Source organism: Arthrobacter gallicola (assembly GCF_014836775.1).
Taxonomy (GTDB): Bacteria; Actinomycetota; Actinomycetes; order Actinomycetales; family Micrococcaceae; genus Arthrobacter_B; species Arthrobacter_B gallicola.
Window position 1 is genome coordinate 170,679 of the sequence record NZ_JACSQD010000008.1, and the last position, 42,355, is coordinate 213,033.

General features: G+C 66.6%; 37 protein-coding genes and 1 pseudogene. 19 read left to right on the forward strand and 19 right to left on the reverse strand.

Annotated elements, in window-relative coordinates:
- The first annotated feature begins 9 nt into the window (after nucleotides 1-9).
- The 4 genes and pseudogenes from H9639_RS16120 to H9639_RS16135 all read left to right on the forward strand — a co-directional run.
- On the forward strand, nucleotides 10-1,167 hold the full coding sequence (locus H9639_RS16120; RefSeq protein ID WP_191809086.1) for a helix-turn-helix domain-containing protein: 1,158 nt from the start codon (nucleotides 10-12) through the stop codon (nucleotides 1,165-1,167).
- 203 nt (nucleotides 1,168-1,370) lie between these two features.
- A complete protein-coding gene (locus H9639_RS16125; protein WP_191809087.1) occupies nucleotides 1,371-2,516 on the forward strand; it encodes an alcohol dehydrogenase catalytic domain-containing protein in 1,146 nt (381 codons plus the stop codon).
- A 78-nt stretch (nucleotides 2,517-2,594) separates the two neighbouring features.
- Nucleotides 2,595-3,968: an NAD-dependent succinate-semialdehyde dehydrogenase gene (locus H9639_RS16130; RefSeq protein ID WP_191809088.1), complete on the forward strand. Its 1,374-nt coding sequence runs from the start codon at nucleotides 2,595-2,597 to the stop codon at nucleotides 3,966-3,968.
- 19 nt (nucleotides 3,969-3,987) lie between these two features.
- A pseudogene (locus H9639_RS16135) lies at nucleotides 3,988-4,344 on the forward strand (hypothetical protein); the annotation flags it as partial.
- A gap of 93 nt (nucleotides 4,345-4,437) precedes the next feature.
- Here the strand turns inward: H9639_RS16135 and H9639_RS16140 are convergent.
- Nucleotides 4,438-5,895, reverse strand: a complete 1,458-nt coding sequence (locus H9639_RS16140; protein WP_191809089.1) for an MFS transporter — start codon at nucleotides 5,893-5,895, stop codon at nucleotides 4,438-4,440.
- Nucleotides 5,896-6,046: 151 nt separating this feature from the next.
- On the opposite strand from H9639_RS16140, the gene soxR reads away from it, so the two are divergent.
- Nucleotides 6,047-6,574 carry a redox-sensitive transcriptional activator SoxR gene (gene soxR / locus H9639_RS16145; RefSeq protein ID WP_191809090.1) on the forward strand — a complete coding sequence of 176 codons (528 nt, stop codon included), beginning with the start codon at nucleotides 6,047-6,049 and terminating at the stop codon, nucleotides 6,572-6,574.
- 34 nt (nucleotides 6,575-6,608) lie between these two features.
- Here the strand turns inward: soxR and H9639_RS16150 are convergent, their stop codons facing one another.
- Nucleotides 6,609-6,983 (reverse strand): VOC family protein, encoded by a 375-nt coding sequence (locus tag H9639_RS16150; RefSeq protein WP_191809091.1) that lies wholly within the window; start codon nucleotides 6,981-6,983, stop codon nucleotides 6,609-6,611.
- A gap of 123 nt (nucleotides 6,984-7,106) precedes the next feature.
- Here H9639_RS16150 and H9639_RS16155 point away from each other — a divergent pair, with 123 nt between their 5' ends.
- The 3 genes from H9639_RS16155 to H9639_RS16165 all read left to right on the forward strand — a co-directional run bounded on the left by H9639_RS16155 (nucleotide 7,107) and on the right by H9639_RS16165 (nucleotide 9,686).
- The gene (locus H9639_RS16155) at nucleotides 7,107-7,991 is read left to right on the forward strand and encodes an aldo/keto reductase (protein ID WP_191809092.1); all 885 of its coding nucleotides are present in this window, start codon (nucleotides 7,107-7,109) and stop codon (nucleotides 7,989-7,991) included.
- Between the two features lie 57 nt (nucleotides 7,992-8,048).
- A complete protein-coding gene (locus tag H9639_RS16160; RefSeq protein ID WP_191809093.1) occupies nucleotides 8,049-8,750 on the forward strand; it encodes a type 1 glutamine amidotransferase domain-containing protein in 702 nt (233 codons plus the stop codon).
- Between the two features lie 81 nt (nucleotides 8,751-8,831).
- A complete protein-coding gene (locus tag H9639_RS16165; RefSeq protein WP_191809094.1) occupies nucleotides 8,832-9,686 on the forward strand; it encodes an SDR family oxidoreductase in 855 nt (284 codons plus the stop codon).
- 947 nt (nucleotides 9,687-10,633) lie between these two features.
- Here the strand turns inward: H9639_RS16165 and H9639_RS16170 are convergent.
- Both H9639_RS16170 and H9639_RS16175 read right to left on the reverse strand, forming a co-directional pair.
- The gene (locus H9639_RS16170; protein WP_191809095.1) at nucleotides 10,634-11,089 is read right to left on the reverse strand and encodes a DUF3817 domain-containing protein; all 456 of its coding nucleotides are present in this window, start codon (nucleotides 11,087-11,089) and stop codon (nucleotides 10,634-10,636) included.
- A 764-nt stretch (nucleotides 11,090-11,853) separates the two neighbouring features.
- The gene (locus tag H9639_RS16175; RefSeq protein WP_191809096.1) at nucleotides 11,854-12,651 is read right to left on the reverse strand and encodes a nitrilase-related carbon-nitrogen hydrolase; all 798 of its coding nucleotides are present in this window, start codon (nucleotides 12,649-12,651) and stop codon (nucleotides 11,854-11,856) included.
- 145 nt (nucleotides 12,652-12,796) lie between these two features.
- Between H9639_RS16175 and H9639_RS16180 the strand changes: the two genes are divergently transcribed.
- From H9639_RS16180 to H9639_RS16195, 4 genes are read left to right on the forward strand one after another with little or no spacing between them, the layout of a single operon-like run.
- Nucleotides 12,797-12,967, forward strand: a complete 171-nt coding sequence (locus H9639_RS16180; protein WP_191809097.1) for a hypothetical protein — start codon at nucleotides 12,797-12,799, stop codon at nucleotides 12,965-12,967.
- Nucleotides 12,964-14,451 carry a cytosine permease gene (locus H9639_RS16185; RefSeq protein ID WP_318242128.1) on the forward strand — a complete coding sequence of 496 codons (1,488 nt, stop codon included), beginning with the start codon at nucleotides 12,964-12,966 and terminating at the stop codon, nucleotides 14,449-14,451. The genes H9639_RS16180 and H9639_RS16185 overlap by 4 nt, the downstream gene beginning before the upstream one ends.
- Nucleotides 14,448-15,557 (forward strand): alcohol dehydrogenase catalytic domain-containing protein, encoded by a 1,110-nt coding sequence (locus H9639_RS16190; protein WP_191809098.1) that lies wholly within the window; start codon nucleotides 14,448-14,450, stop codon nucleotides 15,555-15,557. The genes H9639_RS16185 and H9639_RS16190 overlap by 4 nt, the downstream gene beginning before the upstream one ends.
- Nucleotides 15,558-15,581: 24 nt before the next feature.
- Entirely contained in the window at nucleotides 15,582-16,244 is a 663-nt protein-coding gene (locus tag H9639_RS16195) for a TetR/AcrR family transcriptional regulator (protein ID WP_191809099.1), read from the forward strand.
- Between the two features lie 102 nt (nucleotides 16,245-16,346).
- On the opposite strand, the gene H9639_RS16200 is transcribed toward H9639_RS16195, so the two are convergent.
- Complete coding sequence (locus tag H9639_RS16200; protein ID WP_191809100.1) at nucleotides 16,347-17,270, reverse strand: DUF5996 family protein; 924 nt, start codon at nucleotides 17,268-17,270, stop codon at nucleotides 16,347-16,349.
- Between the two features lie 291 nt (nucleotides 17,271-17,561).
- Between H9639_RS16200 and H9639_RS16205 the strand changes: the two genes are divergently transcribed.
- Nucleotides 17,562-18,851: a multidrug effflux MFS transporter gene (locus H9639_RS16205; protein ID WP_318242129.1), complete on the forward strand. Its 1,290-nt coding sequence runs from the start codon at nucleotides 17,562-17,564 to the stop codon at nucleotides 18,849-18,851.
- Between the two features lie 44 nt (nucleotides 18,852-18,895).
- Here H9639_RS16205 and H9639_RS16210 read toward each other — a convergent pair whose 3' ends face one another.
- Complete coding sequence (locus H9639_RS16210; protein ID WP_191746225.1) at nucleotides 18,896-19,924, reverse strand: LacI family DNA-binding transcriptional regulator; 1,029 nt, start codon at nucleotides 19,922-19,924, stop codon at nucleotides 18,896-18,898.
- 166 nt (nucleotides 19,925-20,090) lie between these two features.
- Between H9639_RS16210 and H9639_RS16215 the strand changes: the two genes are divergently transcribed.
- Genes H9639_RS16215 through H9639_RS16235 form a run of 5 tightly spaced genes read left to right on the forward strand, consistent with a single transcriptional unit; the run spans nucleotide 20,091 to nucleotide 26,593 of the window.
- The gene (locus tag H9639_RS16215) at nucleotides 20,091-21,398 is read left to right on the forward strand and encodes an ABC transporter substrate-binding protein (RefSeq protein WP_191809101.1); all 1,308 of its coding nucleotides are present in this window, start codon (nucleotides 20,091-20,093) and stop codon (nucleotides 21,396-21,398) included.
- 11 nt (nucleotides 21,399-21,409) lie between these two features.
- On the forward strand, nucleotides 21,410-22,363 hold the full coding sequence (locus H9639_RS16220; RefSeq protein ID WP_191809102.1) for a carbohydrate ABC transporter permease: 954 nt from the start codon (nucleotides 21,410-21,412) through the stop codon (nucleotides 22,361-22,363).
- Nucleotides 22,364-23,182 (forward strand): carbohydrate ABC transporter permease, encoded by an 819-nt coding sequence (locus H9639_RS16225; RefSeq protein WP_191746228.1) that lies wholly within the window; start codon nucleotides 22,364-22,366, stop codon nucleotides 23,180-23,182.
- Nucleotides 23,183-23,185: 3 nt separating this feature from the next.
- Complete coding sequence (locus H9639_RS16230) at nucleotides 23,186-25,540, forward strand: beta-xylosidase/alpha-l-arabinosidase (RefSeq protein ID WP_191809103.1); 2,355 nt, start codon at nucleotides 23,186-23,188, stop codon at nucleotides 25,538-25,540.
- A gap of 9 nt (nucleotides 25,541-25,549) precedes the next feature.
- A complete protein-coding gene (locus H9639_RS16235; protein ID WP_191809104.1) occupies nucleotides 25,550-26,593 on the forward strand; it encodes an acetylxylan esterase in 1,044 nt (347 codons plus the stop codon).
- On the opposite strand, the gene H9639_RS16240 is transcribed toward H9639_RS16235, so the two are convergent.
- The 8 genes from H9639_RS16240 to xylA all read right to left on the reverse strand — a co-directional run bounded on the left by H9639_RS16240 (nucleotide 26,590) and on the right by xylA (nucleotide 34,037).
- Nucleotides 26,590-26,904, reverse strand: a complete 315-nt coding sequence (locus H9639_RS16240) for a cupin domain-containing protein (RefSeq protein WP_191809105.1) — start codon at nucleotides 26,902-26,904, stop codon at nucleotides 26,590-26,592. The two genes, H9639_RS16235 and H9639_RS16240, sit on opposite strands and share 4 nt — an antisense overlap.
- Nucleotides 26,905-27,117: 213 nt before the next feature.
- Nucleotides 27,118-27,699 (reverse strand): hypothetical protein, encoded by a 582-nt coding sequence (locus tag H9639_RS16245; protein ID WP_191809106.1) that lies wholly within the window; start codon nucleotides 27,697-27,699, stop codon nucleotides 27,118-27,120.
- Complete coding sequence (locus H9639_RS16250) at nucleotides 27,699-28,835, reverse strand: serine hydrolase domain-containing protein (protein WP_191809107.1); 1,137 nt, start codon at nucleotides 28,833-28,835, stop codon at nucleotides 27,699-27,701. The genes H9639_RS16245 and H9639_RS16250 overlap by 1 nt, the downstream gene beginning before the upstream one ends.
- A gap of 1 nt (nucleotide 28,836) precedes the next feature.
- On the reverse strand, nucleotides 28,837-29,346 hold the full coding sequence (locus H9639_RS16255; RefSeq protein ID WP_191809108.1) for an ArsR/SmtB family transcription factor: 510 nt from the start codon (nucleotides 29,344-29,346) through the stop codon (nucleotides 28,837-28,839).
- Nucleotides 29,347-29,420: 74 nt separating this feature from the next.
- Nucleotides 29,421-30,005, reverse strand: a complete 585-nt coding sequence (locus H9639_RS16260) for a hypothetical protein (protein ID WP_191809109.1) — start codon at nucleotides 30,003-30,005, stop codon at nucleotides 29,421-29,423.
- A gap of 21 nt (nucleotides 30,006-30,026) precedes the next feature.
- A complete protein-coding gene (locus H9639_RS16265; protein WP_191809110.1) occupies nucleotides 30,027-31,175 on the reverse strand; it encodes a zinc-dependent alcohol dehydrogenase in 1,149 nt (382 codons plus the stop codon).
- 110 nt (nucleotides 31,176-31,285) lie between these two features.
- The gene (locus tag H9639_RS16270) at nucleotides 31,286-32,692 is read right to left on the reverse strand and encodes a xylulokinase (RefSeq protein ID WP_191809111.1); all 1,407 of its coding nucleotides are present in this window, start codon (nucleotides 32,690-32,692) and stop codon (nucleotides 31,286-31,288) included.
- Nucleotides 32,693-32,849: 157 nt separating this feature from the next.
- Nucleotides 32,850-34,037, reverse strand: coding sequence for a xylose isomerase (gene xylA, locus H9639_RS16275; RefSeq protein WP_191809112.1), 1,188 nt, complete (start codon nucleotides 34,035-34,037; stop codon nucleotides 32,850-32,852).
- 171 nt (nucleotides 34,038-34,208) lie between these two features.
- Here xylA and H9639_RS16280 point away from each other — a divergent pair, with 171 nt between their 5' ends.
- Nucleotides 34,209-35,393, forward strand: a complete 1,185-nt coding sequence (locus tag H9639_RS16280) for an ROK family transcriptional regulator (protein WP_191809113.1) — start codon at nucleotides 34,209-34,211, stop codon at nucleotides 35,391-35,393.
- Between the two features lie 26 nt (nucleotides 35,394-35,419).
- Here the strand turns inward: H9639_RS16280 and H9639_RS16285 are convergent, their stop codons facing one another.
- The 5 genes from H9639_RS16285 to H9639_RS16305 all read right to left on the reverse strand — a co-directional run bounded on the left by H9639_RS16285 (nucleotide 35,420) and on the right by H9639_RS16305 (nucleotide 42,053).
- A complete protein-coding gene (locus H9639_RS16285; protein ID WP_191809114.1) occupies nucleotides 35,420-36,709 on the reverse strand; it encodes an ion channel protein in 1,290 nt (429 codons plus the stop codon).
- Between the two features lie 211 nt (nucleotides 36,710-36,920).
- Nucleotides 36,921-37,967 (reverse strand): LLM class flavin-dependent oxidoreductase, encoded by a 1,047-nt coding sequence (locus H9639_RS16290; protein ID WP_191809115.1) that lies wholly within the window; start codon nucleotides 37,965-37,967, stop codon nucleotides 36,921-36,923.
- Nucleotides 37,968-38,041: 74 nt separating this feature from the next.
- On the reverse strand, nucleotides 38,042-38,728 hold the full coding sequence (locus H9639_RS16295; RefSeq protein ID WP_191809116.1) for an NADPH-dependent F420 reductase: 687 nt from the start codon (nucleotides 38,726-38,728) through the stop codon (nucleotides 38,042-38,044).
- A 254-nt stretch (nucleotides 38,729-38,982) separates the two neighbouring features.
- Nucleotides 38,983-40,881 (reverse strand): FAD-binding monooxygenase, encoded by a 1,899-nt coding sequence (locus H9639_RS16300; RefSeq protein ID WP_191809142.1) that lies wholly within the window; start codon nucleotides 40,879-40,881, stop codon nucleotides 38,983-38,985.
- A 284-nt stretch (nucleotides 40,882-41,165) separates the two neighbouring features.
- Nucleotides 41,166-42,053, reverse strand: coding sequence for a DUF4190 domain-containing protein (locus H9639_RS16305; RefSeq protein WP_191809117.1), 888 nt, complete (start codon nucleotides 42,051-42,053; stop codon nucleotides 41,166-41,168).
- Nucleotides 42,054-42,355: the final 302 nt, after the last annotated feature.

Here is a 42,355-nt window from a genome sequence, read left to right on the forward strand (position 1 = left end):
CTTTCGGGAATGCGGAACACCGGTACCGTCGCAGGGGACGTATCGCTCAGGCTTCAATGGGATGAGCTGCTGGATTCCGTCTGGCAGAGGCGGGCTGAACTGGCCACCGAACATTTTCACCGCTTTCAGGGCGGAACCTCCACCAGCGCGCACCGCGTTGAGTCCGGTGAGATCCTGGCGTTCACCCGGGAGGCGTTCGAAATGCTGCTGCTCCAGCTAAGGGGCAAGGAACTTCCGGAGCACCTGGCCAAGATTCCGCGAAACCTGGGGATGCGCCGTGCCCGCCAGCATGTTGACCTGGATGAGCTTTTGCAGGCCGTCCGCCTGAACTTCAGCGTGTTGTGGGACGCGCTTCGCAACTCTGCTGATGACGACTGCCTGCGCGCGCTGGTGCACCACCTCAGCGACGTCAACGCCGCCGTGGAACGGTACGTTCTCGACGTCCAGTTTGCGTACCTGCAGGAGCGGTCGAGAATGAGCCATTCCAGCCGGCTCAAGACCACGCACAGTGTCTCGCGCCTGTTCACCGGAGACCTGGCCCAGCCCGGAGCGCTGCCGGAGATTGCCGCGTCCCTGGGTGTCCCGGAGGATGCAGTTTTCGAGCTGGTGGCTGCGGTGGGCGAGCGGATTCCGGCTCTGCGCAATTTCCTCGAGGAACGGCGCGAAGATGAAATCTATTTCGACTACGAATCCGACGGCATTCTCCTCGCATTCCGCCGGCAATTCGCCGAGGGCAATCCGCACGGATTCCCCGGCCTTCAAGGCGGATATCTGGGGCATGTTCAGGGCCTGGCCGAAATACCCCGCGCGTTGAACGCCGCCGCGCTGCTGGCACGGGCTGCTGCGGATCAAACCGGCCTGCTGGATTTGGACCACGGGTGGCCGGTGCTGGCCTCCGCTTATCTCGATGCGAACATCCCCGATTTCCGCGCCCGGATACTGGGCGGTTTGGGCGCACTGCCCCCGAACGAACGGGACCGCATGATGGAGACCGTTCATGCCTATCTGGAGACGGGCTCCCTCAAGACGTCCGCGGACCGCCTGTACTGCCACCGCAACACCGTGATCAATCGGCTGGCGGGGTTCAAGGCCGCTACCGGTTATGACGTCCGGGTGCCCCAGGAAGCGGCTTTGGTCCTGGTCGCAGCCCGCTGCCCGGGAGCCTGACCTGTCCTGGCGCATGACCTGCCCTGGAGCCTCCCCGGCCTGGATATCCCGGCCGGTGAACAATCCCCTCTTCCGCGGTTCAAGGAATGTGCAAACGCCCATTTCCGGGCTTCTTTTCCGCTGGGATATGTCCATTGAACAGGACGTTTAGCTATCCGTAACGTTTAGGGCACCCTGCAGCAGGTTCCGTGCAGGGAGACTTTATGGAAGGAAACATTTTCATGACGGATATCCGGACTGAATCGACATCAGTCACCTCACGCGCGCTGCTTTTTGATGGGGTGGACACCAAGCCCTACGTGAAAGAACTCTCCGTCCGGGCTCCCGGCGCCGGCGAGGTGCTGGTGAAGATGACCGCTACCGGCGTATGCCACTCCGACCTGCATGTCATCAACGGGGACTGGCCGTACCCGTACCGGCTGATGCTCGGACATGAGGGTGCCGGCATCGTCGAATCCGTCGGAGCGGATGTCAGCGACCTGGCCCCCGGTGACCAGGTTGTGCTTTCCTGGTTTGCTCCCTGCATGAACTGTCCCTCCTGCCACGAAGGTAAATCCTGGCTCTGCCAGGGCAGCGGTGCCTTCGTCGATGGCCTTCCCGACGGCACCACACCGCTGGCGGCCGACGACGGTAAAGAGGTGCGTCCTTATCTGGGCGTCGGGGCGTTTTCCGAGTACACCCTCGTCCCCCGCCCGGCCGCGGTCAAGATTCCCAATGCCGTACCGCCGGAGGTCGCTGCGTTGATCGGCTGCTCCATCGCCACCGGTGTCGGCGCTGTCGGAAACACGGCGGATGTCCGGGCCGGGCAGACTGCTGTGGTGGTGGGCTGCGGCGGAGTCGGTCAGGCACTGATCATGGGGCTCAAGCTTGTAGGTGCGCGGCAAATCATCGCCGTCGATCTTTCCGATGACCGTTTGGACATTGCCCGCGGTTTCGGCGCCACCGATGTCTTGAAGGGTGATGACCCCGATCTGGCGAAGAAGATCAAGGACCTCTCCGGTGGCGGCACCGATTTTGCCTTTGACGCCATCGGGTTGACCAGCACCTCGGCGGCTTTGACCGGGTACCTCAAGCAGGGCGGTGCTGCCGTTTATGTCGGCATGCCGCCGCGCGATGCTGAGGCCACCATCCGGCCGTGGGAAATCATTGTCACCGGCCAGAGGATCCTTGGCTGCAACTACGGCTCCACCCGCCCGGCCGTTGACTTCCCCAAGATCGCGGAACTCTACCTCGCCGGTCTGCTGCCGCTGGATGAGATGGTCGGCGAACGCATCGGCCTGGATGCGGCTGCCGAGGCGATCGAGGACCTCAAGTCCTCCATCGGGCGCCGCAAAATCGTCGTCTACTAGACCGCTTTCCGCCGCGGGGTCCGTGCACGGCTTGTCCCGTGCACGGACTTCCCCAGGTTCTCAGAAGGAGACCCATTCATGAGCGTTTACGCCGTCACCAACCCCGCCACCGGGGAAACCCTGGCCACCTACCCCACCGCCACAGACACCGAAGTCCGGGACGGCATCGCCCGCGCCGACGCCGCTTTCACCAAGTGGAGCCGGACCGCCGTGGAACAGCGGTCCGCCCTGCTGAACCGCGTAGCGGACCTCTACGAGGAGCGCCGGAACGAACTCGCCGCCATCATCACCCGGGAAATGGGCAAGCCCATCTTCCAGGCCGGCATCGAAGTGGACATCGCCGCGTCCATCTACCGCTACTACGCAGAACACGGGCCCGCCTTCCTGGCAGACGAGAGGCTGGACGTGGCCGCCGGCGGCACCGCCGTCGTCCGCAAACAAGGCCTGGGTGTCCTCCTGGGCATCATGCCCTGGAACTACCCCTGCTATCAGGTGGCCCGCTTCGCCGCACCGAACCTGATGAACGGCAACACCATCCTGCTCAAGCACGCCCCGCAGTGCCCCGAATCCGCGCTGGCCATGGAAGCCATCTTCGCCGACGCCGGCGCACCCGACGGCGCCTACGTGAACCTGTTTGCCACAAATGAACAGATCAGCGACGTGATCGCTGACCCCCGGGTGCACGGCGTTTCCCTCACCGGATCCGAACGCGCCGGTTCCGCCGTGGCGGAGACCGCCGGCCGGCACCTGAAGAAGGTGGTCCTGGAACTGGGCGGATCCGATCCGTTCATCCTCCTGGACACCGAGGACATGGATGAGGCGGTGGGCCGGGCCGTCTTCGGCCGCATGGTCAACGGCGGGCAGGCCTGCAACGCCTCCAAACGCTTCATTGTCCTGGCGGACATTTATGACGAGTTCGTGGAAAAGTTCACGGCCGCCATGGCCGGGATCGTGCCCGCGGATCCGACCGATGGAACAACCTTCCTGGGCCCGCTGTCCTCGCAGGCCGCTGCCGACGGACTGGAGCGCCAGGTTCAAAGCGCTGCCGCCGCCGGAGCGGTCGTCCGCACCGGCGGGACCAAGACCGCTAGGGACTCCGCCTATTTCCTGCCCACCGTGCTCACCGATGTGACCCCGGAGATGGAGGTCTTCCGGCAGGAACTCTTCGGTCCGGTCGCCATGGTCTTCAAAGCACGGGACACGGAGGAAGCAGTAGCCCTGGCAAACGGCACACCCTTCGGACTGGGTGCCTCCATCCACACCGCCAACCAGGAGCTCGCCCTGCAGCTGGCAGAGGAGATTGACGCCGGCATGGTCTTCATCAACGAAGCCGGCGGCACCTCAGCGGAGCTGCCGTTCGGCGGGATCAAACGCTCCGGCATCGGCCGGGAACTCGGCAAATACGGCATGGACGAGTTCGTGAACCGAAAGCTCATCCGCATCAAGAAGTAACCCGATTGGAAGCAGCTGGATGAGGCAGCCGCGTCCACTCACAACGGGGGCGCCCGTCCCGGATTTCCGGGACGGGCGCCGGCCTTCTGTCTGTGAGCATTCGCCGGGTGCCATTCCGGTGCTGGGTGTGGCAACCGGGCCCTCCCCTTTCTCCCTGTACCGGGCGCTGGCCCGACGCCGGGACGAACTGCCGCCGCTGCGCATCTTCGCCCTGGACGAGTACCTGGGCCTGCCGGCCGGACATCCGGAAAGCTATGCGGAAGTGGTCCGCCGCGAAATCGTTGAACCCCTGGGCCTCGATGCCGAACAGGCCGCAGTGCCGGATGGTTCGGCCGCTGATCCGGAGCGCGCTGCCGCTGACTACGAGGCCGCCATAGCAGCCGCCCGCGGAGTAGACGTGCAGATCCTGGGAATCGGGAACAACGGGCACCTTGCCTTCAACGAGGCGCCGGACTCTCCCCGGACCTGCTCAACGGCCCCGCGGTGGCTGGAGCCGTCCGGTAGCGGCCAGCGCCGCCAGCGCCAGCGCCAAGGCACCGCAGAACACCGCCGTGAACGCCTGAACGTGGGATACCGCCAACAGGGCAGAGAATCCGATGCCGCTGACGGCCAGCCAGAGCGACTGCACCAGGTTGTCGTTAATCTGCAGTGCCGAGGAGTTGGCGCCCTCCTCACCGGCGCGGGAAAAGTCCAGCAGCAGCACCGAGAGCGTGGAAAACCCCATTCCGATGCCCAGCCCGGCAACCGCCCAGCCGGCCACCACAATGCTGACGTGCAGCTGGGGGTAAACGGAGGCGAGAACAGGCGCCACCCCAATCGCCAGCAGCAGCGCACCGAGCCGGGCCCGCAGCACCTTGCTCCGGAGCGCCGGGAGGTTGGCGGCCAGCCAGGACCCGGCAAACCAGCTCAGCGCGGAAACGCTCAGCAGCGCCCCGGCCTGGGTCGGGCTGAAGCCGCGCTGCTCCACCAAAGCCAGCGGAAGGTATGTTTCGGCCCCGACAAAAGCTGCGCCCACAAATCCGCGGGAAGCAATCACCGCGGGAAGCCCGCGCCGCACGGTCCAGGTGCCGTGCGGCAGCAGCTGGGGCCCGCCAATCAGCACGGTCGCAGCGGAAACGCCGGCCAGCAGCAGGATCCAGCCTGCCGTCCCCGTCCCGTCAGTACCGAGGCTGCCGATGCTGCCCAGGCCCAGGATCCCGCCGGCCGCGGCAAGGGACCAGAGGAGTTTGGCAGTGCTTACCCGCCAGCTCCCGCTCGAGCCGATCCGGCGCAGCACCGGCTCAAGTGCCGCATACGCCAGCACGGCAAGGACGGGTGCCAGGCCAAACACCCAGCGCCAGCCCAGGGCATCATTTATCAGCCCCGCCAGCACCGGTCCGATGATCCCGGGCAGAACCCAGCCGCTCGTCAGGATGGTGAAGGCCTGCGGCCGCAGCACGGCCGGATAAGCCCGGGCTACCACCACGTACATTGCCACCCCGGCCAGTCCCGCACCGAACCCCTGCAGTCCGCGGCCCAGCAGCAGCATTCCCATCGTTGGCGCAAGGGCAGCGACGACCAGCCCCGCCGCGAACAGCAGCACACCGAGACGGAGCGCCGGCGCCGGACCGCGCGCGTCGCTCCAGCCGCCGCCCAGCCCGATGGACACCACCGACAACGCCATGGGGGCGCCAAACGCCAGCGCGTAGATGGACAGGCCGTCCAGGTCCCGGGCCACCACCGGCATCACGGTGGCCACCGCCAGGGCCTCGAACGCGAATAGGAAAGCCAGCGAAAACAGTCCCGCCGACGTCGTCCGGTAGGCCCGTGAGAACACCCCGGGGGCGGTTGGGCCGGCAGCCGCGGATGCCGGGTTAGCCGATGGCTGCGCCTCCGGCGGCAGGGCGGATGTCCGCGGGGGTTTCGAGGTGTTGGTTGGCTCGGGCACGGAGCTCCTTCAGTGCGGGGTGATTCAGCGAGGAATGTTGCAGTGTGGGGTTCGCCCAACGCGGCGAACGGTGACATACGCCGGTACGGACAACAACTCCACCCAACAACCTCAAGTAGGCTCGAGGTCAACCCGATGAGAGGCGGACCACATGGCCGAGCCTGCAGAGATATCCCGGCGTGGCGGATCCGTTCCTCCGTCGGCACAGGACCTCACTCCGGGACAACTCTCTGCACGCAGCGGCGTGGCTGTTTCCGCCCTCCATTATTACGAGGCCGAAGGTCTCATCAGCAGCCGGCGCACCGCCGGAAACCAACGCCGCTACGCGCGCCATACACTGCGCCGGGTCGCCTTCATCAGAGTCTCTTCCCAACTCGGCATCCCGCTGCGGGATATCCGGGCGGCACTGGACACACTCCCACCGGATCGTGCACCCACCCGAAGTGACTGGGCCCTGCTTTCCGCCGGCTGGCGCCAGGTCCTTGAAGACCGGATCGACGGCATGCTGCGGCTGCGCGACCAGTTGGACGGCTGCATAGGCTGTGGGTGCCTGTCCCTCACATCCTGTTCGTTGTACAACTCCCAGGATGTGCTGGCGGCTGAGGGAACCGGACCGCGGCTGCTGCTTTCACGGGAGCGCGCACCGGAGCAGCCGCGGCAGGTGGACGCGTCCGATTGAGTTGCCGGAGCCGGGAAGCGCGCTGGACCGGCAGTTAGCTCTCCGTGACTGCGGGGAGCTCCTGCAGCGACCATTGATTCCCGTCCGGATCGCTGAAGTACACGAACGTACCCCAGTCCAGCGGCGTGACTTCACTGGTTTCCACCCCTGCGTTCAGCAGATGCTGCCGGGCCCCAGCAGCATTCGGCACCACGATCTGGATGCGCTGGCTGCCCGGAACCATGTCTGTGGTGCCCTCCCCGATCACCACGGAGCAGGCGGACCCCGGCGGCGTCAGTTGGACGAAGCGCAGGTCCTCATTCACCCGCTGGTCAAAGTCGTCAGCGAAGCCCACCTGGTTCACATAGAAGTTCTTGGCGGCGTCTACGTCGGACACCGGCACGGGGACAAGTTCGATTTTCCAGTCCATGCCAGCGATCGTAGGCCCGGTGGGGGCAGGCACCAAGGGGCCAGCGGTCAGGATCGGTCCGCAAAGCAAGGATTCGCGGATCCGGTTAGGAATAAGCCTGCTGATCATTTGGTTGCGCCGAGTATGACTGAGCAGACTGAACCCGCCGAACTGACCGACCAGCCACTGCCCGCCACCCTCGACCTCAAGGACCTCGGCACCGTCCGCAGGCTCGGTTTCGGGGCCATGCGCATTGTCGGCCCCGGAGTATGGGGTGAGCCGGAAAGCCGCGGCACCGCCGTCGAAGTGGTCCGCCGCGCCGTCGAACTGGGCGTTGATTTCATTGACACTGCTGATTCGTACGGCCCGAACATCAGCGAAGAGATCATTGCCGAAGCTCTCTACCCCTATCCCGACGGCGTGCGGATCGCCACCAAGGCCGGTTTTGTGCGCACCGGACCGGACGAATGGACTCCTCTGGGCCGTCCCGAGTACCTCCGCCAGCAGGCCGAGCTGAGCCTGCGCAAACTCAAGGTGGATTCACTGGACCTGTTCCAGCTGCACCGCATTGATCCCACTGTCGACGCCGAGGAACAGTTCGCGGTGCTGCGGGACCTCCAGCAGGAAGGCAAGGTCAAGGCCCTGGGCCTGTCCCAGGTCAGCGTAGAACAGCTGAAGACGGCGGAAAAGTACTTCACCGTTTCCACCGTGCAGAACCGCTACAACCTCACTGACCGCTCCTCCGAGGACGTCCTGGACTACGCGACGGCCAACGGCATCGGCTTCATCCCCTGGGCGCCGATTTCGGCCGGTGAACTGGCCCAGCCCGGCGGTGTCCTGGACACCGCCGCGAAGAAGCTCGGTGCCACCACGTCCCAGGTGGCACTGGCGTGGCTGCTGCGACGCTCCCCGGTGATGATGCCGATCCCCGGGACCGGTTCCGTGGCCCACCTCGAAGAAAACCTCAGGGCCGCGGACCTGGTCCTTGATGCTGCCACCTACGCGGAGATCGACGCCGCCGCCGGTTAGGATTTCTGCCCGGCAATTCCTCAGACTCCCCACCACTGATCCCCCGAAAGGATACCCATGAACAACATCCTGATGATTGTTTCCGCTGCCAACTCCCTGACCATGAAGGACGGCTCCGAACACCCCACCGGGTTCTGGGCCGAAGAGCTGGTGGAAGCCCACCGCACCCTGCTCGAAGCCGGACACCGGATCACCTTCGCAACACCCGGAGCCAAGGCCCCTACAGTCGACGAGATCAGCTTGACCCCCGAGCAGGCCGGCGGGGAAGAAAAGGCTGAACGGCTGCGGGCCTACCTGGAAGAGCTGCGTCCGGAACTGGATTCGCCGATGTCACTGGCCGATGTGGTTCCGCTGGAGTACGACGCCGTCGTGATCCCGGGCGGGCACGGCCCCATGGCGGACCTGACAACAGACTGGGACATGGGCCGGATCCTCATTGCAGCCAACGACGCCGGCCTGGTGATCGCACCGTTCTGCCACGGCCCGGCCGCACTGCTGAGCGCTGAAACGCCGGACGCCGGGTTCGCGTTCTCCGCGCGGCGGCTGACTGTGTTCACCAACTCGGAGGAACTCGGCGGCGGCACCGGCGAAAACACCCCCTGGTTCGTGGCTGATGCGCTGCGGGACAAAGGCGCCATCGTCGAAGCCGGACCCGACTGGGAGAGCTTCGTGGTCACGGACGGCAACCTCATCACCGGCCAGAACCCGCAGTCCAGCGTGGACGTCGCCCGGCAGGTCGCAGCCTCACTTCAGGGCTAGCGGCTGGCCCGCCGCTGCCGGATTCTGCACACGGCTTCATCTGTCTCAGTGCGGACCGCGGCGGGCTGGCAGACTGGGATCATGACTGTCCTGATTGCCGGCTGCGGCGACCTCGGTACGGAAGCCGGCCTGCGGTTCGCCGCGGCCGGTTTTTCCGTGCTGGGCTGGCGCCGCTCCCCGGAGAAGATTCCCGCGCCCATCCAGGCCCAGGCCGCGGACCTGCGCGGTGAGCTGCCCCGCATTCCCGGGGACACCGACGTCGTCGTCATTGCTGTGGCCGCCAGCGAACGCACCGAAGCGGCCTACCGGGCGGCGTATGTGGACGGCACAGCGAATGTGCTGAACGCTTTGGAGCGCGACGGCGGGCGGCCGCGGCGGATTCTGTTCGTCTCCTCGACCGCGGTGTACGGGGACGCCGGCGGCGGCTGGCTGGATGAGGACTCCCCCACCGACCCGGCGTCGGTCACCGGGGCGGTGATCCGTGAAGCGGAGGAGCTGCTGCACTCGCGCCGGCCGGACGCGATCGTGCTCCGGCTTGCCGGGATTTACGGGCCAGGCCGGACCCGGCTGATCGACCAGGTGCGGGCCGGAATTTCCAACCCTGGACCCGGGCAGCTGACCAACCGGATTCACCGTGATGACGCCGCCGCGGCGATCGTGCACCTAACAACGGCGGTTGCCGATCCGGCGCCGCTGTACCTTGGCGTGGATGACGAGCCCGTGGAGCTGGCGCAAGTGCTGGAATTCCTGTCCGGAGAGCTGGGAGTTCCGCTGGACCCTGCGCCCGCGGACCAGGGGCAGCGCCGAGCCAGCCGCGGCGGAAACCGGCGGCTTTCCAATGCCCGGCTGCATGGCACGGGCTTCGACTTCAGCTACCCCACGTTCCGTGAGGGATACCGCGCCGTGCTGGCCGGCGACGGCGTCCGGCACGCGTAGGCCGGGCTGCCGGCGGGCGGGTAGGCCTGAACCGACGGTCAGTGCCGGCGGGCGCGTAGGCCGGGCTGCCGGCGAGCGGGCGCAGGCCGGGCTGCCGGCGGGCGGGCGCAGGCCGGGTGGCAGAGCCGGCGCGGCGGGCGTGAGCCGACGACGTCCGACGTCCGTAGGCCGGCGCGGCGGGCGCGAGCCGACGACGTCCGGCGTCCGTAGGCCGGGCTGCCGGCGGGCGCGTAGGCCGGGCTGCCGGCGGGCGCGTAGGCCGGGCTGCCGGCGGGCGGGCGCAGGCCGGGTGGCAGAGCCGGCGCGGCGGGCGCGAGCCGACGACGTCCGGCGTCCGTAGGCCGGGCCAGAGCCGGCACGCGTAGGCCGGGCTGCCGGCGGACGCGTAGGCCTGAACCGACGGTCAGTGCCCTCGGGCCCCAGCTTCGAGTGGGCCGGCGGGCTTCGGTGAGGCACAGAGTGCCTCCACTTTGGGACTTCCCTGCCGGTTTGGGACTTCCCCGCCGCGGCGCCGCGCAGGAAAGTCCCAAACTGGCGGGAATGTCCCGAACCGGAGGGATCCGGCACCGGCTCAAGTCCCAAACCGGCGGGAATGTCCCGAACCGGAGGGATCCGGCGCCGGCTCAAGTCCCAAACCGGCTGGAATGTCCCAAACCGGAGGGATCCGGCACCGACTCAAGTCCCAAACCGGCTGGAATGTCCCAAACCGGAGGGGTAGCCGCAGTAGGATCAGCTGGCAGCGGCACGGGCGTCAGCCATGAACCGGCGGGTGTAGGAGGCCTGTGAGTCTTCGGTGCCGGCGGTGGCCTCCTCCCTTGCCGGTCCGAGAATATGGCCGAAGTGGGTGAAGATCGTGTCCCGCGGATAAACAGCTGGACATCAAGGTCCTGCACCCAGCTGCCAGTCTGCCGCCCTTGCACAGGGCCACGACGGGCAGATTCGGCGAACTAGCTGAACTGGACGGGCGGGCCGAGGTACAGCAGCACCGAGAAAACGGCCACGATGGCGATAAGCACGCCCACCACAGAGATCACCGGCCGACGGAGAATGAAGGCCTGGACCTGCTCCACGAAACCGGAAGGCTGGTCGCCTCCGGGAGCCAGCCGCCACCCGCCGCCGAGCTTGCCCTTCTTGTCCATGGACTTCTCAAAGGGGATGGTGGCGTAGGGGATGACGGCGGTGGCGAGGCCGAGCACGATCGTGCTGAACTTCCACTTTTGGTTGACGCCGACAAACACGGTGCTGGCCGCGTAGGAGAGGAAGATGAAGCCGTGCGTGCCACCGGCCGGTCCCATCAGGGCATCCTGCCCGAAGCCATACTTCATCACCATCGCTGCGATCAGCAGGGTCCAGGTCACGGCCTCCGCGAAGGCCAGGGCACGGAACAGGGTACGGGGTTGCATGGGGGTGGGTAACCTTCCCTAGGGGGTTTGCCAACAGTATGTCAGCATGGCCCGCGGGTACTCAACTCGGAGCCTTCCTGCCCGGACCGGCCCAGCTAACGGTTACCGGCGTCCGGGAGCCCCGGGTGGCCGGGTTGTACGCGCTGCTTCGGAACCAACAGCTGTCTCCGAGCTGGGCCACCCACGCTTCCCACTCTCTGTGACGAAAGTGCACTTCTGGGACCCCACCGGCCCCACCCGTCACGAAGGCTGGGAATCCCGGCAGCTCTCGCTTCTTCCGTCGTCCCCTCCCAGATTCACTCCGTTTTGGGCTAAATCGACCGCTTTGGGATTTCCCTGCCATTGCGCAGCGGAGGGATTTCCCGAAACGGCGGGGTTCTCCCCAAACGGAGGGAAACTGTGTAACGAACCGGGGGGTTTTTCCCAATCCGGAGGGGAACAGGACACGAACCGGCGGGTTTTTCCCAAACCGGACCCACAAGCTCTCCCCACGTCCGTCTGCTTCTTACGCCGGGCTCCGCCGGCGCTACGAGTGCTCAAGGCGCCCCGGTCCGACCCAGGCCCAGTCTGGCCCCGGCTCAGCTCCGACGCCGCGCCCCTTCCGGCCCCGGCTCACCCCCGTGCGCCTCCGGCCCCGGCCTCCGCGACCCTTCCGGCTTCCGGCTCAGCGCCTCCGGCCCCGCGCCGCTCCCCGCCTCGGGCCCCGGCCCCCGCGGGCCTGGCCCGGCCCCGGCCCCCGCGACGAGCCCGGCCCCGCCCGGAAACTACCGATAGAGCTCCGGCCGGACATCGTGCTCGTAGGTGTTGATCTTCCGCGCGCGCCGCACTTCGGCTGCCTCGACCTCGGCGAACAGGAGCTCCTCGTCCGCGCCCGCAGCGGCCAGCAGGGTGCCATACGGCGAAGCAATCACGCTGGCACCGGTGAAGTCAGGGGCCGTGTGATTGGCATAGGCAATGTAGACGCCGTTCTCCAGTGCGCGGGCCGGAACCAGCAGGGTGGAGATCCGCTCGGCGTTGTAGGTGAGCAGGGGCTGCGGCCCGCCGACGTCGCCGGTGGCCGGCACCGCGGTGGGAATACAGAGCAGGTCCGCACCTGCCCGCGCGGCGGAACGGGCATATTCCGGAAACTCGATGTCGTAACAGATTCCCAGCGCGATCCGCAGGCCCTGGAACTCCGCCACCTGCGGCACACCATCGCCCGGGGAAAAGGACCCGCGTTCTTCGTCCCCGAACAGGTGGGCCTTGCGGTAGCGCAGCAGTTCCTCGCCCGAGCCATCGAACAGTGAGGCAGAAATGTACCCGGTGCCGGCGTCGTCCTCCACGGTCGAAGCGACGACGCCGATTCCTGCCTCGCGCGCGGTCCGCGCCAGCTCCGCGCGGATTGCGGCGCCGTCGGAGTTGCGGACCCGTGCCGGGGCGTAGCCGGTGGCGAACAGTTCCGGCGTCAGGATCAGGTGCGCGCCGGCGTCGGCCGCCTGCAGCGTAAAGCGCCGCAGAAGCGCCAGGTTCGTCTCCGGGTTATTCAACTCCGCGCCTGCCTGCAGCACTGCTATCCGAACCATTTTGCACTCCTGCCGGGCTGATCTGCCGCTACGTCATGTGGTGGTCACAATCACAAAAACCGTTGACTCTTTCCATCATAGGCATAAGCATGATGCTCAAACCGAATGTCATTCGGTTAGCGGTTTCTGAGATCTGAGGAGATGTGTGGACCCGACAACGACGCGCGGTGACGAGCTGGCCGACCGCCTGCGGCAAATAGCTGAAGACGAACACCAGGACCCGTCCCGGCGGGCACTGACCGGCCGTGAACTTGCCGCCTACGTGGGCACCGCCGTCGTGCTCTGCCTTATTGGACTGCTGGTGATGTCGCTGTGAGCGGCAAACGCACAGCGGAAACCTCCGACCGCAGCGCCTCCCTTGGGTCTTTCCCCCTCCTCAAGGGCGAGCGCATCTGGAGCGGTGCCGAGTTCACCTGGGTGAACGTGTCCCTGGCCATTGCCACATGGGCGTTCCTGGTCGGCGGATCCACGGCCCTGCTGGTTGGTTTCCAGCAGGGCCTGGCGGCGATGGTCATCGGCAACGCGATCGGCCTGTCCTTTATGGTGCTGGCCTCCGTGGTGTCGAGCCAGCGCCACGGCGGTGAGCAGTACACCATGCTGCGGCCGGTGTTCGGTCTGGTTGGCGTGGGCATCCTGGTGTTCACCGTCATTCTGGTGACCGAGATGGGCTGGTCCTCGCTGCTGTCCATCATGGTCGGCCGCGCGGTCACGCAGGTCTCCAACGAAGCGTTCGGCACCGACTTCGGCCCGGAGTCGGTGATGGTCACCGTGGTGGCGCTGCTGGCGATCGCCGCCGCCTGGTGGATTCTCTCCCGCGGTCCGGTCATGATCGGCCGGTTCAACAAGTTCATCGCCCCCGGCCTGGTGGTCATCACGGCGGGCCTGATGGTCTTCCTGATCCTGAACACCTCCTGGGACGCACTGCTGACCGCCTCACCGCTGGCCCCCTTCGAGGACGACCGGCTGAACTTTATGCTGGCCGTGGAGTTCAACGCCGGCGTGGGGGTTTCCTGGTACCCGGTCATGGGCTCCCTGGCCCGGCTGACCAAGTCGCCCAAGGCCGCCCTGTGGCCGGCGTTCGGCGGCCTGTTCGTTGCCACGATCATTGCCCAGGTTGTGGGCATGGGCGCGGCCCTGACTCTCGGCGACTCGGATCCCACCGTGTGGATGCTGCCCTTCGGCGGGCCCATCCTGGGGGCGGCAATCCTGCTGTTCATCGCGTTCGCTAACATCACCAGCATCTCCTCGATCGTCTATTCGACCGTGCTGGCACTCCGCCAGGCCAGCGGCAACCTGCTGGCCAAAGCCCCGTGGCCGCTGCTCTGCGCCGCTTTCTTTGTCCTGCCGGCCATCCTGGCGTTCTTCCCCGGCTTTATGTACGACCAGTTCATGGTGTTCGTGACCATCAGCGGCGCGTTCCTGTCCGCCATGTGCGGGGCGATCATTGCGGACTACTTCATCCTGCGCCGGCAGCACCTCAACCTGCCGGACATCTTCAAACCCGGCGCCGCGAGCCGCTACCACTTCTCCGCCGGGGTGAACTGGGCCGGCCTCGCAGCCGTCGCAGTCGGTGCCGCCTTCTACCTCAGCATCTACAACCCGGTCACGCTGGAAACCCTCCCGGTCTTCAGCTACACCACCGCGTCCCTGCCGGCAGCGCTGCTAGCCGGCGCCGTCTACTACCTGCTCGCGTCGCTGGTCTATAAGTGGCGCAATCTGGGCGGGTTCCGGGACGCCCCGGAGACATCTGTCTCCACAGCCACCACCGCAGCACAAACCGCAGTAAAGGATCCAGCATGAACCCCGCACTCCGCACCGCCCGCGCCGCCATCCACGACGGCACCTCCACGGGCCTGGACATCCGCACCATCGAGGTTGCCCCGCCCGGCCCGGGCACGGTCCTGGTACGCCTGGGTGCCTCCGGGGTCTGCGGCTCCGACCGCCACGTGCTCGACGGCGATTGGCAGCTGCCCTCTCCCACCGTGATGGGCCATGAGGGTGCCGGCACGGTGGAAGCCATCGGTGAGGGCGTCGAGGACGTTGCCGTGGGCGACCACGTGATCCTGTCCTGGTTCTACCCGTGCCGGCGCTGCACCGCCTGCCTTTCCGGCCGTTCCTTCGTCTGCACCGGCAGCCGCTCCGAGGAATGCCTGCTGCCGGACGGCAGCACCGCGCTGAGCGAGGACGGCGTGCAGCTGTTCCCGTACCTCTCCGTCGGCTCGATGAGCGAATACACCGTGGTGCCCGAATCCGCCGCGATCAAGGTTCCCGCGGAGGTACCGTTCGACGTCGCCAGCCTGATCGGCTGTTCCATCGCCACGGGCTATGGCTCGGTAGTGAACGACGCCGGTGTCCAGGCGGGCCAGTCCGCCGTCGTGGTGGGTACCGGAGGTGTGGGCCTGTCCATCATCATGGCACTCAACCTGGTGGGCGCGAACCCGATCATCGCCGTAGACCTGAGCGAAGAGAAACTTGCCACCGCGCGCGGCTTCGGTGCCACTCACACACTGCAGCCGGGCGGGGATCTCGCTGCCCGGGTCCAGGAGATCACCGGCACCGGCGCGGACTTCGCGTTTGAAGCAATCGGCCGGGTGGAGACCATCGAATCCCTTCCCGGGCTGATCACCGCCGGCGGCAAGGCCGTGCTGGTGGGCCTGCCCCCGCAGGACGCTCCGGTAGCCATTGATGCGCTGGAGCTGGCTGAGTCCGGCAAATCCCTGATCGGTTCGAACTACGGTTCCACCGTGCCGGGCCGGGATTTCCCGCGCCTGGCCGAGCTGTACCTGGCCGGGAAGCTTCCCGTGGACAAGCTGATCTCTGACAGGATTACTCTGGACGACGTCAATGAGGCGTTCGACGCCATGCGCCGCGGAGAGCGTGCCCGTAGCGTCATCGTGTTCGACTAGATACCGGCAACCCGGAGGAGAGACATGGCCAGGCCCCGCACCCCGCTGCTCTCCTCGGAAAAAATCCACGGCGCCGCCCTGGACCTTGTCGACGAGCTGGGGGACTTCACCATCCCCCAGCTCGCCCACCGCCTGGGAGTGAGCCCTTCCTCGCTCTACCACCACGTGCAGGGGCGGCCGCAGATCATCAACGGCATGCGCTCCATCATCGGCGCCCAGGCTCTGGCGGCCCCGGATTTCCCGCCCTCCCCCGCCCCGTGGGAGGAGCAGGCAGCGGCGTGGACCCGGAACTACCGCCGGGTGCTGAGCGAACACGCCAAGGCCGTTCCCCTGCTGGTTGGCGAGGAGGTCACCGACGCTCCCACGCTGGAGGTCTACGAACGGCTGGCCTCGGTGCTCGCGGATGCGGGTTTCGACGATGCGCAGGTGGTCCTGGGCATCTCGCTGCTGGACGTCCTGTGCCTCGGTTCCTCCGTGGACACCGCCGGACCCGCTGTTGCCTGGCGCACTGCGCCTGACACCCAGCCAGTACTGCACCGGTCGCTGGACGGCTGCGGCGACGCACTGGCTGCCCGGTCAGATGCAGCCTTCGAGGCCGGCCTTTCCGCGGCCCTGGCGTACCTGGCTGCGCTGCCGCGCGGGAATATTGGGGCTGCTGGTGCGGGTGTTGCGGAGGAGCCCGCTTAGAGCTCCCGCCGGAGAATCCAATGTGCAGCTTTGGCGACCTGGCCGCCGTGCAACCCGCCATATCTGCGCTTTGAGTGCGCTGGCGGATGCCTCCCCGCCCGGCTAGCCCGACGACGGAACCGCAGGATAGGTCATCGGCTCCGTGATCCAGTCCAGGTCAGCCCACCGGTCGATGCGCTGGACGATCTCGAAGCTGCTCCGGCACATCTCGACGACAGCCTGCTCCGGGTCCGGTGCGGCGAAGGCGTCTTCCAGGGTCAGAATGAACTCGTTCAGCTGCGGCTGAAACACGGCGGCCTCCGGCTTCAGCATGGTCGCATAGCTGTCGATGGCGGCCATAAAGGGGTACGGCATACCGTAGAACGCCGGCTTGGTCATGTTCACGTCCCCTGGCCAGAACCCGTATTCCACGAACTTCTCGTCGAAACAGTTCACCCCAATCTGGTCCGTTCCGCCGTAGGGCGCAGCCTGGCCGGCGAAGACGGTCCCGGAGAGGTCCATGGTGCCGAACCAGTACTGCGGGGTGAACACCTTGCCGCGGAACGGGGCCAGGAAACGGGTCAGGCTGCGGTAGGCGAAGTGCAGGTTATCCAGGTAAACCGCCACAGCCTGGCGGTCCCAGGAATGGTGCCTGGTGTCCTGTTCAAATGGTGTCTGGACGTGGAACTCCTGAGGTGTGGTGTTGATCCGGGTGGGCTCGCCGATGTATTCCAGCGCTCCCATCAGCTGGGCATAAAAATCCGCCACACTGAGGCCGTCCTCAACGGGAATCCGGGACTTCCTGCCGTTGGTGTCCTGCACATCCACATGATGCTGGCGCAGGTTGAAATAGATTTCGAAGCTGCCCCCGTTGCCGGGGATGATCCCGGTGCCGATGCCGTCGATACTCAGCGGCATCCGGATATGCCCCCAGCCGGGCCGCTTCTCGCTGCGCTCAATCTTCACTTTGCCCGCCATCTGCAGGAAAAGGTGCAGGGTGTCAGCGGTGTCCTGCCATTCGGTGTAGTCCAGAATCCGTTTTTCCATGGATACCGCCTCTGATGAGTGGCTGCTGGGGAAGTGGCTGCTGCGGGGAAACGTGCACGAGCGGAAAGGAACCGTCCCTCAAGTGTGGGTCGGGCGCCTGCACCGGTCAACGTCCTCCCCGCCATGGCAGCCGACCGAAGGTGGGCAACATCACCGGGACAAGCCGCCGTCCGGGTACCTATACTTACAGCTGATCCTCCGGGCAGCTGAGACAGTCCTGCCCGGGCCCAGGCTGCAGTTCGAGCGCTGAGGCCCCCGTGCGCCCCAACCCCTCCCTAGGAGCCTTCCCCGGTGACCAGTTCTTCCCCGAAGCGAGCCACCTCCCGTTCCCGGAGCCTGAAGTACATCCTGATGCTCGGCGCGCTTGCTGCGCTGCCCGCCGTCACCACGGACATGTACCTTCCGGCGCTGCCGGAGGTCGCTTCCGACCTGGCAACGACGACGACGGCGGCCCAGTTCACGCTCTCCGGCACCCTGCTCGGGACCGCCGTGGGCCAGCTGGTCATCGGCCCGCTCTCGGACCGGTTCGGACGCAGACTGCCGCTGCTCATCGGCATTTCCATGCACGTTGTGACGTCCCTGCTGTGCGCGATTGCGCCCAACATCGGCCTGCTGATCGGTCTGCGGGTGCTGCAGGGCTTCTTTAACGCTGCCGCCTCAGTCGTGGCGATTGCCGTGATCCGCGACCGGTTCACCGGTTCCGATGCGGCCAAGCTGCTCTCCAGGCTCATGCTGATGATTGGCCTGGCACCGCTGCTGGCTCCAACCCTGGGTCAGGCTGTGGCCGGCATCTGGGCCTGGCGGGCCGTGTTCTACTCGCTGGCCCTGATCGGCGTGATCCTCGTCGTCATCGTCTGGCGCTGGATGCCGGAAACACTTCCCCCGGAACGGCGCCTCAGCCGCGCCCGGAAGGGCAGCCCGAAAACCGGTGAACCGGGCGGCTACCGGATCCTGCTGCGCGACCGCCGGTTCCTGGCCTACGCAGTGATTCCGGGCCTGGCCATGGGCATCATCATGAGTTACGTGGTGGGCTCGCCGTTTGTGATGCAGGAGGAATACGGCCTGACCCCGGGCCAGTTTGCGCTGATCTTCGCGGTCAACGGAGTCGCCATGGTGATTTCCTCCCAGGTCAATGCCTCGCTGCTGAGCCGCGCGTCGTCGTCGGGCATCCTGCGCATCGCCGCCCCGATCCTCCTGGTGCTCGCACTGGCGCTGCCGGTCATCATCATTACCGGAGCCGGCGGCATCTTCGGCCTGGTGGCCAGCCTGTGGCTCGTCCTGGGCATGCAGGGCTTCATCTTCGCCAACGCCACCTCGCTGGCCTTGGATGGCTACGGCCGGATGGCCGGAACTGCGGCCGCCCTGCTGGGCTGTCTGCAGGTTGGCCTGGCGGGCCTGATCAGTCCGCTGGTCGGTGTCTTCGGCGGCAGTGCCCTGTCCATGGCCGGCGTGATCATTGGCTGTGCCGTGGTTATGGTCCTGGTCCTGGCAACGACGCCGGCCTACCGCCGCGGCGGTCAGCGCGGGAACCGGCGGCTCGAGACCGGGCAGGGCAGCAACGCCGCGGCCGAACAGGCCTAGGGCCGGGCAGGCTCCGGCGTCCAGCCTCCAGCTGCTGACCGGGCCTAAGCTGCTGCCGGCGGCGGCGCGGCGGTGCTCTGCCGGACAACCAGCGTCGTGGAGAGGTCCAGCCGCGTGTTCTTGGGCTGTTCACCGTCCCGCAGCATCAGAACCATCCGCGTTGCTTCCTCGGCCATCTCGATGAGCGGCTGGTGCACGGTGGTCAGGGCCGGTGAGGACCAGCGCGCCACCGGCAGATCGTCGTAGCCGACAATCGACAGCTCGCCGGGCACACTGATACCCAGCTGCCGGGCCGCGTCAAGCGCCCCTAGCGCCTGCAGGTCGCTGCCGGCAAACAACGCCGTGGGACGGTCCGGCTGTGCGAGCAGCTCCAGTGCATGGTCCCGGCCGCCGTCCACATGGAAGTTGCCGTACCGGACCAGCGCCGGGTCAAACGGCAGGCCGGCAGAGTTCAGGGCGGACCGGTAACCATCAATCCGCGCCAGGGAACACATCAGGTCCTCCGGCCCGGTGATCGCCGCGATCCGCCGGTGCCCCAGCTCCACCAGGTGGCGGGTGGCCATCATGCCTCCGGCCCAGTTCGCGGAGCCCACTGACGGCACATCCGGAGCAGGATCGCCCGCCGGGTCGATGATCGTGAACGGTATCCCGCGGGATTCCAGCAGCCGCCGGGATTCCTGTTCCAGGTCAGCGAAAACCAGCACGACGCCGGCCGGCCGCCGGGCGATGACCCCCTCCACCCATTCGGGGCCCGGAGCGTGGCGGGTTCCGCTCTCGGTCAGGACAACGCTCAGGCCGTGTTCGCGGGCCACATTCTCCACGCCCCGGATAATCTCCAGCGCCCAGGCACTCTCCAGCTCATGAAACACCAGCTCAAGCAGCGCAGACCTGCTGCTCCGGCCCGACCGGCGCTGATAGCCATGCCCATCCAGCAGCGCCTCAACTTTCGCCCGGGTTTTTCGGGAAACGTCGGACCTGCCGTTCAAAACTTTCGAAATGGTCGACAGAGAAACATCCGCCTCCGCCGCCAGTTCCGCGAGCGTGACCCGTCCTGCCGCAGGCGTCTGTGCCATGGGTATCTCCTCTGCACGAAAAGTCCTCGAAGTGAAGCCGCAGCAGAAAAGTGTTGCGCATCACACCACTGCATCCTAAGCTAGCGGCATTCCACAACTTTCGGCAATTGTTTCGAAACTTTCGGAACAGCGCTTCCCGGGAGACCTTCCAGTGAGGAGCAGTTCAATGAAGAACAACCGCAGCTGGCTGAGACCAGCTACCGCAGCCGCCGGCGTCTTGGCGCTCGGCCTGTCACTGTCCGCCTGTTCAAACAGCGGGGAATCTTCCGCAGCGAACCGGCCGGAGAATGAAGTCCATGTCCTCGTCTACGGCGATGCCGGCAATGATGTCGAGCGGGCCATGGTGGACAAGTTCAACGAAACCTCGGACGTGAAGGTTGTCCTGGACACCATTCCCGGGGCCGACTACCAGCAGAAGCTGCAAACCGTCATCGACACGGACTCCGCTCCGGATGTCTTCTTCAACTGGGGCGGAGGGTCCATCACGGACTACGTGGACGCCGGTCTGCTGATGCCCCTGGACGACTTCATCGAGCAGGACCCGCAGCTGAAGGACGCGTTCCTTCCCTCGGTGTTTGACACCGCGGTGGTCGACGACAAGGCGTACGGCATTCCGATGCGCGGCACCCAGCCGGTGATGCTCTTCAGCAACGAAGAGGTCCTGGCCAAAGCCGGCGTTGACGGCGCACCGAAGACCTGGGACGAACTGCTGGAGGCCGTGGAGAAACTCAAGGCAGCCGGCGTCACACCGATCGCCCTGGGCGGAGCGGACGAATGGCCCACCCTGATGTGGGTTGAATACGTCTACGACCGGGTGGCCGGGCCCGAGCTGTTTGAGAGCGCCCTCGCCGGCGACACGAAGGTCTGGGATTCTGCCGAAAGCCGCGAAGCGCTGGGCATGCTGCGTGAACTGGTGGACTCCGGAGCCTTCGGAACCAACTTCCAGTCCGTGAAGTTCACCGACGGCGGTTCTGCCTCGCTGCTCTCCAGCGGACAGGCAGGATTTGAGCTGATGGGTTCCTGGGCATATTCCACCCATCAGGATGCTGCCCCGGAGTTCGTGGAGACCGCGCTGGGCTACAGCGAATTCCCCACCATTGACGGCGGCAAGGGCGACCCGCAGAACCTGGTGGGCAACACGAATAACTTCTACTCCGTCCTGGCCAACACCCGGTACCCGGAAACCGTCCGTGAGTTCCTGAAACTGATGTATTCGGATGAGTTTGTGCAGGAGCAGGTGGCAATCGGCAACCTGCCCACCACCACCAACACCGAGCAGTTCCTCGATCAGTCCGCCGATCCTGACTACGCGCGCTTCCAGTACGGACTGGTGGAACAGGCACCGGCCTTCCAGCTCTCCTGGGATCAGGCGTACCCACCCTCGGCCACCCCTGCCATCCACGGGGCAATGTCCGATTTCTTCAGCGGACGGATCGACGAAGACGGCTTTATCGCCGCCATGCAGGGACTCTAGGACCGTTCCTGATGACTGCCCTGCTTCCACCCAGGCCGCCGGCGCACCCGGACGCATCCGTTGAGGACCGTCCGGCGCGCGCCGGCCGCCGGGCACGCACACCCCGCCCCGGCCTGGCCTGGACCCTGCCGGCCACGGTGTTCTTCCTGCTGTTCGCCGTGATCCCGCTGATCGCCGTCGTAGTGCTCTCCTTCATGAGCTGGCGCGGCATCGGCGAACCGAAGTTTGTGGGAATGGAGAACTGGCAGGAGCTCACCGGTGACCCGGTGATGCTCAAGAGCCTCTGGCTGAGCCTGCTGTTCATTGTGCTGGGGGTACTCACCCAGACGCCGGTGAGCATGCTGCTTGGTGTCTGGGCGGCCGGTCCTCAGCGCAACCGGGCGGTGCTCAGCGCCATTTACTTTGTGCCGCTGCTGCTCTCCTCAGCCGCCATTTCGGTACTGTGGCGGGCGCTGCTGGATCCCAACTTCGGCGTGCCGTCCCAGTTCCGCTGGCTCTTCGGCGACGGCAACCTCTTCGGGCACCAGGCCACCGCGGTCGGTGTGATCATCTTCGTGAGCATGTGGCAGTTCACGCCGTTCCATACCCTGATCTACCAGGGTGCCGCGCGGGCCATCCCGCAGGTGCTCTACCAGGCGGCGGAAGTCGACGGCGCCGGACGGGTCCGGGCTTTCTTCAGCATTACCCTGCCCCAGCTGCGCAACTCCATCATCACGTCAGTGATCCTGATGGTGGTCGGCGGGCTCACCACCTTCGAGACAGTCCTGATTCTCACGAACGGCGGTCCGGGCACCGATACCACCATCACCGCCTTCTATATGTATGAACAGGCCTTCCGCCGGTTCGACTTCGGTGTTGGCGCCGCCGTGGCCCTGGTGCTCGTGGTGGTGGCCACCACCATCTCGCTGATCATGGTCAAGGTCTCCGGGTACGACAAGATGCGCAGCACCATGGAAGGGGTCTAGATGCGTACACGCCCCAACTACATTGCCGGTGCCGCCGCCGTCGTCTGGCTCCTGATTGTTGCGCTGCCGCTGTACGTGATGATCGCTGCCAGTGTGCAGACCCGCAGCGGCTTCAGCGCCGGCGGACCGCTCTCTTTCCCCACCAGCTTCACGCTGGAGAACTACGCCGGGGTCTTCCAGAGCGGTTTCGGGCTCTACTTCCTGAACACCCTCGTTGTGACCGGTGGGGTGGTGGGAATCGTGCTGCTGGTGGTCCCGCCGCTGGCCTATGCCATTGTGCGCAGCCAGTCCCGCACCACCACCCTGGTCTTCCGGTTTTTCCTGCTCGGGCTGGCGATTCCAGTCCAGGCGGTAATTGTTCCAATGTTCTACCTGATCAACACGGTGGGACTCTACGACACCCTGCTCGGCATCATTCTTCCCACCGCAGCGTTCGCGCTGCCCATCTGCACCCTGATTCTCTCCGGCACCATGCGGGATATCACTCCGGAGCTGTATGAGGCCATGGCTGTGGACGGGGCCGGGACCTGGCGGACGTTTGTCCGGCTGGTGCTGCCGCTGTCCAAACCCGGTCTTTCCACCATTGCGGTCTTCGCCGCGCTGCAGGGCTGGAACGGCTTCCTGCTGCCGCTGATCCTGACTCAGTCCGAATCGACCCGGGTCATCACCCTGGGCCTGTTCAACTTCCAGACCCAGTACGGAATCAATGTCCCCGGCATCCTCGCCGCCGTGATGCTCTCCATGATTCCTGTGCTGCTGGTGTACCTCTTTGCGCGCCGCGCACTAGTCCAGGGCCTGATGGGCGCTGGCGGAAAGTGACCCATGTCTAACACCACCACCCAGCGCGTTCCCTGGCGGGACGACTCACTCACCCCGCAAGAACGGGCTGATGCCCTCCTGTCCCGGATGACCCTGGAAGAAAAAACCGCGCAGCTGATCGGCGTCTGGGTCGGCGCCTCCGCCGACGGCGCCGAAGTGGCGCCGCACCAGCACGAAATGAACGAACCGCCGGACCTCGAAGCGCTGCTGCCGCACGGCCTGGGCCAGCTCACCCGTCCCTTCGGCACCACCCCGGTCGACGCCGGGGCCGGCGCCCTGTCTCTGATGCGCACCCAGGAGCGGATCGCGGCGTCCAACCGGTTCGGTATCCCCGCGATGGCACACGAAGAGTGCCTGGCCGGGTTCGCAGCCTGGGGCGCGACGGCGTATCCGGTGCCGCTCGCCTGGGCCGCCAGCTTTAATCCGCAGCTCGTGCGCCGCCTGGGGGCTGCCATTGGAACCGATCTGCGCCGGGTCGGCATCCACCAGGGCCTGGCACCGGTCCTGGACGTGGTGCGCGACGCCCGCTGGGGCCGGGTCGAAGAGACCCTCGGCGAGGATCCCTACCTGGTGGGCAGCATCGGCACGGCGTACATCCGGGGCCTGGAAGGCACCGGAGTTGTCGCCACCCTGAAACACTTCGCCGGGTACTCTGCCTCCCGTGCGGGGCGGAACCTGGCCCCGGTATCCATGGGTCCACGGGAATTTGCCGACGTGGTGCTGCCGCCGTTTGAAATGGCAGTCCATGAATCCGGGGTCCGGTCGGTGATGCATGCCTACACGGATACCGACGGCGTGCCTTCCGCGGCCGACCGCTGCCTGCTGACCGGGCTGCTGCGCGAGACCTGGGGTTTCACCGGAACCGTGGTGGCCGATTACTTCGGCATCGGCTTCCTGCAGGACCTGCACGGTGTGGCCGGAACCCGTGGAGAGGCCGCTGCCGCCGCGCTCAAAGCAGGCGTGGACGTGGAACTGCCCACCGTGGATGCGTACGGCGAACACCTGCTCGCGGAGGTGGCCGGGGGCCGGATCGATCCCGGGCTTATCGATCTGGCGTGCCGCCGTGTCCTGGTGCAGAAAATCGGCCTTGGCCTGCTGGATGAGGACTGGACGCCGGTCCCCGAAGTCCTTTCGGGGACCGGCACCGATCTTGGCGCGGTCCAGGGCAGCGTGGATCTGGACCCGCTGGAGAACCGCAGCCTCGCCGCGGAGCTGGCCGAGGAGTCCGTCATCCTGCTCAGCAACAACGGGATCCTCCCGCTGCAGTCCCCCCGCCGCATCGCCGTCGTGGGTCCCAATGCTGAGAACGCCATGGCGTTTCTGGGCTGCTACTCCTTCCCCGCCCACGTCGGATCGCAGTTCCCTGAGATACCGGCGGGCATCGAGCTGCCCACTGTCGCCGCGTCGCTGCGCGCCGAGTTTCCGGACAGCGTCCTTACCCACGTTCCCGGGTGCGGAATCGACACTCCGGACAGCTCCGGCATCGAGGGCGCTGCCGCAGCGGCCCGGGAGGCCGACGTCGTCATCGCAGTCCTCGGGGACCGGGCCGGTCTCTTCGGGCGCGGCACCAGCGGAGAGGGCTGCGACGTCGAATCCCTGGTCCTGCCAGGAGTCCAGCAGCAGCTGCTGGATGCCCTGCTCGATTCCGGCACCCCGGTGGTTGCCGTCCTGCTGACCGGGCGGCCCTACGCGCTCGGCGGAGCAGCTGACCGGGCGGCCGCCGTCGTCCAGGCGTTTTTCCCTGGTGAGGAGGGCGGGCCGGCGGTCGCCCGGGTACTGAGCGGGGCGGTCAATCCCTCGGGGCGGCTGCCGGTCAGCATTCCGGCAACCTCCGGGAACCAGCCGGCCAGCTATCTGGCGGCCCGGCTGGCCGGTCCCACCGATGTGTCCAGCATCGATCCCACACCGGCGTTCGGCTTTGGCCACGGACTCAGTTACACCCGGTTCACGTGGGATTCGCTGTCAGTGGAGTCGGCGCAGATCGGCACCGACGGGCAGGCTGCCGCCTCCCTGCGGGTGACCAATGCGGGAGACCGCGACGGCGTCGAAGTGGTCCAGCTCTACCTGCACGATCCCGTGGCCTCCGTGGTGCGGCCCGTGCAGCGGCTCATCGGCTATGCCCGGGTGCCGTTGCGGGCCGGCGAGTCGGCCCGGGTTAGCTTCACCGTTCCGGCGGACCTCGCGTGCTTCACCGGGGCCAGCCTGCAGCGGCTGGTGGAACCGGGGGACCTGGAGCTGCGGTTCGGCGCTTCCAGCACGGACATCCGGCTCACGGCCCGGATCACGCTCAGTGGACCGGTACGCTCAGTGGACCACACCCGGCGCCTGCACTGCGGTGTGGATATCACTGGGATCTAGGAGGACCACGTGTATTCGGATCTGCCCGTTGATCAGCTGGCCGGCTACCTGGGCAGCCAGACCGACCCGGCCGGTTTTGACGGCTTCTGGGAGGAGACCCTCGCTGAAGCCCAGAAACATCCACTGGACGTGGTGCTGGAGCCGGCCGCGTCTGCGCTGGGCACGCTCCGGGTGTGGGACGTAACCTTCAACGGTTACGGCGGCGAGAGGATCCGTGCCTGGCTGCGGGTTCCCGCCGAAGCAAGCGGTCCGCTCCCCGGAGTTGTCCAGTTTGTTGGCTACGGCGGCGGCCGGGGCGATGTCCACGAAAACCTGTTCTGGGCGTCTGCCGGGTTTGCCCATCTGCACATGGATACCCGCGGGCAGGGTGCCGGCTGGAGCAGGGGCGCCACACCGGACGCTTCCGGGAGTGCCGGACCGCAGGGACCGGGTGTGATGACGCGGGGCGTCACCGACCGCCATACCTACTACTACCGGAGGCTGTTTACCGATGCCGTGCGCGCCGTGGAGGCGCTGCAGTCCCTGGACCTGGTGGATTCAAGCCGGTGCGCTGCGGTTGGCGGGAGCCAGGGCGGTGCCATGGCTCTTGCTGCGGCGGCTCTCGCCCCCGGGCTGTCCGCCGTCGCCGCCTATGTGCCGTTCCTCTCCGACCTGCCCCGCGCGGTCCAGATCACAGACGCGTATCCCTACCGCGAGCTGCGCGACTATCTGGCCGTCCACCGGGGACAGCCGGAGCAGGTGATGCAGACCCTGCAGTACTTTGACGCGGTCAACTTCTCCCGGCGGGCCCGGATTCCGGCCCTGTTTTCGGTGGGCCTGAGGGATGAGGTGACTCCCCCGTCCACGGTGTACGCCGCGTACAACAACTACGCCGGGCCCAAGGAACTGCTCGTGTGGCCCTACAACGGTCATGAGGGCGGCGGGATTGAGGATGAGGTGGCGGCGGCTGGATTCCTGCGGCGGGTGCTGGCGGGAAATCAGGCCCCGGTGAGCCAGTCCGCGGTGAACCGGGCTCCGGAGGTCTTCGCTGGAAGTCCTGCGCCTCAGGACTAGGGATCCTGGGGTTTTTGCTCCTTGAGTTCAACGAAGAACACGTGCGTGTCCGTGTCTCCGGTGTTCTCGCCTACGTGTTCCTGCGCCGGGAGCCACTGCACGGTGCCGGACGGCAGGTCGACGTCCACCTGGTGCTCCGGGGTAGTTAGCCTGCGTTGAAAGGCGCTGGCGGTAATCATCACGCTGTCCGGGTGCCGGTGGATGGTGGTTTTCGTCCCGGGTGAATCCCGGTACTCAAGCACGCGCACGCGGTCATTTTCGAAGACCACCCTGTAATTCCGGGGGTTGGACTCAACGGGATCCTGCGTCATAGGTGGAAGGGTATGCCTGCCCGGGGCGGCGCGGCCATAACCTGCCCTGTCGCGGCTCCCCAACGTGCAGATATGGCGACCTCGCGGCGATTCAGCCCACCATAGCTGCACACTGAGCGCAGTCACCGACCGGGCAAGTCACCAGAGCTACACACCCGACGGCGGACAACCGGCCAAAACCCGCCATATCGGCACACCCGCGGGCTATAACCCTCAGAAACCGACAGCCATTGAGAGCCCGAGCGCCGCCAGAAGCAGAATGCCCCGGACGGCGATACTCACCCGCCCAGGTTCCCGCTGCTTTTTCGCCCCTGGATTTTGGCCGGAGCTGCGGCGGCGCTTCTTCGTGGTCACAGCCCGGGCCGGCGCCTGGAACTGTGCGGCCTGATCCTGAGGCTCCCCCGGGAGAGGTTCGCCTGCCTGGCCGGTCCCTGGGTGTCTCTCCTCTGGGTGCTCCGCCACCACCTGGGCGTCCTGGGCGTGGGCTTCCCCTGCCCGGGCATCCCGTGACTGGGCATCCTTGGGACGGACCGGCAGAACCGGCCAGCGGATGATCAGCCCGGCAACGGCTGCTGCCAGGGCCGCCACGGAAACGGTCCACAGCGCGACCGCACCCGGGGACCCCGGGAACACCAGCCGGAGCATAACCGCCACGAACGCGACTTCCAGCACTGCGGCCAGCAGCGAGCGCCGGCTCGGCGCGGCCAGCCAGCCGTCCGGTTTCCAAGCGGAGACTGCTGTGGAGAGGCAGGACACCGCCACTACCCCGGGGACCAGCCACTGAAGAAGTCCCATCACAGCCCCCCGCGCAGCAGCTCCAGTGCTGCGTCTTCCTGACCGGAGGAAACGTTGGAGAGCAACACCACGGCACGGCCGCCGGCCCGGTCCAGGGCCACCATGGACCAGAAGCCGCCGGTCTGCCCGTTATGCCAGGTGATGTCGGGGCCTGCGCTGCTGTCGCCGCCGCTAACGCCAGCGTCTTCTCCACTCCCGGAGGAGGTGACCCAGGCCAGTCCGTAGCTGGTGGAGTCATCGTCCTTCCACTGCGGATCCAGTGAGGCTGTACCGGGTGCCGTTCCATCCAGCTGGGCCTGGGCATAAGCTGCCAGGTCAGCGGCGGTGGACCGGATGCCGCCAGCGGGGGCCGTTCCGTTTGCTGTCCAGGCTCCTTCGCGAAGTCCGCTGGCCGACCGGCCGGTGGGGGCGCCGTCGGGCAGGTTCGCCGCCGTGACCGGTGCGTGGGTGGCCGAAAGCTGCAGCGGAGTGATCAACCGATCCTTCAGAAGCCTCTCCCAGCTTTGTCCGGTGGCCTGTGCGAGGAGCTGGCCCAGGAAGGCGTAACCGAGATTGGAGTAGGCGATGGTGCCGCGGTCATGCAGCGCCGTGTCCTGCGCCTGCTCCAGGACCTCCGCCGGAGAAGCTCTGTACGGGTCCCGGTGCAGGAACTGTCCGGCCAGCAGCGGCTTCCAGGCCCCCGATCCCAGGGCCAGTCGCGGCAGCCCGGACCGGTGGCTGGCCAGTTCCGCCAGGGTGACCGTTCCAATCTCCGCGTGTGGGTCCTTCAGCTCATCCCCCAGGATGTCCGCCACCGTGGTCTCCAGCGTGACTTCACCACGCGCTACGGCGTCGGCGAGCAGCGAAGCGGTAAAAGTTTTACTGACTGATCCGATCTCGAATTCAGTGTGTTCGTCCGCGCCGAATCCGGCGTAGCGGACGCTGCCGCCGTCGATGTAGGCCACGGCGACCTGGTTCGCGGGGTTTTTCAGCAGCGGCTGGATGCGTTCCGCCAGGACTGCGTCCCCGGTGATGTCGGCCGAGAGTCTGGGCCACGGCATCATGCCCAGACCGCACACCAGGACGACGGCGGCTGCGAGTCCACCTGCCACGACCCGGGGTGTGAGTCTTCGGGATGTATCGTTGGTCCGTTTCACGTCAGTTTCCCCCGGCAGCAGCGGTAAGAATGGCCAACAGCGGAATGATCCGCGCCGGCGGGATTCGGTAGCGGGAGCGCGAGTGCGGAGCCAACCAACCGCGTGCCACCAACTGGTTGACGTGGTGATAGATCTGTCCGGAGGTGCCCGCATCGAGTTCTTCCACCAGTCCAGCCACGGTTTCAATGCCCCCGGCCACGGCTCGGAGGATAGCCAGGCGCACCGGGTTGCCCAAGGCGGCCAGGGACTCGGCGAATTGGGTCCACTCGGTGTCCAGCAGATGTGCGGTTTCCAACCCGTACTGGTATTCAAACCGCTCCCCGGCCGGTGTTGTGGCTGTTCCCGCAAAAAGGACAACGCCGGGATCGGGATAGCGCTCCCGGATACCGTTCAGCACCCAGAAGACGTCGTCCGGGGGCTGCCGGGGATTCTCCGTCCCTGCCCCCTCAGCTTCGAGGGCCGCAACCCGCTCCTCGAGTGCCCGCAGCCGGGCGTCAGCACTGTCATCCATGCGTCAAGAATTACGTAATTCTTTAATTTCTTCAAGAGTTACTGACAGGGAGTCTTCAGGGCTGCAGACCCTGGTCACCTCATCCGTTTGACCACCGTCCGCACCCCGGCGAAAGCGGCTCCCCCAGCCAGGACTCCGGCCAGGACCCAGGGGGCGCCCACGACGATGGGGTCGATCCACTGATGGTTCACGTCCGCCCTGCCACGGCCGGCGCGTGAAGCAAGCCCGCCGTGGCGGAACTCGCTCAGGACACCGGTCTCCGTGATCGGATTGTCCGGACGGAGGGTGGCAAGCGAGCGCACGTGGGCGCCAAAGGCGTCCACCCGGTCCGCTGCCAGCAGGATCAGCCAGTGCCCGGCCCGGGCTTCGCTGTAGCGGCGGTAGGCGTAGCGGCGCATCACTCCGGAGACGCCTTTGAGCGGGACGGCGGTACCGAAGACCGGAGTCAGCATCTGGTGCTCGATCGACCGTTCCCTCGGATAGGTTTCGTCCTGCCGGTCGGGGAAATCCCAGTGCGCCCCGGTGCGCCCGGGGTCGAACTGCAGTTTGGGAACGGAGGGGCGGTCCAGCGGGTTCAGGTCCGCGCCCCAGCCGGGGATGCGTTTGCGCAGCTCCTCGGCGGTGGGGACCGGGACAGGGTTCCGGGCGGTGTAGGCCATGGCGGGCTCCTTCGCAGGGTTCTAGGATGCGCTGGGCACAATGACGGGCTTGATGCAGCCATCGAGCTTGGAGGAGAAGATGTGGTACCCCTCCGCAATGTGTTCCAGCGGAATGCGGTGCGTGATGATGTCGCTGGGCGTGAGGTAGCCATTGCGGATGTGCTCGAACAGGCGTGGCCACTGCCGCTTCATCGGGCACTGGTTCATGTTCAGAGTCAGCCCCTTATTCAACGCGTCACCGAATTTCACGGCGTTAAAGAGGGGGCCGTACGCTCCCATGACGGAGACGGTCCCGCCCTTGCGCACCGAGTCGATGGCCCAGTTCAGAGCGACGGCCGATCCGCCCTGGAGTTTGAGTTTGGTGCCCGTGACGTGCTGCAGGAAGTTCCCGTCGGCTTCGGCACCAACGGCATCGATCGCCACGTCTGCGCCGAGGTAGCCGGTGTCCTTTTTCATTTGGACCACGATGTCGTCGTACTCCGTAAAGTTGTAGGTTTCGGCGTGGGCAAAGTCCCGGGCCTTCTCCAGCCGGTAGTCCAGATGGTCAATCACCAGGACCCGCCCGGCACCCATCAGCCAGGCGGACTTCGCAGCGTAAAGCCCCACCGGCCCGGCACCGAAGACCACCACGGTGTCGCGTTCCCGGATGTCCCCCAGCTGGGCCCCGAAATAGCCGGTGGCCAGCGCGTCAGTGCACATCAGGGCGTCTTCGGCGTCCATCCAGTCCGGAATCGGGGAGGGCCCGACGTCGGCGAACGGCACCCGCACATACTCCGCCTGACCGCCGTCGTACCCGCCGGTGGTGTGGGAGTAGCCGTACAGAGCACCGACCGCCGTCGCGTTGGGGTTCACGTTGTGGCAATTGGAGTACAGGCCGCGGACGCAGAACCAGCAGGAGCCGCAGTAAATGTTGGCAGGGACCATCACACGGTCCCCCGGTTTGAGGTTCTGAACCGAGGACCCCACTTCCTCAACCACCCCGATGAACTCGTGCCCAAATGTGGTGCCCACCCGGGTATCCGGCATTAGTCCGTGGTAAAGGTGCAGGTCCGAGCCGCAAATCGCGGCGAGGGTCACGCGGATGATCGCATCATTGGGATGTTCCAGGCGCGGCATGTCTTTTTCTTCAACCCGCACTTTGTACGGGCCGCGGTAAACCATTGCTTCCACTGGTCCTCCTCATCGGCGAGCAGATAGTAAGCAACCCTCACATGCCGGTTTCGCGGTGGTCAACGCCTTCCCGGTGTTGACGCCCGGCAGCCGGCATTCCCTGCCGTGCGTCAGTACTGGCGCCGCACCGCCGCCCGGTACCGCTCCAGCAGCTCCGGCTCCGGAGCCGCTGAGACCGTTGCCGAGTCCTGGGTTTTCCAGGCGGGCCATTCGCCCGTGAGGACTGCCGCGGCCTGCCGGGCGGCGCCGTCGGCCACATACTCCCCGGGCTCGGGAACCTCCACAGGCAGTCCGAGCACGGCGGACAAAGTCTGCTGCATCGCTGCCGACCGTGCTCCGCCGCCCACCAGAATGACCCGCTGCGCCGCGATCCCCAGACCGGTGACTGCCTGGAAGGCGTCCGCCAGGGAACAGGCCACTCCCTCGAAGGCAGCGCGGGCCAGGTTAGCGGGCGCGTAGTTTGCCAGGGTCATTCCATGGAGGCTGGCCTCGGCCTCCGGCAGGTTGGGGGTACGCTCCCCCTCGAAATAGGGAATCAGGGACAGTCCGCCCGCACCAGGCTCCGCTGTCAGGGCGAGGTCCGTCAGCGCGGCCAGGTCAACGCCGAGCACGGCAGCGGTGGCATCGAACACGCGTGAGGCGTTGAGGGTGCAGGCCAGCGGAAGGAAATTGCCGGTGGCATCGGCAAACCCGGCCACGAGCCCCGTCGCATCCGCCGTGGGAGCGTCGGCGACGGCGAACACCGTGCCCGAGGTGCCAACTGAAACCACGATGTCCCCCACTCCGGCGCCCACCCCCAGCGCGGCTCCGGCGTTGTCCCCGGTGCCCGGCGCAATAACGGCACCGGCCGGTGTCCGCAGTCCGGCTTCGAGCGGCCCCAGGACCACGGGCAGCACAGGGACATGGCCCAGCGTTGTTTTGAGGACGTCCGGCAGATACTCTCCCGTGGCCGGTGACCAGTAGCCGGTGCCGGACGCATCGGAGCGGTCAGTCCGCAGCGCGGCCAGTCCGTCAGCTCCGCTCCCCGGCCCGTACCCGGCCAGCCGCCAGGACAGCCAGTCATGCGGCAGGCAGACTGCAGCTGTCCGGGCAGCGTTTTCCGGCTCGTTCTCAGCCAGCCAGCGCAGTTTCGCCGCCGTGATGGACGCGACCGGCACGGTGCCGGATGTCTCGGCCCAGTAGCGCGCGCCGTCCGGGCCGGCCTCGGCAACCAGGTTTTCCGCGGCCGCCGCGGACCGGGTGTCGTTCCACAGCAGAGCGGGCCGCACCACGGCGCCGTCTGCGTCCAGGCACACCATTCCATGCTGCTGCCCGGAGACGGCCACCGCGGCGACGTCGTCAAGTCCGCCGGCAGCGTCCGCCGCTTCAATCAGCGCCTGCCACCAGGTTTCCGGATCAACTTCCGTTCCCGGAGCGTGTCTCGCTGTTCCCTGGCGGTGCAGCGCACCGGTATCGGCGTCGCGGATCACAACCTTGCAGGACTGCGTGGAGCTGTCCACACCTGCGACAAGCGGCATAACTGACCTTTCCGGTGAGGCACGGGAATCAGCACCCGAAACCTTGAATGATAATAAACGACGGGTGCCCAGCCGCCCGTACGGGGCGGCTGGGCTGCCGGACAACGATTGAGCTGCCCCCGGACAACGACGGCGGAAGCCGGCCCGGGCGGGTGGGTCAGCGGGCGCCGAGCAGGTGTTCCAGCGCCAGCTGGTTCAACCGGACAAAGGCGAAGGACCGCTGGGCCGCGGCCTCGGCGTCGAACTCTTCGTAGGCGGCCGGGTCTGCGATCAGTGCGGCGGCCGTTTCCCCGGCGGCCAGGGTGGGCTGGCCCAGCTCGTAGACGCCGGAGGTTTCGAGGGCTTCACGGACCTCCGGGTCTGCGCGGAAGGCCTGGGCCCGTTCCTTGAGCAGCAGGTACATGGACATGTTCGCTGCTGCCGAGTCCCAGACGCCGTCGTAGCCATCGGTACGGGAGGGCTTGTAGTCAAAGTGCCGCGGCCCTTCATAGACTGGTCCGCCGCCCGGGAACCCGTTCTCCAGCAGATCCACAGTGAAGAAAGCGCTGGTCAGGTCGCCGTGGCCAAAGACCAGGTCCTGGTCGTACTTGATGGACTTCTGCCCGTTGAGGTCGATGTGGAACAGCTTGCCCGCCCACAGTGCCTGCGCAAGACCGTGGGTGTAGTTCAGCCCGGCCATCTGCTCGTGCCCGGTCTCCGGGTTCAGGCCCACGATGTCCCCGTGCTCGAGCTCCGCGATGAACGCCAGCGCGTGCCCGACCGTGGGGAGGAAAATATCGCCCCGGGGTTCGTTGGGCTTGGGCTCCAGCGCGATCCGGAGGTTATAGCCCTGGTCCTTGATGTAGCCGGCGGCGGTGTCCACGCCTTCCTTCATCCGGTCGAACGCAGCGGCGAAGTCCTTGGAACCGTCGTACTCGGCCCCTTCCCGTCCGCCCCACATCACGAACGTTTCCGCGCCCAGCTCCGCGGCGAGGTCCAGGTTCCGCAGCACCTTGCGCAGCGCGAAGCGGCGCACGGAACGGTCGTTGGAGGTGAAGCCGCCGTCCTTGAAGACCGGATGGCTGAACAGGTTGGTGGTGATCATGGGAACCTTCAGCCCGGCTTCCTGAATTGCCGACCGGAAACGCTTCAGGATGAGTTCGCGGTCCTGGTTCGAGGAGCCGAACGGAATGAGGTCATCGTCATGGAAGGTGACTCCGTAGGCTCCGAGGTCGGCGAGCTTCTGGACCGCCTCGACCGGGTCAAGAGCAGCCCTGGTGGGGGCACCGAACGGATCATTTCCGGTCCATCCCACCGTCCAGAGTCCAAAAGTGAAGTGGTCCGCAGGGGTTGGCGTCTTTGGCATGTGCTCTGCTCCAAATCGAAAGTTCTGAATTAGTTGTGATCCACAACATATCCACGCGTATGTGGGGTGTCAATGGTTTCCCCGGGGACGGTCTGCCGGTTTAGGCGCCTGCAGTTTGCTGTTCCGTGCAACAATCGAACGTCCCCAATCGCCGCTCGAAGGATTCTGCGCATGCCGACCAAGCCGGGCAGTGAAAGCATCCGGATCCGGAACCTTTCCCGCGTCCTGGCACTGCTGCACCGCCGCGGACCCCTCCCCCGCGCCGAACTCACCCGGCTCACCGGTTTCAACCGTTCCACGGTCGGCGCCCTGACCACCGAGCTGGCGCGCCTCGGCCTGGCCTATGAAACCGAAGCCCCCGCGGCCGGCCGCGCCGGCCGCCCCAGTCCCCTGGTGCATCCCAACGAGCGGGTTGCAGTGCTCGCTGTCCATCCCGACGTCGACGCCGTCACCGTGGGTCTGGTGGGACTGGGCGGCAAGGTGCACCGGCGGGTCCGCTGCAATGCTGCCAGCCCAAGCGTGCCGGAAACCGTGAACATCACCAAGACCGTCGTGGGCAGCATGGCCTCAGCTCTGGCAGCCATGGACCGGGTGGTCGGCATCGGCGCGGCCGTACCGGGCCTGGTCGACAGCTCCGACGGGTCGGTCCGCCTCGCCCCGCATCTGGGCTGGAAAAACGAGCCGCTGGCAGCCGCACTCAGCTCCGCCCTGTCCCTTCCGGCCTGGGCCGGCAACGACGCCACCCTGGGCACCCTGGCCGAGAGCACTTTCGGTGCAGGTATTGGCCAGGACAATGTGGTGTACCTGAATGGAAGCGCCAGCGGCATCGGCGGCGGCGCTGTAGTGGGCGGAATTCCATTGAGCGGAGCTGACGGATTCGCCGGGGAGCTGGGCCACACGCTGGTGCGCACCGGCGGGCTGCCCTGCCACTGCGGGCGCCGCGGCTGCCTGGAGACCGAGGTCAACCTTGCCGGCCTGCTCGAAGTACTGGGACTGCAGACCGCTGACCTGGACCAGCTGGAGGCAGCCATGCGTACCCAGGAGTCCCCCGGCCTCCGGGAAACCGCCGGCCGGCAGCTGGATCTGCTCGGCGAGGCAGTCGTGAACTTCGTAAACATCTTCAATCCCCGGACCGTCCTGCTCGGCGGTTTTCTGGGGGTTCTCTGGGCCTTCGATCCGCAGCGGCTGCAGAACATCGTCGCCCAGGGAGCGATCAGCGGGCTGGGCGGGTCGGTGGATATCCGGCGCGCCGCCCTGGGAGCCGACCTGCTGTTGGTGGGCGCCGCAGAACTCGCCTTTGCGCCGCTGCTGGCAAGGCCGGCACCCTCCGTGCCGGGCCTGGCAGAAACCCGATAAGTCACCCTCCCGGGCCGGGCCGCACCTCAGGTTTTCGGAGCCGCACTCCCCCGGCCGCCGTCGTCGTCCGCCAGCATGTGCGGGGCATTGGTGACCACCAGCCAGGCGGGCAGCACCGCCAGGCACAGCAGCGCGGTGACCGACACATCGCCGGTAATCACGACGGCGATGAACAGGGCCAGCCAGCCGTCTCGGGCGGCGGCCAGGACCAGCCCCAGCACGGCCGCGGAAACCACCACACTCACCGGCACCTCGGGGACCAGGGCGCCGGCCGCCAGCCCGAAAGCAACACCGATGAACACCGAGGGGAAGATCCGGCCGCCGCGGAATCCTGCTGCGGCGGCGGTCACCAGGGCACACAGCTTGACGACCGCCAGCAACAGGAGCGTTCCGAAGGACTCACCCGGGGTGCTGAGGAGTTTGCTGGATTCCTCAGCACCCTTGAACAGGGTGAGGGGTCCGCCGATTACGCCGAGCAGCCCCAGCAGCGCACCGCCAAGAGTGGTGAACAGGACAGGGTTCTGCAGCCGATGAAACATCCGGTGTGCCCAGCGGAAGGCGAAAATCCCCAGCAGCCCGAAAGCCGCGGCAAGCGGCGCGATGATCATGGCCGCCAGGATGTCCCAGCCGTTGACGTTCTCTGCAGCCGGCACCGTGATGTCCAGGAGGGTTCCACCGACCAGGTTCATGGTTACGGCACCTGCACCGGCGGCAACCAGGGGCAGGAAGAGCTTGTCGAACAGCGCACCTGCCCCGGCCGTGGACCCGACTATGCCGGTGAACAACAGGGCCGCGGCCACAGGGGTTCCAAAGAGGGCGCCCACCGTGCCGGCAATCGTCATTCCGACAATCAGCTTGCCCGGCACTTTCGGAAAGAGCCGGCCGACCAGGACGGTGAGCACTGCGGCGTTGATGGCAATGATCGGGTTCTCCGGACCGAGGCTCACCCCGCCGGCCAGCCCGAGGACCGCCGCGGCGGCAAGGCTTGGGACGACGCCGATGGGCAGCGCGGACTCCGCCAGTTCAGACTCCGCGGAGTCCGGTCCGGCGTGGCCGGGCACGTAGCGCGCGATGAGTCCGACGGCGGCTCCCGTCAGGGTCAGCATTCCGAAGATCCACCAGCCGCTCTCCGGATCCATGCCTACCGCACCGGGGAGGTCTTCCCAGAGCAGGAGCTGGAGCAGGTGAGCCGCTTCGTCCAGGCCAAAGAGGATCAGCCCCGAGACCACACCGATCAGAATGGCAGGCACTGTGAGCGCCGCGAGGGTCCGGACACGGCGCTGCGCCAGGACGCCGTCGCTTGAGGTATCAGACATGGTGCCATCCCTGGCCGGCCGGAGCGGAGGACTGTTTCTGCGGTTTGCTCAGGCTACGCGTTCGCCCCGGCCCCCGGACAGGGAACGGGCCCGGAACCGGCGGCGGGGGCCGCATCCGCCGGCCTGCCGCCGTCGTCGGTCTGCCTGCGCCCGCGCGGTCCCGGCCGTCCCCGCGGTCTCGGCCATATCTGCCGGCTCACTGCTGCCGGTTTTACCGCTCCTTGGCCAGCAGCCGCTCGACCCGGGGTTTCACCTCGGTTGCCAGCAGATTGACCGATTCGAGGAAGTGCTCGTGCGGGGTCCCGCCGAGGTCCATCTGCAGGAAGTGGCGCATATGCCCCATGTATCCGTGGAGGTGGACGATGCGCTCGGCGACGTCATCAGGATCGCCGATGTAGTAAGCGCCCGGTGCCTCCGCCTGCGCCAGGTAGTCCCGCTTATCCGGTGCCGGCCAGCCGCGCAGCCGGCCCATTTCGACGTTGAGGTTGTGCCAGCCGGGGTAGAACCGGTCCAGGGCTTCCTGCTTGGTCGGTGCGATCAGGCCCATGGCCGCCACGGAGACCTTGATGTTCTCGCCGGTGTGGCCGGCCTGGGCAGCTGACTGGCGGTACAGCTGGGCCAGCGGCGCGAACCGGTGCGGTGCGCCGCCGATGATGCCGTAGGAAACGGGCAGCCCCATCCTTCCGGCACGGGCCGACGACGGCGCGCTGCCGCCGGTGGCGAGCCAGATGGGCAGCTGCCCGCGGACCGGCCGGGGCACCACGGCGTAGTCGGACAGGGCGGGGCGGACGGTGCCGTTCCAGCTGACGTTCTCGGTTTTGCTGTTGTTTAGCGTCAGCAGCAGGTCCAGCTTCTGCGAGAACAGTTCGTCGTAGTCGGTCAGGTCGTACCCGAACAGCGGAAAGGTCTCCACCGAGGAGCCACGGCCGGCCGTGATTTCGATCCGGCCGCCGCCGGAGACCGCGTCCGCCGTCGTGAACTGCTGGAACACCCGGACCGGATCATCCGTGCCGATAATGCTGGCGGCACTGCCGAGCTTGATCCGGCGGGTCGCGGCCGCCGCGGCGGCGATCAGCGCCCCGGGCGAGGAAGCGGGCATGCTCACGGTGTGGTGTTCGCCGATGCCGAAGTAGTCCAGTCCCGCCTGGTCAGCCAGCACGATGGCATCGAAGAGATTGCGGATCGCTTCACCCGTAGGCCGCGGCGTCCCGTCGGGGTTCAGCTGGGTGTCGCCGAAGCTGTAGGCGCCGATTTCCATGTGTTTCTCCTCGCGTGACCGGGCTGTCTGGCCGGTGTTGCTGTGCTGTTGATGTTGTGCTGATGCGGCGAGGTTCAGCCAGCCGGGGAGGCTGCCAGGGCTTCCTCGAGCAGGGCGCGCAGTGCCGAGGCGGTGTGCGGACCGTTGAAGGCCGGGGTGCCGGGCTGGAATCCGCGGCCGGCAGCCAGCGGTCCGGCGTCGACGGGGTCGTAGCCCAGGGCATTGATGAAGTCCGCGGCGCTGGCCCTGGCCGCGGCATCGTCGCCGGCGACAGCCAGGGCGCGGCGTCCCGGGGTGCCGGGAGCGGCGCCGTCGGCTTCCAGGTCGTGATAGCCAATGTGGTTCAGGGTCTTGACGACGTTGGATCCGGCCAGGAAGTCCTGGACAACCTCGCTGCTGCCGCGCAGGCCGTCCTCAAAGTCGGCAAGTGTGCCGTCAATCGGAGCCCAGTAGTTCATCGCGTCGATCACGGTTTTCCCGGCCAGGGCCTCCGGGGAGAGCGTGCGGAAGCGGTGCAGCGGCACGGCCACCACCACCAGGTCCGCCTGTGCAGCATCGGACGCGTCCACAGCGGTGGCGCCCGGGGTGATGATTTCCACCAGCAGCGCGTTCTCCGCGGCCGGCCGGGAGGTGGCGATCTTGACGTTGAAGCCGGCTTTCAGTGCCTGGCGGGCGACGGCGGTGCCCACGCGGCCCGCGCCCAGGACGCCGACCGTCCGGACCTGGCCGGACTGGCTTTGACTGGTTCGGTCCTGGCTCATCGTGCTCCTTCCGGATGGTTGCGTCGGCGCCCGGCTTCCTGCACAGGGCGCGGCAAAATCCTTCTCAAAGCTTAGGGAGCGGCCCACTTTTATGCAAATGCATGTACTTTTGCCGCCGGACTGCCTGAGTCCGGATACGCGGATCCAAAAAGTGGCACTGGGACAGCCGGAGCAACCCTGGCCGTTAAACGCAGACGACGGCGGCAACTGGCGTGCCGCCGTCGCCGGCGTTTAGCTGGTATCGCCCGCTCAGTTCAGCCTGCTTGCTGGCGGACCGGGAGCAGCGGGGCGAAGAATTCGCCGAGCTCCGCCGTCGCATTCAGCGGGAGTACGTTGGCCACATACTGGTCGGGGCGGACCACCACCATGACGCCGCCGCGGTCCAGGCCGCGCTGGTCGAAGATGTCCGCTTCCGGATCGGCGCCGAAGACCTTGCCCAGATCGGTGAGCCGGAACGGACCAACCTCCGGCTTGAAGACTGCCGGCACGGCGTTGATGTCGATCCCGTGATGGTCCTGCTGGTAAATGACTTTGACATCGAACCAGGCGTCACGGTCCGCGCCGGCCGGGGTCGCGGCCAGCGGCGAGTCCGGGGCGTTCTGCAGCCAGTCGGCCAGCGCGGCAACCTTCGAGGCTTCGCCCGCCTGCGCGGCGTCGGCAAAAACGTAGATCCGCCAGCGCCCGTCCGCCTTCGCCAGGTGGCCCAGCTGCACGGGGTTCGTGTCGCTGACCCGCATCACCGGCGCGGACTTGAAGCGCTTGCCGATCGGGAATCCTGCAGCCAGGCCCTGGTGTTCCGCTTCGCCGATGAGCATGGACGGGGTGTACTCGGTCATAAAGCCGGCAGGAAATTCGGCCGTGCTGACGTAGAAGTCCTCAAGGTCCGAAGGATTCTCAAACTCCTCCGGCTTCTTGGCCATCAGGGTGGACCATTCCTTATCGAAGTCGATGAGGTTCTTCGCAACGACCTGGCGTTCGGCGGAATAGGTGGACAGCAGGCTTTCCGGACTGCGTCCGTCCAGCACGTGGCCGAGCTTCCAGGCAATGTTGAAGCCGTCCTGCATGGACACGTTCATACCCTGGCCGGCCTTGGCACTGTGGGTGTGGCAGGCGTCGCCGGTGATAAATACCCGCGGGGTGCGGGTGCCGACGTCCTCGGGCAGAACGTCGTCGAACCGGTCGGTGAGCCGGTGGCCCACTTCGTAGACGCTGTGCCAGGCGACGTTGCGCACGTCCAGGGTATAGGGGTGCAGGATCGCGTTGGCCTTGGCGATGATCTCGTCGATGCTGGTCTGGCGGACGGCTCCATTGTCCCCCTCGGGCACCTCCCCGAGGTCCACGTACATGCGGAACAGGTGGCCGCCTTCGCGCGGAATGTGCAGGATCGAGCCGCCGTTGGAGGACTGGATGGCGCACTTGGTGCGGATGTCCGGGAAGTCGGTGGAGGCCAGGACGTCCATAACCCCCCAGGCGTGGTTCGCGGCGTCGCCCGCCAGAGTGGAGCCGATTGACTGGCGGACCTTGCTGCGGGCGCCGTCGCAGCCCACCACGTATTTGGCCTTGACCGTGCGCTCGGCGCCCTCGTCTTCTCCGGCGGTGCGGCGCAGGGTGACGCTGACCGGGTACTCGGCGTCGTCGTCGACCTCCAGGTCCACGAATTCGTAGCCGTAGTCGGGCTTCATCCGGGCCGGTGAGTTGGTCATGAACCGAGCAAAGTAGTCCAGCACGCGGGCCTGGTTCACGATCAGGTGTGGGAACTCGCTGATGCCGGCCGGGTCATCCAGGGCACGGCCGGAGCGGACGATATTTTCCGGATTCTCCGGATCCGGTCGCCAGAAGCACATTTCGGTGATCCGGTAGGCCTCGGCGATGATCTCCTCGGCGAATCCAAAGGCCTGGAAGGTCTCCACGCTTCGGGCTTGAATGCCGTCCGCCTGGCCGATCACCAGGCGCCCGAGCCGGCGCTCCACAATCCGCGTGGTGATGTTCGGGAACTGGGACAGCTGTGCGGCGGCGAGCATCCCGGCCGGACCGGAGCCGACGATCAGTACGTCAACTTCATCAGGGAGTTCTTCCGGCCGGTCAAGGCCGACGCCGGCCGCCGGCTCGACCCGCGGGTCTCCGGATACGTAGCCGTGGTGGTGGAACTGCACGGGTGTCCTCACTTCATTGTGTCTGCGACGGTGGGTGTCGTACATGGACCGATTCTGTTCGATATTTGAACAATCGGTTCAATAGTTGAATTGCGATCGGTGTAGACACTGTACTGGTGACATGACGCAGGTCACAAGTGGGGTGCAGTATGTGACTGGGTGCGCAGGGACGTGGACCGGGTTGGTGGGGTTGGCTGGGGTGGCCGCGTTGCCCGCGTTGGTCGAGTTGGCGGCGCTGGCCGTGTGCTGCGACGTCGTTGCGCGGAGGATAGGCAAGCGGCGGGCTACTGGGTCGCCCAGCTGGCCTCGCGTGGACCATTGAAGCCCAGGGTCTCTTCAACCAGGACACGGTCGCCTGGAATAGCCGTCGGCGGAACATCCATGCAGACCTCATACTGGGCCTGCCCGCCGTTTTCGAGCGTAGGAACGGAGGTTCCCTGAAGATCAAGGACCGCGGTGCAGGTCGATTCGCTGTACTGCCGGCTGTCCGAGCCGACAAAGCTGGTGCTCAAATCCAGCCAGGGATCGCCCTCCGCGTTTCCGTTGTAGACAACGTCCAGGGTAATCAGGACGTACTGGCCGGAGGGCGGCTGGTTAAACGGGTTGAAGTTCACGATCGCATCGGTGGCATCGAGCTGCACGCCGGATACGGTCACGGAGTACTCACCAATCTCGGCAGCGGACCCGATCGGCAGGAGATTAGGTGCTGGAGTGCCGCTGCCCGAGCCAGCTCCGGTGCCGGCAGTACCGGTGCCGGTGCCGGAAGTACCGGTAGTCGCCGGGGCAGAGGTTCCCGTGCTGTTCCCGTAGGGTCCTGCGGTGTCCCCGTACATCGAGTCGCGCAAACTGCTGAAGAATGCCGACACAAGCGCGATGGCGATGATGGACGCAATGACGGCCAAGCCGGAAACGATGGTGCCGGCAATGGACAGCCCCTTCGCAGAGGTCCGCCGCCGAACGGCGATCACTAGGGCTGCAACAGAGAGCGCCAGGCCCACCAGGGCAACGATGAGAGCGATCACGTTCAAAAACGGTACCCAGCAGAGCACCAAACCAACGACGCCGAGAATCAGGCCGGCGAGCGCCAGTCCCCGGCCCTGGTTAGACGGTGGGCCGGTCGGCGGGTAGCCGTTGCCATAGTTGTACATCGGATCATTTGGCTGAGTACCCATGGTTGCCTCGCAGTGTCCGGACGCCGCAGGCAAGTGGCCGGTTTCCGGGCCCTTGCCAGCTATGGCGTCAATGGTTCCGGGTCCCTCCACCGTAGGAGCGGTCAGGATGCCCGGCAAGGCGTTGCCGCTAAGGTCCCGGAGCGTGCACTGCTCCCTGGTGCTTCAAACGGGCCGCACCTGAAAGGTCGGAAGCACCGGAGCGTCCGGCCGGCTAGGACGGCTAGGTGTACTCAGACAGCAGGTTGATTACACCGGTTGATGGGTGCTTTGCCTCCGAGGCTGCCGTGCGGGCGTTGATGGTT

Bases quoted from the DNA above. Each gene is read 5' to 3' on its own strand.
- H9639_RS16120 (WP_191809086.1), top strand. From the start codon at position 10: ATGCGGAACACCGGTACCGTCGCAGGGGACGTATCGCTCAGGCTTCAA.
- H9639_RS16125 (WP_191809087.1), top strand. From the start codon at position 1,371: ATGGAAGGAAACATTTTCATGACGGATATCCGGACTGAATCGACATCA.
- H9639_RS16130 (WP_191809088.1), top strand. From the start codon at position 2,595: ATGAGCGTTTACGCCGTCACCAACCCCGCCACCGGGGAAACCCTGGCC.
- soxR (WP_191809090.1), top strand. From the start codon at position 6,047: ATGGCCGAGCCTGCAGAGATATCCCGGCGTGGCGGATCCGTTCCTCCG.
- H9639_RS16150 (WP_191809091.1), bottom strand. From the start codon at position 6,983: ATGGACTGGAAAATCGAACTTGTCCCCGTGCCGGTGTCCGACGTAGAC.
- H9639_RS16155 (WP_191809092.1), top strand. From the start codon at position 7,107: ATGACTGAGCAGACTGAACCCGCCGAACTGACCGACCAGCCACTGCCC.
- H9639_RS16160 (WP_191809093.1), top strand. From the start codon at position 8,049: ATGAACAACATCCTGATGATTGTTTCCGCTGCCAACTCCCTGACCATG.
- H9639_RS16165 (WP_191809094.1), top strand. From the start codon at position 8,832: ATGACTGTCCTGATTGCCGGCTGCGGCGACCTCGGTACGGAAGCCGGC.
- H9639_RS16170 (WP_191809095.1), bottom strand. From the start codon at position 11,089: ATGCAACCCCGTACCCTGTTCCGTGCCCTGGCCTTCGCGGAGGCCGTG.
- H9639_RS16175 (WP_191809096.1), bottom strand. From the start codon at position 12,651: ATGGTTCGGATAGCAGTGCTGCAGGCAGGCGCGGAGTTGAATAACCCG.
- H9639_RS16190 (WP_191809098.1), top strand. From the start codon at position 14,448: ATGAACCCCGCACTCCGCACCGCCCGCGCCGCCATCCACGACGGCACC.
- H9639_RS16195 (WP_191809099.1), top strand. From the start codon at position 15,582: ATGGCCAGGCCCCGCACCCCGCTGCTCTCCTCGGAAAAAATCCACGGC.
- H9639_RS16200 (WP_191809100.1), bottom strand. From the start codon at position 17,270: ATGGAAAAACGGATTCTGGACTACACCGAATGGCAGGACACCGCTGAC.
- H9639_RS16210 (WP_191746225.1), bottom strand. From the start codon at position 19,924: ATGGCACAGACGCCTGCGGCAGGACGGGTCACGCTCGCGGAACTGGCG.
- H9639_RS16215 (WP_191809101.1), top strand. From the start codon at position 20,091: ATGAAGAACAACCGCAGCTGGCTGAGACCAGCTACCGCAGCCGCCGGC.
- H9639_RS16220 (WP_191809102.1), top strand. From the start codon at position 21,410: ATGACTGCCCTGCTTCCACCCAGGCCGCCGGCGCACCCGGACGCATCC.
- H9639_RS16225 (WP_191746228.1), top strand. From the start codon at position 22,364: ATGCGTACACGCCCCAACTACATTGCCGGTGCCGCCGCCGTCGTCTGG.
- H9639_RS16230 (WP_191809103.1), top strand. From the start codon at position 23,186: ATGTCTAACACCACCACCCAGCGCGTTCCCTGGCGGGACGACTCACTC.
- H9639_RS16240 (WP_191809105.1), bottom strand. From the start codon at position 26,904: ATGACGCAGGATCCCGTTGAGTCCAACCCCCGGAATTACAGGGTGGTC.
- H9639_RS16245 (WP_191809106.1), bottom strand. From the start codon at position 27,699: ATGGGACTTCTTCAGTGGCTGGTCCCCGGGGTAGTGGCGGTGTCCTGC.
- H9639_RS16255 (WP_191809108.1), bottom strand. From the start codon at position 29,346: ATGGATGACAGTGCTGACGCCCGGCTGCGGGCACTCGAGGAGCGGGTT.
- H9639_RS16260 (WP_191809109.1), bottom strand. From the start codon at position 30,005: ATGGCCTACACCGCCCGGAACCCTGTCCCGGTCCCCACCGCCGAGGAG.
- H9639_RS16270 (WP_191809111.1), bottom strand. From the start codon at position 32,692: ATGCCGCTTGTCGCAGGTGTGGACAGCTCCACGCAGTCCTGCAAGGTT.
- xylA (WP_191809112.1), bottom strand. From the start codon at position 34,037: ATGCCAAAGACGCCAACCCCTGCGGACCACTTCACTTTTGGACTCTGG.
- H9639_RS16280 (WP_191809113.1), top strand. From the start codon at position 34,209: ATGCCGACCAAGCCGGGCAGTGAAAGCATCCGGATCCGGAACCTTTCC.
- H9639_RS16285 (WP_191809114.1), bottom strand. From the start codon at position 36,709: ATGTCTGATACCTCAAGCGACGGCGTCCTGGCGCAGCGCCGTGTCCGG.
- H9639_RS16290 (WP_191809115.1), bottom strand. From the start codon at position 37,967: ATGGAAATCGGCGCCTACAGCTTCGGCGACACCCAGCTGAACCCCGAC.
- H9639_RS16295 (WP_191809116.1), bottom strand. From the start codon at position 38,728: ATGAGCCAGGACCGAACCAGTCAAAGCCAGTCCGGCCAGGTCCGGACG.
- H9639_RS16305 (WP_191809117.1), bottom strand. From the start codon at position 42,053: ATGGGTACTCAGCCAAATGATCCGATGTACAACTATGGCAACGGCTAC.